The organism is Streptomyces sp. Z423-1 (assembly GCF_013009255.1).
Classification (GTDB): domain Bacteria; phylum Actinomycetota; class Actinomycetes; order Streptomycetales; family Streptomycetaceae; genus Streptomyces; species Streptomyces gossypiisoli.
This window is the reverse complement of sequence record NZ_CP053109.1, coordinates 5,499,308-5,555,098: the sequence shown is the minus strand read 5'-3', so window position 1 is coordinate 5,555,098 and position 55,791 is coordinate 5,499,308. Positions and strand designations below refer to the sequence as shown.

The following is a 55,791-nucleotide window of genomic DNA, read 5'->3' as shown; positions in this document are numbered from 1 at the left end:
TCCGGCGGCCCGGACACCGCCGCCAACCTGATCGGCCAGGGCCAGGTGCAGATGAGCCCGCTGAACATGGCGTCGGTCACGGCGACCGCGATCACGGGCGCCTTCCGGCAGCCGGTGATCGTGCCGCAGAGCCTGGACGGACGGGAACTGGCCACGGCGAAGGGGCTGTCGGGGAACACCGTCGCCCAGCTGCGCGCCATGATGAACCGCACCGCCACCAGCGGCACCGCCGCCTCCGTGATGTCCGGCCTGTCCGGCAGCATCGGCGCGAAGACCGGCTCGGCCGAGGTCGACGGCAACGCCAAGGCGGACAGCTGGTTCACCGGCTACCGCGACGACGTCGCCGCGGCGGCCATGGCCCAGCAGGGCGGGCGGGGCGGCGAGGCGGCGGGCCCGATCGTGGCGGCCGTGCTGCGCGCGGGTGGCTGACGTCACCCGCACAGGCGGGGACTCTAGGGTGGTGCCGTCGTTGGGGACTGTGAGGACCACGAGGCCGGTACGGCCGTAAGGGCCGCGCCGAGCGCGGGGGCGGGCCCGGGGATCACGCGGAGGATCGGGAAGCAGTGGGCAAGAGAAGGCGCGTCGCCGAGCGACGGAAGACCAGGCCCGCCGTGATCGGCGGGGTGATCGCCGTGGTCGTGGGCGGTGCCGGGATCGGTGCCTACGCGCTGTTCGGCACCGGCGCCGCGGCCGAGGACGGCACGTCCACGGCTGCCGCCGGACGGGAGAAGTCGGTGAAGACCGGCCCGCTGTCCGCGAAGGAGGTCACCACCGCCGCCCAGGCGTTCCTCACGGCCTGGCAGCAGGGCGAGATGGCCGGCGCGGCGGCCGCCACCGACGACGCCACGGCGGCGAAGACGCTGCTGGCCGCGTACGCCAAGGACGCACACATCAAGGACCTCACGCTCACCCCGGGCGCCCGCACGGGCGACACCGTGCCGTTCACGGTGACGGGCACGGTGGCGTACGAGGACGTCAGCAAGCCGCTGACGTACCGGAGTTCACTGAAGGTCGTCCGCCGGGCCGCGGACGGCGAGCCGCTGGTCGGCTGGCAGCCGTCGGTCCTCCACCCCGATCTGCGCGAGGGCGACCGGCTCGTCACCGGCGAGGCGGGCACGCCGCCGGTCAAGGCGCTGGACCGGGACGGCGACGAGCTGACCACCGAGAAGTACGCGTCGCTGGGTCCGGTGCTGGACGGGCTGCGTGAGAAGTACGGCAAGACGGCGGGCGGCACGGCCGGGGTCGAACTCCGGGTGGTGCGCGGCGAGGCCTCCCAGAAGCAGGAACTGTCCGACAAGACGGTCCTGGAGCTGAGCGAGGGCACGCCGGGCGAGGTGAGGACGACGCTCAGCGCGAGCCTGCAGACGGCCGCGGAGCAGCAGGTCGCCTCCCGCGCGCGTGCCTCCGTGGTGGTACTGCGGCCCTCGACGGGCGAGATCCTGGCGGTCGCGAACTCCAACCCCAACTTCAACACCGCGTTGCAGGGCTCGCTGGCGCCGGGCTCGACGATGAAGGTCATCACCTCGTCGCTGCTCATCGAGAAGGGGCTGGCCTCACCGGAGAAGGCGCATCCGTGCCCCAAGTACTTCACGTACGGCGGCTGGAAGTTCCAGAACGACGACAAGTTCGAGATCAAGGGCGGCACGTTCAAGGCGAGTTTCGCCCGGTCCTGCAACACGGCGTTCATCAGTCAGGCGCCCGAGTTGAACGACGACGACCTGACCAAGCAGGCGCAGCAGGTGTTCGGCCTGTCGCTGAACAACTGGGCGGTCGGCGTGCCGACCTTCGACGGTTCCGTACCGGTGCAGTCCAAGGCGCCGATGGCGGCGTCGCTCATCGGTCAGGGCGGAGTGCGGATGAACCCGCTGAACATGGCGTCGGTGTCGGCGACGGTCAAGGCGGGCGTCTTCCACCAGCCGTACCTGGTCGCCCCGTCCGTGGACGGCCGCTCCCTGGCCACGGCCTCGCGCACGATGTCCGCGGACACCCTGGCGAAGCTGCGCGAGTTGATGGCCTACACGGCGGCCTACGGCACGGCGGCGGAGGCGATGGCAGGGGTCACCGGTGACGTCGGCGCCAAGACCGGCTCCGCGGAGGTCGACGGGCAGAAGAAGCCCAACGGCTGGTTCACCGCCTACCGGGGCGATCTCGCCGCCGCCGGTGTCGTCCAGGCGGCCGGGCACGGCGGGGAGACGGCGGGCCCGATCGTGGCGGCGCTGCTGAAGCAGGGCGGCTGACGGCTTCCGGTCAGGTTCGTACGGGGGTTGGGGCGACCAGGTAGGTGCGCCGCAGGAAGCGGATCAGCGCCTTGGTGTCGAACTGGACGACCGCGGTCCCCTGCGGGGAGTGGAACTCGACGACGGCCTGCACCCGCCCGCACGGCCACACCCGGACCTCGCCGGACCCGGCGGGGGCGCGCAGGCCCTGTTCGAGAAGGTCCCGGGCGAAGGTCCACTCGTGCGGGCCGGGCAGGCCTATGCGCACCGCGCGCGGATCCCGGTCCGGGTCGTAGCGCAGAACGACCGGAATCGCTCCCCGCTCGTCCAGCACCTGGACGTCGCTGTCCGTGACGATATGGGCTCGCGCGTACTGCTCGACTACGGACATCGGCCGACCCCTTACCGTGCGTGACCTATGCGGAAACTATGCATCCGCTTCCCTTCCAATGTCCCATATTTCCTGGCTTACGCCTGCCGGAGCCGCTTATCTCATCTTCACAACAGGGAGAGCTTCGCTCTTGCAATACGTTCGCATTAAGCCACTATCATCGAACGGTGCATGTACCTGACGGATTCATCAACGCCCCGACCTCCGCCGTGGCCGGAGTCGTCGCCGCGGGTGCCGTCGCCGTGAGCCTGCGCGGCGCCCGGCGCGAGCTGGACGAGCGGACCGCGCCGCTGGCCGGTCTGGTGGCGGCGTTCATCTTCGCGGTGCAGATGCTGAACTTCCCGGTCGCGGCCGGGACCAGCGGACATCTGCTCGGCGGTGCCCTCGCCGCGATTCTCGTCGGCCCTTACACGGGCGCCCTGTGCATATCCGTCGTCCTGCTCATGCAGGGCCTCCTCTTCGCGGACGGCGGCCTGACCGCGCTCGGCGTGAACATCACCGACATGTCGGTCGTCGGTGTCGCCGTCGCCTACGTCGTCTTCCGCGCCCTCGTGAAGGTGCTGCCGCGCACCCGGCGGTCGATCACCGCCGCCTCCTTCGTCGCCGCGCTGATCTCGGTGCCGGCCGCCGCCCTCGCCTTCACGGCGTTCTACGCGATCGGCGGCACCACGGACGTCGCCATCGGCAAGGTCGCCACCGCCATGGTCGGCGTGCACATCCTCATCGGCATCGGCGAGGCCGCGATCACCGCGCTGACGGTGGGCGCCGTGATCGCCGTACGGCAGGACCTGGTCTACGGCGCCCGTGACCTGCGGCAGCCGCTGAAGCTGCGGGTCGGCGGCGAACTCGTCGACGCGCCCGCCGCCGAGGCGCCCGCGCCCGCCGCCCGGACCTCCCGCCGCACGCTGTGGATCAGCGGCCTCGCCACCTCCCTCGTCCTCGCCGGGTTCGTCAGCTTCTACGCCTCCGCCAGCCCCGACGGCCTGGAGAAGGTCGCCGAGGACAAGGGCTTCGCCCAGTCCGCAAAGGAGCACGACGTCGCCGACTCGCCGCTCGCCGACTACGGCGTCAAGGACATCGGCAACGCCCGCCTCTCCGGCGGCCTCGCCGGTGTCATCGGCGTCGGCGTGACCGTCGTCGCGGGCAGCGCGATCTTCTGGGCGGTACGCCGGCGTCGTACGGATGAGGCGGCTCAGACGTCCTCGCCCACCAACACGAGCGTCTGACATGGGTGCGGGGCACGCCCACAAGCTCTACCGGCGGGCCTCGTCGCCCGTGCACGCCCTGCCGCCGCACACCAAGCTCGCCGCCACGTTCGCCTTCGTGGTGGTCGTGGTCTCCACACCGCGCGAGGCGATGTGGGCGTTCGGGGCGTACGCCGTGCTGCTGGGCGTGGTCGCCGGGCTCGCCCGCGTTCCGTTCGGCTTTCTGCTCAAACGGCTGCTGATCGAGGTGCCGTTCGTCGCGTTCGCCGTGCTGCTGCCGTTCGTGGCGGAGGGCGAGCGGGTCGAGGTGGCGGGCATGTCGCTGAGCGTCAGCGGGCTGTGGGGCGCCTGGAACGTGCTCGCCAAGGGCACCCTGGGCGTCGCCGCGTCCGTCCTGCTGGCCGCCAGCACCGAACTGCGCGAGCTGCTGCTCGGCCTGCAACGGCTGAGGCTGCCGCCGCTGCTGGTGCAGATCGCCTCCTTCATGATCCGGTACGGCGATGTCATCACCGACGAGATGCGGCGGATGCGGATCGCGCGGGAGTCGCGCGGCTTCGAGGCACGCGGCCTGCGGCACTGGGGGGTGCTCGCCAAGTCGTCGGGGGCGCTGTTCATCCGCTCCTACGAACGCGGCGAGCGTGTGCATCTGGCGATGGTGAGCCGGGGGTACGCCGGGGTCATGCCGGTGATCGACGAGGTGACCGCGTCCCGGGCGCAGTGGTCGTACGCCCTCGCCCTGCCGTGTGCCGCCCTGATCGTCTGTCTGCTGGGATGGGTGCTGTGACTGAAGCTTCCCTGGAGGTCTCCGGCCTCGCCTTCGCCTACCCCGACGGGCACCAGGCCCTGTTCGGCGTGGACTTCCGCATCGAGCGCGGCGAGCGGGTCGCGCTGCTCGGGCCCAACGGTGCCGGGAAGACCACGCTGGTGCTGCACCTCAACGGCATCCTCGACGGCGGTACGGGCTCGGTGCGGGTGGCCGGACTGCCCGTGGACCGGGCCCACATGGCCGAGATCCGGCGCAAGGTCGGCATCGTCTTCCAGGACCCCGACGACCAGCTCTTCATGCCGACCGTCCGCGAGGACGTGGCGTTCGGACCGGCGGCGGCCGGGCTGAAGGGGGCGGAGCTTCAGGAGCGGGTGGAGCGGGCGCTGGAGCAGGTCGGGATGGCCGGGTTCCAGGACCGCCCGCCGCACCATCTGTCCTTCGGGCAGCGCCGCCGGGTGGCCGTGGCGACCGTGCTCGCCATGGAGCCGGAGATCCTCGTCCTCGACGAGCCCTCCTCCAACCTCGACCCCGCCTCCCGCCGCGAACTGGCCGACATCCTGCGCTCGTTGGACGTCACGGTCCTCATGGTCACGCACGACCTGCCGTACGCCCTGGAGCTGTGCCCCCGCTCCCTCATCCTCAGCGAGGGCGTCATCGCGGCGGACGGCAAGACGGCCGAGCTCCTGGCGAACGACGAGCTGATGCGCACCCACCGCCTGGAACTGCCGTTCGGCTTCGACCCGAGCCGCTGATCTCGGGTTACCGACGGTTTCTACCCCCTGGTAACAACAGACACTCTACTTGTCAGTACCTTGTCGACCATGACCGACGAGGCCACCGCCATCGACACCCGTCCGACGAAGATCATGTACGTCGCCGAGGCCACCTCGCACGGCGGTCGGGACGGCTATGTCACCAGCCAGGACGGGCAGATCGAGTTGAAGGTGGCGATGCCGCCGGAGCTGGGCGGTGACGGCATCGGCACCAACCCCGAGCAGCTGTTCGCGGCCGGCTACAGCACCTGCTTCCACAACGCCCTGATCCTGGTCGGCAACCGGTCCGGCTTCGACCTGACCGGTTCCACCGTCGCCGCGAAGGTCGGCATCGGTCCCAACAAGCGGCGCGGCTACGGCCTCGCGGTCGCCCTGAGCGTCTCGCTGCCGGTCCTCGATGCGGACATCGCGGCGAAGCTGGTCGACGAGGCCCACGAGGTGTGCCCGTACTCCAACGCCACCCGTGGCAACATCGACGTCACGATCCTGCTGGGGTAGGAATCGCGGGCTGTCCGTGTGCGTTGCACCCACTGTCGCGGGTGAGTGAACGGAACGGAGTACGGACGTGGACGTGAACGGCACAGTGGCCGAGGGCTTCGAGCCGGTCAGGGAAGCGTTCGTGCGGAACTTCGAGGTGCTCGGCGACCGGGGCGCCGCCGTGACCGTCTACCGGCACGGGCGCAAGGTCGTCGACCTGTGGGGCGGCACGAAGGACGTCGACGGTACGGCGCCCTGGGAGCACGGCACCGCGCAGATCGTGCGCTCGGCGACGAAGGGCGTCGCCGCCGCCGTACTGCTGATGCTGCGTCAGCGGGGCGAGCTGGACCTGGACGCGCCGGTCGGGGAGCTGTGGCCGGAGTACAAGGCGGCGGGCAAGGAGCGGACCCTCGTACGGCATCTGCTCGCGCACCGGGCCGGGGTGCCCGTGCTGGACCGGCCGCTGACCGTGGCCGAGGCCGCCGACCCGGACCTCGGTGCCGCGGCGGTGGCCGCGCAGGCACCGGTGTGGGAGCCGGGGAGTGCGCACGGGTATCACGCGCAGACGTTCAGCTGGCTGGTCGGTGAGGTGGTACGGCGGGTCACCGGGCGTTCGGTCGGGGAGTGGATCGCCGACGAGATCGCCGGGCCGCTCGGGGCCGAGCTGTGGCTCGGGCTGCCGGAGGGCGAGACGGCGCGCGTGGGGCGGGTCGGCAAGGTCGAGGCTCCTGAGGCGGCGAACGGGCTGAGGACGCGGCCCAAGCGGGCGGTGGCCGACGCGTACGCCGACCGGGACTCCCTCACCCGCCGCTCCTTCGGCGCGATATCGCCGACGCCCGACGAGAACGACCCCGTCTACCGGGCCGCCGCCCTGCCCGCCTCCAACGGCATCGCGACGGCGGACGGACTCGCCCGCTTCTACGCCTCGCTGATCGGCGAAGTGGACGGCGGGATACGGCTGTTCACGCCGGAGACGGTGGAGCTGGCGCGCGCGGAGCAGTCGGTGGGGCCGGACCGGGTGCTGGTCGTGAGCACCCGCTTCGGGCTCGGCTACATGCTGCACGGCAGCGCGTCCCCGCTGCTCTCCCCCACGTCCTTCGGCCACCCCGGCCGCGGCGGCGCGCTCGGCTTCGCGGACCCCGAGTCGGGTATCGCCTTCGGCTATGTCACCAACGGCTTCCGCAAGAGCGTGACGGCGGATCCCCGGGCGCAGGCACTGGTGCGGGCGCTGCGGGGGGTGCTGGAGGCCTGAGGGGTCCGGCTGGGCGCCCGAGGGTGTCCCTTCAGAGGGCGTCGGCCAGGGCCCGGCGGTACCAGGGGGCGCATTCCTTGAACGTCTCCGCGAAAGGGGCTCCCGGGCCGGTGCTCAGCAACGACCACAGGGCGCCGCTGTCGTACCAGCGGTCGACGGTGACCAGGGCGAGTGGGCGGCGGGCGGCGGGGCCGTGGGGGGCGAGGCGGTGCAGGGCCTCGTCGAGGGTGATCTCGCCGGTGGGCAGGGGCAGGTCCAGGGCTTCGCAGACGGTCGTGACGAGTTCCCGCAGGGTCACGGGCTCGGGGTGCGCGGCGTGCAGGACGCGGCCCGCGGGCGGCGTCGGCTCGTGGGGCGCGAGGGCCAGTTCGGTCAGGGCGCGGGCGAGGACCGGCGCCGAGATCAGGGAGAGGCGGGCGCCCGCGCCGTCCACCCAGTGGGGCAGGCGGCGCAGCAGCTGGACGAGGCCGGGCACGACCCAGGTGTCGCCCTCGCCGTAGACGAGGTACGGGCGTACGACGGTGCCGCCGGCGGCCAGGACCAGCCGTTCGCCGGCGAGGCGGGTCTCGCTGGTCGGGGAGACCGGCGCCTCGGTGATCCGGCCCTCGCGCTCGCCGCGGTGCGGTCCGTCGCCGTAGACGGCGGCGGTGCCGAGCTGCACGATCCGGCCCACGCCCGCCCTGGCGGCCTCGGCGAGCAGGGCGCGGGTGCCCTCCTCGTTGACGGTCCGGCACTCCTCGGGGGTGCCGCCGATGCGGGCGGCCAGGTGAAGGACGGTCGTGACGCCTTCGCAGACGCCGTGCAGGGACGCCGGGTCGGCGAGGTCGCCGTGCACCGTCTCCAGGTCGCCGCCGGTGGCGTCGGGGCCGGGGCGGCGGTGGGTGAGCAGGCGGAGGGTGGCGCCGTCGGAGGTGGCGGACGCGGTCCGCAGCAGGGGGACGACATGCGAGCCGATGAAACCGGTGCCGCCGGTCACCAGGATGCGTTCGGGGCTCAAGTGCGGCCTTCCGCCGGGGCTCAGTGATGTGATCAGGTGGGTGATCAGAGGTGTCGTGGCGCCACTTTTCTATACCTACGGCCCGCGCGGCAAGGGGCCTTGGGATCGGTTGGTCGGTCGGGGGCGGGGGGCGCCGCCCCCTCGGTGGCGCCCGCCTACACGGACGCCGTCGCGGCCTCCCGGCGGCGCTCGGCCCGGTCCGCGTGCGTGAGCAGGTCGTCCAGCGTGGCGGCGAGTTCGCTGACCGACTGCTCGCGCAGGAGGTGGTGGGTGGGCACCGGGATCCGCAGGGCGTTCTCCAGCTTGCGCTGGAAGGCCAGGGCGGTGAGGGAGTCGATGCCCTGGGCGTAGAGCGGGCGGCTGCGGTGGATGCGGTGGGCGGGCGGAACGTCGAGGTACGTCTCCAGGGTGCGGCAGACGAACGCCTCGATGGCCCGCAGCCGGGCCTCGCCGGGAGCGGTGCGCAGGGCGCCTAGGTCCAGGGTGGCGGCCGGGGTTCCTGACACGGTGTCGTCCTTTCGGGGTGCGGGGTCGGCGGTCGGGCGCTGGGCGCGCGGGCGGGGCTGGGAGCTGCGCAGGGCGGCGGGTGCCGGGCCGGGGCGCGGTCCCGCGCCGTCGGACCACACCAGGTGGAAACGCCAGCGGCTGATCCGCCAGCCGTCCGGGGTGCGTACGGCCTCGCCCTCGCTGTAGCCGCCGATGTCGAAGCGGCCGCCGGGGTCGGGGCCGTCGTCGTGGTGGACGTGGGAGGCGAAGATGTGGACGCGGAGGCGGGCCGTGTCGCCGTCCAGCGTGATGCCGTAGGTGGAGGCCAGGTGGTGGGTGCGGGCGAACCGTGACTTCCGGTCGAAGTGGAAGGCGGCGGCGGTGTCCAGGCCGCGCACCGTGCCGACCGGGAACTCCAGCCGGCAGTCGTCGGTGAAGACCGTGCGGGGCCAGCTGTCGTCGTACCCGTGGGCGTCCTGGGCGTCGAGCAGGGTGACGTACCGGTCGACGAGTTCGGTGATCTCGGCGCGGTCGGCCAGTGCGCGCAACCTCTCCTTCAGGGCGTCGAGTTCGGCGCGCGGGAGGGTGATGGTGTCGGTCTGTTCGAGGTGCGGGGAGGTCATGGGGAAGAAGCTCCGTTTCCTAGGGCGGCGCTGTATCGGTATACGGCTCCGCCGCGTGGGCACGACCGGCCACGACGGTGCCGCGGGCGATCAACGGCACCGCGCGGCACCTCCGGCGGAGCGCCTACGCCGCCCGGCTGCCCGAGGCCCGCCAGCCCCGTGGATCGCGGTGCGCCGGGACGCGTTCCGGACGGCGCCAGGTCGCCGTGGGGGTGGGGGCCCGGTCCTGCAGACCGGGGCCGAGGGCCGCGAGGGCGGCGGCGCGGGAGAGCAGCACGCTGGTCAGGGCCGCGAGTTCCGCCGGTGTCGCGGTGCCCTTGACGACCTTGATGACCAGCGCGTCCCGCGTGCTCACTGCGGCGGGTTGCCGTGCTTGCGGCACGGCAGGTCGGCGTGCTTGCTGCGCAGCATGGCCAGGGCGCGGACCAGGGTTCCGCGGGTGTCCCGGGGATCGATCACATCGTCGATCAGGCCGCGCTCGGCGGCGTAGTAGGGGTGCATCAGCTCCGCCTGGTACTCCTTGATCTTCTGGGCCCGGGTGGCGTCCGGGTCGTCGGCGGCGGCGATCTCCCGGCGGAAGATGACGTTCGCCGCGCCCTCCGCGCCCATCACCGCGATCTCGTTGGACGGCCAGGCCAGCGCCAGGTCGGTGCCGATGGACCGGGAGTCCATCACGATGTAGGCGCCGCCGTACGCCTTGCGCAGCACCAGCGAGATGCGGGGCACCGTAGCGTTGCAGTAGGCGTACAGCAGCTTGGCGCCGCGCCGGATGATCCCGTTGTGCTCCTGGTCGACGCCCGGCAGGAAGCCCGGTACGTCGATGAGCGTGATGATCGGGATGTTGAAGGCGTCGCAGAACTGCACGAACCGCGCCGCCTTCTCGCTGGCGTCGATGTCGAGGACCCCGGCGTAGGAGGCCGGCTGGTTGGCGACGACGGCGACGACCTCGCCGTCCAGCCGGGACAGCGCGCACACCACGTTGGTCGCCCAGCCCGGGTGGACCTCGAAGTAGTCGCCGTCGTCGACGATCTCCTCGATGACGGCCCGGATGTCGTACACCCGGCTGGGGTCCTCGGGCACCAGGTCCAGCAGCCGGTCGGTGCGCCGGTCGGCCGGGTCGGCGCTCGGCGCTCTGGGCGGCAGGTCGCGGTTGTTGGACGGCAGCAGGGAGAGCAGGTGGCGCACGTCCTCCAGGCACGCGCGGACGTCGTCGTACGCGAAGTGGGCCACCCCGGAGGTGGTCGCGTGCACGTCGGCGCCGCCGAGGTCGTTCTGGGAGATCTCCTCGCCGGTGACGGCCTTGACCACGTCGGGTCCGGTGATGAACATCTGGGCGATGTCGCGGACCATGAAGACGAAGTCGGTCAGGGCGGGGCTGTAGGCGGCACCGCCCGCGCACGGGCCGAGCATCACGCTGATCTGCGGGATGACGCCGGACGCGCGCGTGTTGCGCTGGAAGATGCCGCCGTAGCCGGCGAGCGCGCTGACGCCCTCCTGGATCCGGGCGCCCGCGCCGTCGTTCAGCGACACCAGCGGCGCGCCCGCCGCCACCGCCATGTCCATGATCTTGTGGATCTTCTGGGCGTGGGCCTCGCCGAGCGCGCCGCCGAAGATGCGGAAGTCATGCGCGTAGACGAAGACCGTACGGCCGTGGACCGTGCCCCAGCCGGTGATCACACCGTCGGTGTAGGGACGTTTCTTCTCCAGCCCGAAGCCGGTCGCCCGGTGCCGGCGCAACATCTCGACCTCGGTGAACGACCCCTCGTCGAGCAGGAGTTCGATCCGCTCGTGGGCGGTGAGCTTGCCCTTGGCGTGCTGCCGCTCGGTGGCCAGCGGATCGCCGTGCCGGGCGGCCTGCTTGATCAGGCTCAGTTCCTCCAGCCGTTCCGCGGCGCTCCACTGACCGCGGTGCTCACGGTCGTGCAGGCTCGGCCGGTCGGACCCCTGGTCGGACCCTTGGTCGGACTTCTGATGGGAATTCTGGTCGGACTTCTGGTCGGTCGTCATTTGGTGGGTCTCACGCTCCCCAGTCAGGTTCATGCGTGGTCATGCCGTCGGCGTCCAGGTCCACCGTCCCGCCCGCGTACAGCGCGGACGGCGGGACCCAGCGCACGGTGACCCGCTCCGGCGGCCCGCCCAGCACCGCGACGGCGGCGTTGTGGCGGGGCCCGGACGGCAGGTCCAGCAGCGTCCACCCGGACGGGCGGCGGCGCCGGTCGGCCCCCAGGTAGTCCTGGCCCGGATCCCGGGACAGGCCGGTGCCCAGCGCCTTGAGGTAGGCCTCCTTGCGGGTCCACATCCGCCCGAACAGCTCACGCCGCTCCTCGCCGGCCAGGCCCGCCAGCTCCGCCTGCTCCCCCGGGTGCAGTGCCGGGGAGCACACCTCGACGGTCTCGTCCCTCGGCAGCCGTTCCACGTCGGCGCCGAGCACGGTGGCGGCGACGGCGACGACGGCCATGCCGTGGCTGTGCGCCAGGGAGAAGTGCAGCGGCGGGTCGGGGTGGGCGACGGCGGGCCGCCCGTGCGGCTTGCCGCACCCGGGGCAGGGCTCCCGCACGAACGGCACCTCGCGCGGCGTCAGCCCCAGGTAGGCGCCGAGCAGCCGGCGCAGCGCGACATGCGCGGAGGCGTAGGTGATGCCGTCGGTGGGGCGGACGAAGGAGGCGGTGCGCCGGCGTTCCGCGTCGTCCAGCTCGGACAGGTCCAGCAGCTCGGCCGCCGTCTCCAGCCGGGGCCGGCGCACCAGCCACACGTCGAGCTGCCCCGGGGCCGGCAGCCGCGTCCTCGCGGTCTCGGGTCCCTCGCGGACCACCAGCTCCGGAATCACGTCGTGCCCGGCCCGTCGTGCGAGACCAGGTGGGCGCCCTGCCCGCCGCGCTTGTGCGGGCTGTCCCCCGGGCCGAGCTGCCCGGACAGGCACTCGATGAGTTCGGCGGCGCTGTTGGCGCGCAGCAGCATGTTGAGGTTGACGTCGAGGTGGAGAGCCGCCTCCATCCGGCGCTGGAGTTCGAGGCCGTTGATGGACCCGATGCCGAGACTGTTCATCGGGCGGCCCTCGGTGTCGATGGTGTGCGGCGGCACCCGCAGCACCCGGGCGAGTTCGGCGCGGACGTACGCGTCGATCAGGCGGACCCGCTCGGCCTCGTCGCAGGCGGCCAGGTGGGCCGGGTCCGGGGGGTCCACGTCGACGACGGTGTCCTGCTCGAACTCGTAGTCGAAGTCGTCGAAATCATCGAGGTCGTCGAAGACCCAGGTCTTCGTTGTCTGGTCCATGGGCGTGCCCCGTTGGGAGTCGGTGGGTGGAAGGGAGGGCGGGATGGCTCATCCGCGCCGGAGGCCGGTGAGGCCGACGAGCAGTCCGGCACCGCCGAGTGCGGCCACGAACACCAGCGCGGGCCGGCCGGCCTCGACCGCCTCGGCCGCGGTGGCGCCGGGTACCGCGGCCGAGGCGAGCAGCGCGGCGACGGCCGCGACGGCGATCGCCGCGGCGAGTTGGACGGCCGTCTGGTACAGGCCGCTGCCCGCGCCCCGGTCGGCGGGGCCCAGTTCCGAGGTCGCCCGCATGTTCAGCGCGGCGAAGGACAGCACGAAGGCGGCCCCGACCAGCAGCAGCGTCGGCAGCAGCCGGGTGGGGTAGTCCAGCGGCCAGGACGGGCCGAGTTGCAGCAGGTACCCGGCGAACGCGCAGGCGGCGCCGGCCGCGATCAGCCGGGGTGCGCCGAAGCGGGCGACCAGGCGCCCGGAGGCGAGCGCGGTGACCGCGGGTGGGGCGGCGGCCGGTACGAGGGCCAGCGCGGCCGTCAGCGGCGACCAGCCCGCGACGGTCTGCATCTGGTACGTCAGCACGAACAGCAGCCCCAGATAGGAGCCGTTGAGGCAGGCCGCGCCGAGCGCCGACCGGATCAGCGCCGCGTTGCCCAGCGGCTTCACGAGGGGTTCGGGAGTGGTGCGTTCGACGACCGTGAAGGCCACGAGCAGCAGCACCGCCGCGGCGAGCGGCCCGGCGGCCCGGGGGGCGGTCCAGCCGTGCGCGGCCACGGCGCCGATGCCGTACACCAGGGCGAGGAGCGCCGCCGTGAAGGTGACGGCGCCGGTGATGTCGTAGCGGCGTGGGGCGTTGTTCACTTCCCCCGTCTCCTCGCCCGGGATCAGCTTGAGGCCGAGGGCGAACAGGATCAGCACGACCGGGGCCGGGAACGCGAAGGACAGCCGCCAGCTGATCTCGGTGAGCCAGCCGGACAGCAGCAGGCCGGCGGTGAAGCCGCCGGCGCCGAACAGGGCGTAGACGGACACCGCCCGGTCGCGGGCCGGGCCCTGCGGGAAGGCGGTGGCGATGATGGCGAGGCCGGTGGGGGCGGTCAGCGCGGCGCAGAAACCCTTGACGACACGGGTGGCGACGAGCAGCGCCGGCTCCTGGGCGAGCGCGCTCAGGGCGGAGGCGGCGGCGAAGGCGAGCAGCGCCGCCAGATAGACCCGGCGGCGCCCCAGCAGGCTCACCACCCGGGCGCCGAACAGCAGCAGACCGCCGAAGCCGACGGCGAAGCCGGTCATCGCCCAGTGCACATCGGTCAGCGGCAGCCCGAGGTCCGTGCCGATCGCGGGCAGCGCCACGACCGCCACGGACACTTCGAGCGCGTCGATGAGCATGTTGCCGGCGAGCACGAGCAGGAGCCCCCACAGCCGCGGGCTCCACCGCCCGTCCCCGGTGCCGACCTCGGGTGCGGGGTACGTCCTGGTCATGGCGTCACCCCAGGAGGGTGCCGCCGCTGGCGTCGACGAAGGAGCCGGTGACCCAGCGGGCATCGTCGGAGACGAGGAAGGCGACGACGTCGGCGACGTCCTGCGGTTCGCCGACCCGGTTGAAGGTGGACAGCGCCGCCATCGCCTCGACGGCCTCGGGGATGTCGAACAGCGGGTTGCCGTTGCGGGTGATGCCGGGGGCGACGCTGTTGACGGTGATGCCGCGCGGGCCGAGCGCCTTGGCGTAGTGCAGGGCGAGCTGCTCGATGGCGCCCTTGCTCATGGCGTACGCGATCTCGTCGGGGTTGGCGAACCGGGTCAGCCCCGAGGAGATGTTCACGATCCGCCCGCCGTCGGGCATGTTCGCCAGGGCGCGCTGGACGATGAAGAACGGCGCCTTGGCGTTGACCGCGAAGATCCGGTCGAACTGCTCCGGCGTGGTGTCCTCGGGCTTCACCCCGCCCATCACACCTGCGTTGTTGACCAGGATGTTCAGCTCGGTGGAGCCGGTGCGCTCCTTCAGTCCCTCCTCCAGGGCGAGGAACAGCTCGTGCACATCGCCGGGCGTGCCGAGTTCGGCGCGTACGGCGAACGCCCGGCCGCCGTCCTTCTCGATCCCGGCGACGACCTCGGCGGCCGCGTCCTCGCTGGTGCCGTAGTGCACGGCGACCAGCGCGCCGTCGCGGGCGAGCCGCTCGGCGGTGGCCCGGCCCATGCCTCGGCTGGCGCCCGTGACGAGCGCCGTTTTGCCGGTCAGGTTGCCCATCTTCCTTCTCCTGACGTTGTGGTGTCGGTGGGGGTGTGCGGGGTGGGGTGCGAGGTGGGGTCCGAGGTGGGGTCCGAGGTGGGGTGCGGTGCCGGTGCGCGCGTCGGGCGTGAACCACCGGGCGAGCGCCGCTTCGAGGCCGTCCGGGGTGTCGCCGGCCCAGGCGATGTATCCGTCCGGGCGTACGAGGAGGGCGGCCGCGTCGGGCAGTGCGCCGCGGTCGGCGGGGCGCGCGGTCACGGTGTCGACGGCACCGGACCACGGCCGCGCCACCCCTGCGAACGCCTCCGCGGCACCGGTCAGAACGAGCAGCACGCCGCGCGCGGGGCGGAGCAGGTCGAGGGTGGTCGGTGGAGCGTCGGTTCCCAGGAGGGCGGCCTCGGGCAGCCGGGATCCGACGAGCCTGGGCCCGCTGTCCCCTCCGTACCGCACGTCCAGCCCGCTGATCATCCCCGCCAGATGCGCCCGCACCCGCTCGTACGACGTCAGCTCGCCGATCACCGAGCGCAGGGCCTCCACCTCCGGCCCGCCCAGCAGCAGCCGGGCCTGGGCGCGGATGTTGGACAGGACCCGGCGGCCGACGGCGTGCCGTTCCTCGTGGTAGGTGTCGAGAAGGCCCTCGGGGGCACGGCCGCGCACGGTCGCCGCCAGTTTCCAGCCGAGGTTGACGGCGTCCTGGAGGCCGAGGTTGAGTGCCTGGCCGCCGATCGGCATCTGCTGGTGGGCGGCGTCACCGGCGAGCAGCACGCGACCGGAGCGGTAGCGCTCGGCCTGCCGGGAGGCGTCGCCGAACGCGTTGACCCACAGCGGGGTGCCGTGCGAGATGTCCTCGCCGGTGACCTCCCGCCAGGCGGCGACGATGTCGGCGAAGTCCGCCTCGCCGGCGCGCGGCGGGGCGCCGAACCGGTGGACCATCACGCGGGTGACACCGTCCCCGCGCCGGGCGGCGATGGCGAGCCCCTTCGGCAGCCGTTCGAACCGCCGGCCCGGGATCTCGATGCCGTCGACGTCGGCGCGGATCAGCTCCCGCTCGGCGTCGTTGCCGGGGAAGCCGACGCCCGCGAGCCGCCGTACCGCCGACTGCTCGCCGTCGCAGCCGACGACGTACCGCGCGGTGAACGTCACCCGCCGCCCGGCATGCCGGGCCGTCACCGTCACCTGCCTTGCGTCCTGGGCCAGTCCGGTGACCTCGTGGCCGCGCAGGACGCGCGCGCCGAGGCGGGCCGCGCGGGCGCCGAGGAGTTCCTCGGTGCGCACCTGCGGCACCTTCCACTGCCCCGGGTAGGGGCTGGGCAGCGTGAGGTCCAGCGGCAGTCCGCCGAAGTGGCCGCGCGGTTCGTGCGGCGGCAGCGGGTCGCCGAAGCCGCCGGGCTCGTCGAGCAGCCCGCGCTGCCTCAGCAGCTCCATGGTCCGCGCGTGCAGCGTGGACGCCCGCGACTGAGTCGTCGGGGCGGCCAGGCGTTCCAGTACGGTCACGTCGGCGCCGCCGAGCCGCAGTTCCCCGGCGAGCATCAGCCCGACGGGTCCGGCGCCGACCACGACGACGTCCGTAACGGCGGCGTCGGCGCCGACCATGGTCAGCGCCTCGCTTCGGCGTACGCCTTGGCGTGGCCCAGGGTGGCGCGGCTGTTGGTGCTCAGCGCCGTTCGCACGTACTCCCGGGCCTCGGCGACGCCCGCCTCGGGGCCGAGGATCTTCTCGATGTTCTCCGGGCGCAGCACGACGGTGTGCTGCGAGGAGGCGGTGCAGCCGGTGCCGGTGTCGGTGAACGTCCAGTAGCCGGTGTGCAGGTTCATCAGGGCCGGCAGCGTGGTCTGCTTGTAGGCGATCTTCCGGCCCTCCAGGCACACCCGGTACGACTTGGTGGTGTGCGTGGAGCCGTCCTTGGCGCGGGTGTCCATCTCCAGGGTCTGCAGGCCCGGGGTGTCCTCGGTGAGCCGGACGGTCGCCACGTGCGGCAGCCGCTCGGACCACAGACCGGCCTCGTTGACGAAGTCGTAGACGTCCTTGGCGGACCCCTCGACCTCGACGGTGTCCTCGAAGGAGAACGTCAGCTCCGCGGAGGCGGCGGCGAGTTCGACGTTGGTCTTCAGGGCCGCGAGTTCCGAGCGGGAGTTGCGGTCCACGGCCTCGTCGATCCACTTCAGGCTCGCGGGGTCGTCGTCGACGGCCGTGTAGTCGTGCAGCAGCCGCACGCGCGAGGTCGTCCCGTCCTGCGGCTCGATGATCCAGGTGCCGCCCATGGAGGCGACCGGCGGGGTGGAGACCTGCTGGCGGAAAGTGATCCGCAGGGCGTCCGGGTCCAGGACGCGGCGCGAGGTCCAGTTCTTGGGCTCACCGTTGGCGGTCGCCCAGATCCGGATCAGCTCCTCGGTGCCGGAGCGCTCCAGGTGGTCGACGTAGATGGTCGGGGGGAAGATCCGCGGCCAGTTCGCCACGTCGGCGATCAGGCGGTAGACCTCGGCGGCCGGCGCCGCGATCGTGATCTCGTGCTCGACTTCCCGCAGCTCGGATGCGGACATGCGTGAACTCCTCGAAAGGTACGGGGGGGCGGGCGGATCGGGCGGATCGGGCGGATCAGAAGTTGCCGAGGCCGCCGCAGACATTGAGGGCCTGTGCCGTGATGGAGGCGGCGGTGTCGGAGGCGAGGTAGCCCACCAGCCCGGCGACCTCCTCGGGGGTGGAGTAGCGGCCGAGCGGGATCTTCGCCGTGAACTTCTCCATGATGGCGTCCTCGGTGGTGTCGTACGCCGCCGCGTAACCGGCGCGCACCCGCTGCGCCATGGGGGTCTCGACGTAACCGGGGCAGACCGCGTTGACGGTGATGCCGGTGGGGGCGAGCTCGTTGCCGAGGGCCTTGGTGAAGCCGACGACGCCGTGCTTGGAGGCGGAGTAGGGGGCGCCGAGGACGACGCCCTGCTTGCCGGCCGTGGAGGCGATGTTGATGATCCGGCCGCGGTTCTTGTGCCGCATGCCGCCGGTGGTGAGGACCGCGCGGGTGAGCCGGAAGACGCTGTTGAGGTTGGTCTCGACGACGTCGTACCAGAGCTCGTCGTCGATGTCCGCGGTGACGCCGCCGCCGGACCGGCCCGCGTTGTTGACCAGGACGTCGACGGTGCCGTAGCGGTCCACGGCGGCCTGGACGAAGTTCTCGATGGACAGCGCCGAGCGCACGTCGAGGGTGGCGCCGTCGGCGTCGAGACCCTCGGCGGTCAGCTCCTTGACGGTCCGGGCGACGTTGTCGGCGTCGCGGGAGCCGAGGAAGACGCGGTGACCCTGCTGGGCCAGCAGCCGCGCCACCGCGAGGCCGATTCCACTGGTGGCCCCGGAGACGAGGGCGACCCGCTCGTGCTTGTCGGACATGTCTGCTGCTCCCTTGTCGGCATGTGTGCATGTCTGGGGGTGCGCCGGTGCCCGGCTCGGGGACGGGCACCGGCGCACGGTGGGGGTGACTGGTTGAGGGGTACGGCCTCGGGGGCTGCGCCGCCGTGGTGGCTCAGGCGGCCTGCGCCGACTCCGCCAGCTGGACGTTGACGATCTCCAGCAGGGCGCGCGGCGTCCTGGCCTCGGTGACGACGCTGTCGTCGAGGGAGATGCCGTAGTCGCGCTCGATGCGGCCGCAGGTCTCCAGGATGGCCAGCGACTCGTAGCTGAGCTCCTCGAAGTCGGTGTCGAGGATGTCGCCGTCCAGGTCGACGTTCTCGTCGGCCCCGGCGGACTCCAGGAGGATGCGCTTGAGGTCGTCGAGGGTGAAGGACTGGGTGGACACGGGTGGTTCCTCTCGTGAAGGTCTTTCGGGGAACGTACGGACGCCCGCGGCCCGGCCCGGACGCGGGAGATACGAACGGACCGGACACGCGGGCGCGTTCTGGGGCGGCGCGGGGTCGCCTTGCGCGGCAGCGGCAGGACACGCCTCGTCACCGCGACGCACGCTCGGGCACACCGCGCTTCCGCCCTGCACGGCGACCGCAACGACCGTCACCGCAACGCGCCCTCGCGAAAACCGCCGGACGGCCTACGCCGCCGTCACCACCGTCGCCGCGTTGAAGCCGGCGTGGCCGCGGGCGAGGATCAGGGCGGTGCGCAGGTCGGTGGGGCGGGGCTCGCCGGTGATCAGGTCGAGGTCGTAGGTGGCGTCGGCGCGCACGTTGGTGGTGGGCGGGACGACGCCGTCGCGGATGGCGAGCAGGGCGGTCGCCACGTCGAGCGGGGCGGCGCCGGAGTAGAGGCGGCCGGTCATCGTCTTGGGGGCGGTGACCATGACCCCGTGCGGACCGAACACGTCGTTCAGCGCGTCCGCCTCGATCCGGTCCAGCTCGGGCACGGCCGCCGCGTCGGCAAAGACGACGTCGACGTCACCGGCGTCCACGCCCGCGTCGGCAAGGGCGAGTTCGATGGCCTTGCGCAGGCCGGGCGGGCGGCCGGTGCCGGGGGCGGGGTCGAAGGTGGCGCCGTAGCCGGCGATCTCGCCGTAGATCCGGGCACCGCGCCGGGCGGCGGCCTCGGCGGACTCCAGGATCAGGATGGCGCCGCCCTCGCCGGGCACGTGTCCGGCGGCGGCCGCGTCGAAGGGCAGGTAGGCCCGGTCGGGCTCCTCCCCGTCCGACAGCCGCCCGCCGGCCAGTTGGGCGACCCAGCCCCACGGGCAGATCGACGCGTCGATCGACCCGGAGACGATCAGCTGGGTGCCCTTGCGGATCTGCCGCCGGGCGTGCGCGAGCGCGTCCAGACCGCCGGCCTGGTCGGAGACCAGCACCCCGCTCGGGCCCTTCATGCCGTTGCGGATCGAGATCTGGCCGCTGTTGACGGCGTAGAACCACGCGAAGGACTGGTACGCCGAGACGTACTGGCTGCCCTGGCTCCACAGCTTCTGCAGCTCACCCTGCCCGAACTCGAAACCGCCGGAGGAACTGGCGGTGACCACGCCCATGTCGTACGCGGGCAGCTCGGCGGGCGTGACGCCCGCGTCGGCCAGCGCCCAGTCGGTGGCGACCAGGGCGAGGCGGGTCATGTGGTCGGTCTGCGCGAGCAGCCTGCTGGGCAGGTGGTCCCCGGCGGTGAAGCCGGGCACCTGACCGGCCAGCTTGGCCGGGTAGCCGGTGGGGTCGAAGCGGGTGATACGGCCGATGCCGCTCTTGCCCGAGCGGGTCGCCGCCCAGTAGTCGGTCGTACCGAGGCCGTTGGGGGCGGCGATGCCGAGCCCCGTGACGACGGTCCGCGTCGCGGCCGTGCTCATGCCGCGCTCCTCTCCGGTCGGGCCAGCACCATGGCGCTCTGGAAGCCACCGAAGCCACTGCCTACGGTCAGCACCGCGTCGGTGCGGTGCTCACGGGCCGTCAGGGGCACGTAGTCCAGGTCGCACTCCGGGTCGGGGGTGTGCAGGTTCGCCGTCGGCGGCACGACGTTGTGCTCCATGGCGAGGACGGAGGCGGCGATCTCGATCGAGCCGATCGCGCCCAGCGAGTGCCCGACCATCGACTTGATGGAGGACACCGGGGCCCGGTAGGCGTGCTCGCCCAGGCTCTTCTTGAACGCGGCCGTCTCGTGCCGGTCGTTCTGCTTGGTGCCCGAGCCGTGCGCGTTGACGTAGTCGATGTCCTCGGGGTTCAGCCGGGCCTCGTCCAGCGCGACCGTGATGGCCTCGGCCATCTCCACGCCGTCCGGGCGCAGGCCCGTCATGTGGAAGGCGTTGCAGCGCGAGGCGTAGCCGGCGATCTCGGCGTAGATGTGCGCGCCCCGCTTCAGCGCCCCCTGGAGCTCCTCCAGGACGAACACCGCGGAACCCTCCCCCAGCACAAAGCCGTTGCGGGTCCCGTCGAAGGGGCGCGAGGCGTGCTCGGGGTCGTCGTTGCGCGGGGTGGTGGCCTTGATGGCGTCGAAGCAGGCCAGGGTGATCGGGGAGATCGGGGCGTCCGTCGCACCCGCCACCACCGCGCAGGCCGAGCCCTCACGGATCAGCTCGGCGGCGTGGCCGACCGAGTCCAGGCCCGAGGTGCAGCCGGTGGACACCACCGTCGCGGGGCCCTCGGCGCCCACCGCCCACGCCACCTCGGCGGCGAAGGAGCTGGGCACCAGGTAGTTGTACAGATGCGGTACGGCGTAGGTGTGGTCCACCAGGTCCAGCCGGCCGCCGTCGCTGACGACGCGGTACTCCTGGTCGAGGCCCATGGTGGCGCCGACCGCGCTGCCGATGGTGACGCCGACCCGGTGCGGGTCCGCGCCGGTCAGGTCCAGGCCGCTGTCGGCGAGCGCCTCCCGGGCGGTGACCACGGCGAGCTGGGCCGCGCGGTCCATCCGGCGGATCTCCTGCGGGCTCAGCCCGTGCTCCTCCGGGTCGAAGTCGATCTCGGCGGCGACGCGGGAGCGGAAGGAGGACGGGTCGAAGAAGGTGATGCCCCGGGTGGCGGTACGGCCCTCGCTGAGCAGGTTCCAGAAGTTCTTGGTGCCGACACCACCGGGGGCCGTGACACCGACCCCGGTGATGACCACTCGCCTGGCGTTCACGCCCGGCCCTCCCAGTCGTAGAAACGCGTGGCGACCGCGTCGGCGGGGGACCGCCAGGTCGCCGGGTCGTAGGCCTCGATGAACGGCTTGAGGTCCTCGCTGATCTGCACGAAGCGGGGGTCGGTCTTGGCCGCCTCGATCAGCTCGCCGCCGTTGTCGGTGTCGAAGTCCTGGAGGTGGAAGTACAGGCCGCGGTAGGTGAAGAGCTGACGGCGCCGGGTGCCCATCAGATGCGGCATCTCGGTGGTGTCGAACTCCTGGAACAGCCGGGCCACCTCATGGCTGTGACCCGGGTCCATCCGGGCGACGATCAAGGTGCTGTGCATGGTCTCTCCATTCAGCGGTACGTCGGAGGGGGTGGCGGGGGCGGACGTGCTCAGCGCGCCGGGCCGAACCAGTGCTCCAGGGCCATCGGGAGGTCCGCGTGGCTGCCCGGGGCCGCCCAGGCCACGTAGCCGTCGGGGCGGACGAGGACGGCCGTGGTGCCGGCGAGGGGGCTGCCGGCGGGCAGGACGGGCTCGGCGGTGACGATGTCGATGCGGTCCTGCCAGTCCCAGGCGCGGTCGCGCAGCCGCTCGTTGTCCGTGAGGTCCAGCAGCACACCCCGGCCCGCGTGCAGCGCCTCGGTGCTGGAGGAGACCAGCCGGTGCCCGGTCAGCTTCACGTCGGGCAGGCGGCGGCCGAGCAGCGGGTGGGGACCGCCGTCGAGGTCGTAGTGGATCTCCAGGCCGGACACCATCGCCGCGAAGTGCCGGCTGACCTCGGGGTAGCGGATCAGCTCGGTCAGCACGTCGCGCAGCGGCTGCACCTCGGGCCCGGACAGGAACAGCAGCCCCTGCGCCTGGGTGTTCATCAGCAGCCGCTTGCCGACCGGGTGCCGCTCGGCGTGGTAGGTGTCGAGCAGCGCCTCCGGCGCCCGGCCCCGTGCCACCGCGCCGAGCTTCCAGCCGAGGTTGACCGAGTCCTGGATGCTGGTGTTCATGCCCTGACCGCCGGCCGGGAGGTGGATGTGCGCGGCGTCGCCCGCGAGGAAGACCCGCCCCCGCCGGTACTCGGTGACCTGCCGGGTCGCGTCGCCGAAGGACGACACCCACACCGGTTCGGCGTGCGAGATGTCGTCGCCGGTCAGCCGCTGCCAGGCCGCGGCCACCTCGTCCCACGTCGGCGGCTGCTCCCGGCGCTGCGGCGGGGTGCCCCGCTCGCACACGATCAGCCGGGTGATCCCACCGGGCAGCGGGCCGACCATGACCATGCCGCCGGGCAGGGTCTCGCCGATCATCCGGGGCTCCAGCTGGATGCCCTTGACGTCGGCGAGGAACATCTCCAGCGTGGCCGCCGTGCCGGGGAAGTCGAAGCCGGCGGCCTTGCGGATGGTGGACCGTCCGCCGTCGCAGCCGACCAGGTACTCGGCGCGCAGCCGGTGCACGCCCTCGGGGCCGCGCACCTCGACCTCGACGCTGTCCTCCTTCTCCTTGACGGACAGCACCTCGTGCCGGCGCCGGATGTCCGCGCCGAGCTGCGTGGCCCACTCCTCCAGGACGGTCTCGGTGACCGACTGCGGAATGGTCTTGGCGGCCTGGTGGGCGCCGTCGAGCACTCCGAAGTCGACCGGCAGGCCGCCGAAGTGGCCCACGTTGCTGACCTCGATGTCGCCGAACCGGGGCAGCAGTCCGCGCTGGTCGAAGATCTCCATGGTGCGGGCGGTGAAGCCGAGGCCGCGCGACTCCCCGGTGCGCGCGGCCAGCTTCTCCAGCACGATGACGTCGACGCCCGCGAGCCGCAGCTCACCGGCGAGCATCATCCCGGCCGGTCCGGCGCCCACGACGATGACAGTTGCGTCCATGACACTCCTCGGGACAACCCGCCCTCCGGGCGGGGAAGGAACGGGTCAGATCAGGAAAGCCCTAGGGCGTGTTTCGAAAGTCCCGTCTGGCCCGCGACGCCTGGCACGGCGCCTCGCTGCGTTGTCGGGATCGCCCGCGTACGCCCAGTACGCGGGCGACCCTCCGCCTTGCGATGCACCGCACCAGACGCCGCGGGCCCCGCCCTCCGGGCGGACGACGCTACTTTCGAAACACGCCCTAGGGCCGGTAGAAGCGGCCGATCCCGTCGTTGGCCACCTGTGCGGCGGCCGCGTGCCGCGGGTCGGGGGCGATCGCCTCGTGCCGCACGGCGACCTCGGCGAGCTTGATGGTGTGCTCGTCGCCGATCTCGGCGGCCCGCGCGAACACCTCCGCCACGCCCGGCGCCCGGGGCAGCGGGGCCGTGGGCCGCGGGGTGGCGTGGAACCAGTCGAGCATCGTGCGGCTGACGGCCCGCGCGACCCGGTACGACGGCAGCCGCTGCTCCTCGGGCAGATGCCCGACGACCAGCCGTACGGCGGCCGGCCCGGTGACCGCGTGGATCAGCGGGATCGGGTGCCGCTGGGCGACGGTGGCGTAGATCCCGGCGTACTCGGCGACCAGGTCGTCCAGCGCCCGGACGACCGGCTCCCGCCCGTCGTCCCCCTCCGGCAGGACCAGCCCCGGCTCCTCGCCGACGGTCACCCCGCCGGTGGAGTGCCGCGCAGCCCAGTAACCCAGCCCCTGGGCCAGCTCGGCCAGTGGGAGCTTGTTCTCCTCGCCCGCGGCGGCGACGGCCCGCACCGCGTGTGCGGTGCGGATCACCCCGTGCGTCAGCATCCCCGACATGCCGGGCAGCAGCCGGGGCCACCAGCGGGCCAGCACCTCGGTCCACGGCGCCCCGGTCAGCTCCCGCTCGAACAGGGCGGTCCAGTCGGCGACCCGGGAGAAGTTCCCGAGCGCGCCACGCCAGTCCGCCTCGTCGGCCGGGTCGATGTCCCAGCGGCGCTCGGGGACGTCGTGGTACTCCCGGTTGCGCAGGTTGTCGTCGACCCAGCCGGGCACCTCGTCGGCGTACCCCATGTGCGCCAGCGCCTCCGCGGCCATCGGCGCGTGGTTGACGAAGGACCCGCCGTGCTCGAAGCCCACGCCGCGCAGTCGCTGGAGTGCCTCGCTCACGGCGTCGCTGTAGGTGAGTGCTGCCACGTGGATCAGTCCTTGATGTCGCAGACGGCGGCTCCGGACGACAGGGCCTGACCCGCCGTGGCGGCCAGCCCCGTGACGGTGCCGGACTTGTGCGCGGTGAGCGGCTGCTCCATCTTCATCGCTTCGAGTACGACGACCAGTTCGCCCTGCTCGACCCGCTGCCCCTCCGCCACGGCGACCTTGACGACGGTCCCCTGCATCGGCGAGGTGAGCGTGTCGCCGGAGACCCCGGCGCCCGCGCCGCCGCCCGCGCTCCGGCGCCGTGGCCTGGGAGCGGCGGCCGCCCCGACGAGGCTCAGCTCCGGCACCCGCCCGAGCGACGCGGGCAGCGTCACCTCCAGCCGCTGACCGCCGACCTCGACGACGACGGTCTCACGGCCGGTGTCCTCCTCCTCGGCGCCGGAGGCGGGGGTGGTGAAGGGCTTGATCTCGTTGACGAACTCGGTCTCGATCCAGCGGGTGTGGACCGTGAACGGGTCGGTGGATCCGGTGAGTTCGGGCGCGAACGCCGGATCCTTGACCACCGCCCGGTGGAACGGGACGGCCGTCGCCATGCCCTCGACCTTGAACTCCTCCAGCGCCCGCGCGGCACGCTGCAGCGCCTCCTTGCGGGTGCGGCCGCTGACGATCAGCTTGGCGAGCAGCGAGTCCCAGGCCGGGCCGATCACGCTGCCCGACTCCACCCCCGCGTCCAGCCGGACGCCGGGCCCGGACGGCGGCGCGAACAGCGTCACCGTCCCCGGCGCGGGCAGGAAACCCCGCCCCGGATCCTCGCCGTTGATCCGGAACTCGAAGGAATGGCCGCGCAGCGGCGGGTCGTCGTAGCCCAGCTCCTCGCCGTCGGCGATGCGGAACATCTCGCGGACGAGGTCGATCCCGGCGACCTCCTCGGTGACCGGGTGCTCCACCTGGAGGCGGGTGTTGACCTCCAGGAAGGAGATCGTGCCGTCGAGGCCGACCAGGAACTCGACGGTACCGGCGCCGACGTATCCGGCCTCCTTCAGGATGGCCTTCGACGCCCGGTACAGCTCGGCGACCTGGGCCTCCGACAGGAACGGCGCCGGGGCCTCCTCGACCAGCTTCTGGTGGCGGCGCTGGAGCGAGCAGTCACGGGTGGAGACGACGACGACGTTGCCGTGCTGGTCGGCCAGGCACTGGGTCTCGACGTGCCGGGGCTTGTCCAGGTACCGCTCGACGAAGCACTCGCCCCGGCCGAACGCGGCGACGGCCTCGCGGACCGCCGAGTCGTACAGCTCGGGTACCTCTTCGAGGGTCCGGGCGACCTTCAGGCCACGGCCACCGCCGCCGAACGCGGCCTTGATGGCGATCGGCAGCCCGTGCTCCTGAGCGAAGGCGACGACCTCCTCGGCGCCGCTCACCGGATCGGGCGTACCGGCGACGAGCGGGGCGCCCGCGCGCTGGGCGATGTGCCGGGCCGCCACCTTGTCACCCAGGTCGCGGATGGCCTGCGGCGGCGGCCCGATCCAGATCAGCCCGGCGTCGAGCACGGCCTGCGCGAACTCGGCGTTCTCCGACAGGAAGCCGTAACCCGGATGGATGGCGTCCGCGCCGGACTCACGGGCGGCCTTCAGGACCTTCTCGATGTCGAGATAGCTGGTGGCCGGGGTGTCACCGCCCAGGGCGAACGCCTGGTCCGCGGCGCGGACATGGAGGGCGTCGCGGTCCGGGTCGGCGTACACGGCCACGCTCGCGATCCCGGCGTCCCGGCAGGCGCGGGCCACCCGGACGGCGATCTCGCCACGGTTGGCGATGAGCACCCGGCGCATGTCAGGACACCCGGGCCGGTGCCGTCGGCTCACCGGCCTGGCTGAACCCGCCGGCTCCGGTCTCCAGCGGACCCAGCGATCCGTCGAAGAAGATCAGCGGGTCCTGGCCATGCTGGGGGACGCCCAGCTCCACCACCTCGCCGATGACGATGTCGTGGTCGCCGGCCGCGTGCACGTCGACGGTGGTGCAGGCGAGGTAGGCCAGGGCCTCGCTGAGCGCCGGCAGTCCGTCCGCGGTGAAGTGGTGCGGGACGCCCGCGAACGCGTCGGACCGCTTGCCTGCGAAGTGGCGGGCGAGCGGCTGCTGACGCCCGGACAGGAAATTGACGGCGAAGCCGCCGCTCTCCTGGAGCAGGTCGTGCAGCCGGGACTGCTTGTGCAGGCAGAACAGCACGAGCGGGGGTTCCAGCGAGACCGAGGTGAAGGAGTTGACGGTGGTGCCCTCGGCCCGGCCGCTCGGCCCGGTGGTGACCACCGTGACGCCGGTCGTGAACAAGCCGCACACGCGGCGCAGACTCAGCGGCTCGATGGGCTGTCGCTCAGGGGTGCGGGTCAGCGACCGCGCTGCTGCGGACATGCTCATCCCTTTCATGGGGGTGTCGTGGGTGTGCCGCGCGGATCAGAGGAGCTTGCGGACCTTGGAGCCGGCCTTGACGATGCCGAGCAGGAACTCCCGGCCGACGCTGTTCATCTCCGACGGGGCCTGCACCGACGCCCAGAACAGGAAGCGGGCCATCGTCTGCACGGACGGGTAGATGAAGCGCTGCTTCTCGTCCTTCCAGCCGAAGACCGGGTTCACGATGGGCGACTCGTCCAGGACCTTGAAGATGATGTCGGCGGCCTCGTCACCGGTGAGCGCGCCCGCCTCGTACTTCTCGCAGGTCTCCGCGGTGGTGTCCAGGATCCGCTTGAAGGAGTCGGACTGCGGCCACCACAGGCCCGGGTACGGGACCTGCTCCAGCTCGTCGAAGTGCTCCCGGCGGCCGTCGCGGGCGTAGGCCAGGCGGGCCCGGGTCAGTCGCATCGTGCCGGGGGTGATGAAGGAGCCCCACACCCGGAACACCGCGTTCCACAGGCGGAAGTGCGAGAAGGAGATGAAGGAGCTGTTGACCAGTTCGTCGTTGTACTGGAGCAGGCCCTGCTCCAGCCGCTCGACGTACTCGAAGCGCTCGGCGGAGAAGTCGCCGTCCTTCAGGGCCTCGATCAGCCGGGAGGTCAGCGCGTCGACCACCTCGAAGGTGTTGGACAGACCGCGGGAGAACAGCGCGTCGATGAAGCCGGCCGCGTGCGACATCAGGCACCAGCGGTCGCCGATGGTCTGCTTCGAGGAGTACTGCAGCCGGTCCGTGGATACCCACTCGCGCACCCGCTGGGCGCCGACGAACTGCCGCTTGACGGCGGGGTACTTGTCGAGGAAGAGCTGGAACTCCTGCTCCGGAGTGAGGTCCTTGGGCTTGGGGTAGGTGCGCTCGTCGATGGTCAGGCCGACGCTGCACAGCGGGTTGCGGGACTTGTCGTGGTTGTCGAACGGGATGATCCAGAACCAGCCGCGCTCGATCAGGTGGTGCAGGGTGCCGGTGTGCCAGTCGGCCGGCGGGCGCAGGTCCTTGGGGTGGCCGCTGACGTCGTCGAACCGCTTGATGCCGACGTAGTGCGTGAACATCGAGCGGCTGTGGTGCTTGAAGCGGGCCGGCTTCTCGCGCAGGTCGAACTTCTCGGCGAGCGGGGAGCGGAAACCGGAGGCGTCCACCAGGTACTTCGCCCGGTACTGCTCGGGCTGGGCGTTCGGTGCGGCGCTCTTTCCGGTGACGGTCACGCCGTCGTCGTCGAAGTCGACCTCGCTCGCGCGCCAGTTCTGCCGGGGCACACAGCCGTACTTGATCGCCACGTGGAACATGAACGAGTCGCTGTCCTGGCGGTGCATATGGCTGTTCTGGTGGAAGATCTTGGGCAGCGCCAGCTGGGTGGCCGCCCGCGGGTCGGGCTCCTGGCCCACCTCGTGCTTGATGAAGCCGAAGTGCGCCTTGGTGCCGAAGGTCGGGCCGATGTCGCGGGTGGACGCCTGGACGCTGGACAGGCTCTTCAGCTCGGGGATGTCGTGCCGCTCGGAGAGGATGTGGATCCACTCCACGAGCTGCGGGGTCATGGACTCGCCGACGGCGAAGCGCGGGTGGGCGGCCGCGTCGACCAGCAGGACCCGAGCGCCGTTCTTGGCCAGGATCGTGCCGGTCACGGAGCCGGCCAGGCCCGAGCCCAGGATGATGACGTCGAAGGTCATCTCCTCGGGTATGCGGGCCGATTCCGTCGCGCCTTCGGTCATCTTCGCGACCATGAGCTGTCTCCTTCTCCGGGGGCGGAATACCGCATGAAAAAAGGCCCTTCATTCGGAGAATGAAGAGCCGTGGAAAAAGGCGTGAGGCAACCGCTGAATCAAGCGTGACAGGTTTGGGCCAGAGGGTCAACCCCTGGCTGGAACAGCCGACTTGCTGTTTCCGGAAAGGCCACTTCCGGAAAGGCCACTTCCGGAATGCTCGCCGGATTGCTCGGCGGATTGCTCGCCGGAATGCGCACCGGATTTCGTCGTCGGTTCCAGGAGTTTCAGCAGCAGCGTCCGCAGTTCGTCCTCGCCGCCGGGGCCGAGCATGGCGGCCACGTCGTCCGCGAGTTCCTGTACGGCCGCGGTGACGACGGCGAGTTTCTCCCGGCCGTCGTCGGTCACCTCAAGTGCGTACCGGCGCCGGTCGTGCGGGTCCCGGCCGCGGCGTACGAGCCCCTGCTTGACGAGTTCGTCCACGAGCTGGGACACGGCCGGCCCGGTGATGGCGAGGAACTCCGCGAGCTGCTGCTGGGAACACGGGCCGGAGGCGACGAGCGCGGACAGGGGACCGTAGTGGCGGACGCGCAGTCCGGTGCCGGTGAGCTTGTCGTCGCCGTGCCGGCGCAGCCGGAAGTGGACCTGCGCCACCAGGTATTCGGTGCCCTGCACCAGCGGCTGCGCCGACTCGGGCAGCAGCCGGGTGAGCAGTTCGTCGAGCCGGGCGGTCTCCTGGGGGGTGAGGACGGCGGTCAAGCGTGCGTCCCGCTCGGCCACGGCCCGGCGCATGGCCCCGAGGGCGGCGCGGCCCCGGTCGGTCAGGGACAGCACGTACTGGCGCCGGTTGTCGGGGTTGCGGGTGCGCTGGACCTCGCCGCGGGCCTCCAGGCGGTCGATGACCTGCACCATGATCGTGCGGTTGATGCCCAGCCGCTCGGCGAGGTCGAGCTGGGACGCCCAGTCCTGGCCGGTGAGGGCGTCGAGGACGAGGAAGTCCCGGGAGTCGGTGTCGGTGCCGTCGGGGGTGGCGGAGAACTGGGCGTGGACCCGGCGCAGGAGGTAACTGACGTAGCCCGCGAGCGACTCCGGGAGCACTCCCGGGACCTCGGCGGTCTCCTCGGTCCGCGTCACGGGAACCGCCGGATCCCCGTCGTTCGCCGGTTCTTGGACCTCGTCGCGCACACGCCGCAAAACAGCACCTCCCGCCCGAGTATAAGTGCGGTGCACCCGCCGTCCCCTCGGGTGCACCGCGGCCTGGGAATTCAGTGGGCGCCGTCCTCCGGGACCAGTTCCAGCACCGACCGGACACCGGCCGCCTGGCTGCCGGCCTCGAAGACGCCGGTCAGCTTCAGGCCTGCCCGGGCGGCGAGGCGGGCGAGGTCGTCGACGCCGCGTTCCACCCCGGCGAAGTAGGCGAGCATCCTCAGGTCCATGGCCGTCTCGGGGTGCTCGCCGGTCTCCTCGATGACCAGGACCCGGCCGCCGTCCGCGACGGCGTCGGCGCAGCGGCCCAGGATGCGCAGGGCGTCGTCGTCGGACCAGTTGTGCAGGACGGAGGAGAGGATGTAGCCCCCGCCACCGGCGGGCAGCTCGTCGAAGAAGCTGCCGTCGACGACCTCGGCGCGGTCGGACAGGCCGAGCGCCCGGAAGCGGTCTGCCGCGCGGGCTGCGGTGGCCTTGAGGTCGACGACCGTGCCGCGCAGTGCCGGGTGGGCCGCGAGCAGCCCGCCGAGCAGGACGCCGCTGCCGCCGCCGAGGTCGTAGACGTGGCCCAGCGCGGACCAGTCGTACGCGGCGGCGATCGAGGGCACGTCCCGGGCCAGGTTGTCGGCCATGATCGCGTCGAAGGACTCGGCCAGCGCCCGGTCGGCGGCCAGGTCCTCCCAGTAGGGCAGGCCGTAGCGGACGGGGTAGGCGGGCTCGCCGGTGCGTACCACGTGGGCCAGTTCGGCGAGGCTGAGGTCACCGCGGCCGAGGGCTCCGCCGAGGTCGACGAGCCGGTGCTGGCCGCCGGGGTGGTCGCTGCGCAGCTGCTCCCCGAGGCCGGTCAGCCCGTACGTCCCGCCGCCCAGGGTGAGCACGCCGACGGTGACGAGATGCCGCAGGACCCGCTCCAGCGCCCCGGCGTGCAGTTCCTCGGCCCGCGCGATCTCCATGGCGGTGACGCGGCCGGCGGCGATGTGGTCGGCGACCCGGTAGGTGGCGGCGACGCGCACGGCCATGGGCGTCACGAGGTCGGCGAGCTCCCACAGTGCGAGGGAACGGTTCTCCGGACCACTGTTCGACATACGGGTCTCTGCTCCGTCGTTGGTCTGCTCGGTCTGTGCGTTCCGCGAGGGCTGGGGCATCTCGGCGCCTCTTTCCGGGCTTGGGTGCGTGTGGGGGGAGGGGGCCGGCGGCCCGCCACGGGGGGGCGGGGCCGCCGGGGCGGGTCACAGCGCGACGGGGGGCTGAGCCCCGTCCCGCTGCGGCTGGGGTGCCGACTTCGGCGCGGTGACCAGCGCCGTCAGCAGGGCCAGCAGGTAGAGGCCGCCACCGATCAGGAAGCCGTACGAGTAGCCGGCGGTCAGCGCGTCGGACGTGCCGGGGTCGGACTCGTTCTGCGTGACCACGGTGGCCGCCGCGGCCAGCGTGGCGAGACCGACCGCGCCACCGATCTGCTGCGCGGTGTTGATCAGGCCGGACGCGGCGCCGGTCTCCTGCGGCGCGACCCCGCGGACGCTGATGATGGTGACGGCCACGAAGACCATGCCGAGGCCGAGCCCGGAGACCAGCTGCGCGGGCAGCAGCGCGACCCAGGGGTTCTGACCCGGGGCCAGCAGGCTGAACCAGACCATGCCCAGGATGCCGACGGTCAGACCGGCCGAGATCACCGTGCGCTCGGACATCCGGGCCAGCAGCTGCGGGCCGATGGCGCCGGCCGCGAGCAGCATGCCCACCGCGTACGGCAGGTAGGCGACGCCGGTGACCATCGGATCGTAGCCCTTGACCACCTGCATGTAGAGGGTCAGGAAGTAGAAGGTGGCGAGCATGCCCGCACCGACCAGGAACATCACCAGGTTGGCGCCCAGGCGGCCCTTGTCGGCCAGCACGCCGCCGGGGATCATCGGCGCCCGCGCGGTGCGCTGGATGGTGACGAAGGCGATCAGCAGGACCAGCGCGACACCGAGGGCGATCAGCGTGCTGGTGTCGTCGAGGCCCTCCTCACCGGCGCGGGTGATGCCGTAGACCAGGGCGCCGAAGCCGAAGGTGGCGGTGAGGGCGCCCGGCACGTCGACCTTGCCGCGCTCACGGCCGCCCTCGATGAGGACACCGGTGCCGACCAGGACGGCGAGGGCGATCGGGATGTTGACGAACATCACCCAGCGCCAGTTCAGGTACTCGGTCAGCGCGCCGCCGAGCAGCAGGCCGACGACCGAGCCGAGGCCGCCCATCGCGCCGTACACACCGAGCGCCTTGTTGCGGGCCGGGCCCGCCGGGAAGGTGGTGGCCAGCAGGGACAGCGCGGTCGGCGCGGCGATGGCGGCGCCCAGACCCTGCAGCAGCCGGGCGGTGATCAGCAGTCCGCCGGTGGTGGCCAGACCGCCGAGCAGGGAGGCGGCGGTGAAGATGACCAGGCCGATCCGGAAGACCAGCCGGCGGCCGAACAGGTCACCGGCGCGGCCACCGGCCAGCAGCAGTCCGCCGAAGGCCAGGGCGTAGGCGGTGACGACCCAGCCGAGGCCGGCCTCGCTGAGGCCGAGGGCGCTCTGCATGCTCGGCAGGGCCACCGCCACGATCGTGTTGTCCAGGACGAGCATCAGCTGTGCTGCGGCGATGACCAGCAGCGCGAGGCCGAGCTTGCCGTCCTTCTGCGGCGGCGCCGCGGCCCTGGGGACGGCCTGGGTGCGGTCTTGCAGCGACATGAGCTCTCTCCGATGTCTCTGGATTGCGGGGGGGTGTGGGACGGACGTGAGGGCCCTGTGTCAGCGGGCGGTGGAGCCGGCCTTGGTGCCCCAGATGTCCAGCGCCTCGTAGGCTGCGCGCCACTCGGTCTCGTAGGCGTTCTTCAGCTGCTCGGGCATCTTGCCGAGGATTCCGGCGACCTTGGCGACGTCCATGTCGTCGAGCAGCCAGGGCAGGTAGTAGCGGGAGTCGTCGCCGACGCGGGTGCGCTGCTCGGCGCTGAAGGCGGCCCACTGCTCCGCGGTCATCGTGATGTCCATCAGCTGCAGCGCGTCGCGCTCCTCGTGGTCGAGGTGGCCGCTGAGCTTGGTGTAGAGCGTGTCGGTCAGGCCGCCGAGGCGCTCCAGGCCGGAGTCCCGGTCGGCGAGGGCCGCGTCGATGTCGGCGAGCAGCGGGTCGATGACCGCGTGCTCGGCCTCCATGTCGTCCAGCAGGGCCAGTTCGGCGGGCTTGCCGGCCAGCGCCTGCTGCATCACCGGCCACACGGTGACGTCCTCGGACGTGTGGTGGATGGTCAGGAACTTCTTGAACAGCTCCCAGCCGACCGCCGTGCTCAGCACATGACGGGGGTCCTCGTCGACCCGGGCCGTGATCCGCGCGATCCGCTCCAGCTCCCGCCGGAGGGCGTCGTGGATGGCGAACATCATCGTCATGTCGAGGTTCTTGAACTCCTGGCTCATCACTGTCTCCCTCAGTGCCTCACTGCTGCGTTGCCGTGCTGCGACAGTATCGTCAACTTGCTTATCCATCAACGCGTCCAACTAACAACCTGCCAACCATCAAAGACCCAAGGAGTGATGGAAAGGGCAGGTCAGGGATGCCTTCAGCGGGTCCCGGCGGACTCCAGGACCGGCTCTTCTTGGCCGATTCCGGATGGGTCGTCGGCCGGATACGGATCCCCCGCACCCCGGCGGATCCAGCTCAGCGCCGGCGAGGTGGCCGCCGTGGTCAGCAGCGCCATCAGCACGAGGATCGTGAACAGGTCGGGCCCGATGACCCCGAGGCCGAGGCCGATGTTCAGCACGACCAGCTCGGTCAGGCCGCGGCAGTTCATCAGCGCGCCGATCGACATCGCGTCCCGCCAGCCCTGGCCCGCGAGCCGGGCCGCGACCGAACCACCGCCCCACTTGCCGAGCACGGCGACGGCGAGCACGGCGCCCGCCCACAGCCACTGCGTCGCGTCACCGCCCAGCAGCGATACATCGGTCTTCAGGCCGGTGCCGACGAAGAACAGCGGCAGCAGCACGGGCACGGTGAACGCCCGCACCCGACCCGCGGCGGCCTCGATCTTCCGCCGGCCACGCGGAGTGATCACGCCGAACAGGAACGCGCCGAACAGCGCGTGCACACCGATCTCCTCGGTGGCGACCGCGCCCAGGCACAGCCCGCTGAACAGCACGACCAGCACCACGCCGTCGGCGTACTTGCGCTCGGCCCGCCCCACCCACCGGTTCAGCAGCGGACGTACGACACAGAACATGGCCAGCGTGAAGGCGGCGGCGTACGCGGCGGTGGTGACCGCCTCCATCGGCGAGCTGCTCTTCGCCACCGCGACCACGGCCGCCAGCAAGCACCAGGCGGTCACGTCGTCCACCGCCGCGCACGCCATGGCGAGCGCCCCCACCCGGGTGCGGTACAGGCCCCGGTCGGTGAGGATGCGCGCCAGTACGGGGAAGGCGGTGATGCTCATCGACACCGCGATGAACAGCACGAACGCGAGCTTGTCGGTGCCCGCCGGGGCGAAGGTCTCGTACATGCCGAAGGCCAGCAGGGTGCCCAGCAGCAACGGCACGGCGATGCCGGCCTGCGAGACCGCCACGGCCGTACGGCTGTGGCCGCGCAGCGCTTTGAGGTCCAGTTCCAGCCCGACGAGGAACATGAAGGCGAGCAGCCCGATGGTGCCCAGCACGCCGATGTACGGCAGGACGGACTCCGGGAAGAGCCAGGCCTGCGCCTCCGGCCACAGCCAGCCCAGCAGCGAGGGTCCGAACAGGATGCCGACGACGATCTCGCCCACCACGGGCGGCTGCCCGAGCCGCCGCACGAGCTGGGCACCGGCTCTGCAGGCGAGGATCACCACGGGCACGGCGATCAGCAGATCGGACAGTGGATCGGGGGGAACAGCGGCCATCACACGTCTCCTGTGGAGGGTTCGGGGAAGGAAAAGCGCGCGGGTCTCCCTTGGCGCCGACAGCCGGTCAGGAGGCGTACGGGCGTGCCGCCTTCGCCTCGCGCAGCGCGCGGGCCCACCACAGCAGCTGGTCGAGCATGAGCTTGGCCGCGGACTCCGCGCCCTCGGGATCGGCGGGGAAACGGCCCTCGGCGTCGTAGTGTTCGAGGATCCTGGGGAAGGTGACGATGTCCTTCATCCCCACGCAGTGGAACTCGGCGAAGATCTGCCGCAGATGCTCGATCGCGCGCACCCCGCCGGCCGTGCCGAGCCCATAGCCGACGAAGCCGACCGGCTTGGCCTGCCACTCGGACTGGAAGCTGTCGATGAGGGTCTTCAGCGGGCCGGGGACGCTGCGGTTGTACTCCGGTACGACCACGACATACGCCTCGGCCCCGGTCAGCCGCGGCCGCAGCGCCGCCGCCGCCGGGTCGTCCGCGTCGAGGCTCGCGGGCAGCAGGTGGTCCGCCACGTCGACGACGTCCAGGACGAGGTCGTCACGGCGCGAGGCGACCCGCGCGAACCAGCCCGCGACGTCCGGCGCGAGCCGTCCGTCCCGGGCGGAGCCGACGAGCAGCGTGACCCGCACCGGGCGCGTCACGAGGCCGGGCGTGCTCATCGCCGTACCGCCGGACTCGGCGTGGCCACCGGCGTCAGCGCCAGGAACTCCTTGGCGTCGACGCGGGAGAGGATACGGCGGGTCAGGGCGGGCATCTTCGTGGTGCCGTCGTCGGTGAAGACGACCGGGTTGGTCACCTGGACGCGCCGGCCCCGGGTGGTGATCTCGCAACCGCCCGCCGCCAGCACGTTCTTGACCCAGTCGGAGCCGGGCCCGTACGGCAGTGTGATGACGATGTCCTCGCCGCGCCGGAACAGCTTCACCGGTGTGGCGAACTCGCGCCCCGACTTACGGCCGCGGTGGTGCACCTTCCCGAACCCGGGCAGCCGGCTGAACAGCGGGCCCACCAGGTGGTTGGCGAACTTCCGGTTGAAGCGGGCCACTTTCCTGTCGATCGGCACGGATCTTCCCTCCCTCTGATCTGTCGGTCACCGCTGAACGCCGGGCGGGCGCCGGTCCGTGTCTCGACGGCCGGCGCCCGTCCGGATCGGGGCGTGCGGTCAGGCGGCGGGCTTGCCCGCGCCGGGGCCGCCGTTCGCGCCGGCCGGGGTCAGCGGGCCGACCGGCTTGCCGCCGGACTTCAGGAAGCGCTCCAGGGTGAAGTTGTCGACGATGCCCCAGCGCTCGGCGATCCGGTCGCCCTCGAAGCGGAACCAGATGATCGCCTGGTGCTGCACCTGCAGACCCGTCGCCGGGATGCCGATGAACGGGCCGGTGTGCTTGCCGTGCATCACCCAGCGGATCGCGGCCTTGTCGCCCATCGAGATGAAGTCGAGGATCTCGTAGCGGATGTCGCTGAACGCGGCCTGCTGGATCTTGATGGTGTGCTTGAACGCCTCCGGGCCGCGCATGGAGTCGTCGTGGCTGCCGTTGTTGCGGAAGTCCGCGGTCAGGTAGCGGTCGGCGGCCGAGAGGTCACCGAGGTCCAGGCCCTCGTGGAAGACCTTCTCGATGACGTCCCGCTGCTGCTCGGCGGTGAGCGTGGTGGGCATGCGTCAGTTCTCCTTCGTCGCCGCGGGGTTCGCGGGTGTGGTGGCCGGTGTGTTCGCGGGTGTGTTTCCGCGGGTGTCGAGCGTCGTGGCGTCGACCTGGGTCACGCCCCTGGGCACGGCTCCCGTGGTCCACACGATGCGCAGCCGCAGCCGGTCGAAGCGCCAGCCGTCCGGCGTGCGCCGGGCCGTGCCGGTGAACCGGCCGCCGAGCTGGAAGTACTCGGAGGGGTCCGGCGGCACGGGCGAGCCGTGGTGCACATGGGACGCGATCAGGCTCCAGCTGAGCCCGGCCCGGTCGCCGTCGAGGTCGACCGAGCTGTCGGAGCCGTGGTGGTGCGTACGGCCCCAGCGCGCCATGATCTCGGTGGTGAAGGCGCCGACACCGGCGATGCCCCGGTGGCTGCCCACCGGGAAGGTCATCTCGATGTCCTCGGTGAACAGGGACTTGGCCCAGGCCTCGCCGAAGTCGCCCTCGTCGAGGCTGGCCAGGTAGCGGCCGGCGAGCCTCTGCAGTTCGGCGAGGTCGGCCAGCCGGGCGACCTCGGCGGCCAGGGCGGCCGGATCCGCCGCCTGGGGCCGGGTCATGACACCCGGCGCGCTTCGGTCCTGGCGTCCGTCGCGTAGATCACGACGCCGTCCGGACCGTGCACGACGGCCTTGCCCTCGCCGGTGAGCGTGTCACCGGCGCGGCGGGCGGCGATGTCGATCTGGATGTAGGCGGCGCGGTGGCCGTTGGGGCTGATCTGGGTGACGTCGAGGTTGAAGTCCTCGCGCAGCGTGAAGTGCAGCTCGGTGTCGCTGGTCACGGTCCAGGAGCCGGTGCCGGTGCTCTTCTTCGTCGTGACCGAGAGCGAACCGTCCTGCTCGAAGGTGACCGTGTAGTCGTCCACCTCACCGTCGTGCGTGACCGTACCCGTCCAGCGACCGACGGGCGTCCAGGTAGAAACAGGCATCGACCACACTTCCTCTAGTCGGGGAAACACCGGGGAAACAAAAAATCCGCATCCAGGCCGGGAAGACCGACGTGGATACGGATTTCGAGTCAGGGCATGAAGCCGCCGGGAAAAAGTGTGACACCTTGGCCAGCACTTCGTCAACTCACGATTTCCGGCAGCGACTTGATGAATGATCGGTAAAGGGGAAAGGAAGCGGCAAGGAAGCAGCCCCTGCGGCCTGGGAGTTGGCCGCAGGGGCTGCTCAACGGGATCCCCGCACGGATCCGCGTTTTTCTCCATGACGGTCTGTAGACAAATGTGAAGCCCTTATTCCACGGCGCCGTTGCCGAAGATCGGGAATCACTTGGAATCGTCGCGGCGGGTCAGCCGGAACAGTTCGTCCAGGTCGTACTCCGCCCGCTGCGGGCCGCCGTACCGGGTGATCTTCCGGCGGCTCGCCCACTTGCGGATGGTGGCCTCGGACACCCCCATCGCGAGGGCGGCCAGTTCCGTCGAGACCCTCCGTCGCCTCCGGTTCTCCTCCTGATTCACGCGACCTCACCCTTCAGCCGGTCGGCCACCCGCATCCACTGGTGCGGCGGCAGCGCGTGCCCGGCGTCGCAGGTGACATGGCTGGGCACCCGGCCACCGCCCGCGGAGATCACCCCGTGCAGCGTGCCGTCGCACCCCGGCTCCGGGCATGAGCCGAGCGGGAACCTGCGCACCTGGCCGGGACCGAACAGCTTGCCGAAGGCGGCGAGCAGTTCGGTGACCTCCTCGTCGAAGTCGATGGCCGCGGGGTGGCGGGCCAGCCACGGCAACTGCTCCTGCAGAAACCGCACCAGGCTGCCCATCCGGGGCTCCCGGGGCCGCGGCGTCCGGTCCCGCCGCTCGTCCACCACGAGCCGTGCCCACTGCGCGAGTACGTCGGTGACCTGGGCCCGCAGGGCCACCGCGCTGTCGTCCAGCACGATGCCCACGGTGCTCCGGCTGCCACTGACCCGCTCGCGCAGCCGGGGAGTGGTCCGGGTGAGGGCCTGATCGCTCTCTTCGTAGAGTTCGAGCAGAGCACGCAGCTCCCGGTGCAGCCGGCCCACGCACCTGGCGCAGATCCGACCGCACAGGGGCACGCAGTCCCTGCTCCTGTGATCGTCGGCGAGTTGCCGAACCTCGTACATCGAATCCCCCCGCATCTCTGGGTTCTCCTGAGACTTCCTCCATGCTCGCGGCCGCCCCTACGCGCTTCAACGCAGGCCCGTTCAGGGCTTCGGCAAGCATCTGCAGTTGTGTGAACGGACCGTCAGGGCAGTGTGAGATGACCTGAACCGACCACGTGAGGCTTGAAGTCCGGCCGAGCGGTTTGATAGACATGAGAAGAATACCGTTCGACCAGTTTTTTATAAACCTCCTTCAGACCTGCGGCGGATGGCTCCGGCGCGGGCGGGCCACGGCGCTGGGAGACACCGATGAGGACCGTTCTGATCGTCGATGACGATGACGGCGTGGCCGAGTCGCTCGCGCAGGCCCTGACCGTGCACGGGTTCGTCCCGCAGCGCGCCGCGACCGGGGCCGACGCGCTGGACCTGCTGGACGACGTCTCGCTCGTCCTGCTCGAACTCACCCTGCCGGACCTGGCCGGGCACGAGGTGTGCCGGCGCATCCGGGAGCGCTCCTGTGTGCCGATCCTCGCGATGAGCGACCGGGCCGAGGAGCTGGACCGGGTGATGGCGTTCCACATGGGCGCGGACGCGTTCGCGTACAAGCCGGTGGGCTCCTACGAGTTGATCGCCCGCATCCAGGCGCTGTTCCGGCGCAGCGGCACCTGCCCCTGGCACGAGGAGCACCGTACGGAGCCGCAGGGCACGGACCGGAGCGAGCCCGGCAGCACGCCCGCCGCGCCCACCGTGACGCCGCCCCGGAACACCCTCAGCGCCGGTCCACTGGACCTCGACCTGCGCACCCGCACGGTCGCCCTGCACGGCGAGGAGATCCCGGTCACCCGGCGGGAGTTCGACCTGCTGGCGCTGCTCATGGAGGAGCCGGGCACGGTGCACCGGCGGCAGGACATCATGGCCCGGGTCTGGGACGAGAACTGGTTCGGCTCCACCCGCACCCTCGACGTCCATGTCGGCTCCCTGCGCAGCAAGCTGGGCAACCGCGAGTGGATCGAGACGGTACGCGGCATCGGCTACCGCCTGGTGGTGCCGCCCAAGGCACTGGCGCCGGTGTGGCGGACGGCGGAGCAGCCGGGCGGCTGAGCCCTCCCCGCGGCGTCACGGCCGTGCCCCCTCCCCGCCTCTGCGGGAAGGGGGCACGGTTGGTTCTGCTCAGGCGTCCGGCGCCTCGGTGTCCAGGATCGTGACCGCGCAGACGCCGACCACGGAACCCCCCTGGTGGAACTCCACGGTGAGGCTGCGCCGGCCCAGTTCGCCCACCGTCGGGTCGGAGGCCGACACCACGCAGGGCAGGTCCAGTTCGACGTACCGGTGGAACGCGGCGTCGCAGCCGACCAGCAGGCCGTGCGGCAGCCCGAGACGGGCGAGCGCCGCCTGCCGGGCGGCCTCCATGACGAGCATGCCCGGCACATGGTCCACCGGGTGGTCGAACAGCACCGGGTGGGTGGCGTCGACGCGCAGCAGGTGCACGGCACGCTGTGCGCTGCCGGTCTTGCCCTCCGGCACGCCCAGCACGACGTCGAACTCCCTGGTCCGGCCGACGAGTTCCGACGTCACCGCCGGGGCGAGCGTGCACGCCGGGCGGGCTTCGGCCCGCTCCCCGCGCAGTCTGCGGTACACCGCCGGGGCCACGCAGTCGGTGGCGGCGTACCCGTGGCCGATGAGGGTGCCGTCCCGGTGGGCGAGGACGTCGCAGGCGAAGGACACGACGTGCTCGCGTCGGCAGCGGATGTCCTTGAGCGTCACTTCCAGCACCACGTTGGCCGGCGCCCCGGCCAGGCGGGCCCCCTCCTCGGTGATCTCGAACGAGGTGCTCTTGGTGAGGAACCGCTGGCCCTGCGGGATGCCGAGCGCCTGGTGGGCGAGGAGCAGCCCGGCCTGACGTATGGACTCTCCCAGCAGCATGGGGTCGTGCCAGCGCCCCGCGACCGGGCCGTAGTAGCTGTGACCGCGCGCCCACTGGGCACCCACGCGGTACACGTCCCGTCTGTGGGGCCGGACTCCCGTGAGGAGGACCTCCGAGACCGCCGCGCGGTGCACCAGCCAGCGCGGCACCGTGCGCTCAAAGAGGTCGACCTCCCCGTTTTCGAGGGTCAAAAATTCCAGCCGATCGGCTTGCACAAGTGGACTCATCTGTGCCTCCTGAGGCGCGGAAGGAACGCGGCCTTCCGCGAGCGGAACAGGACAGGGCTTACATGGGCCGCCGTCGTGCATGGCAACGCCGCTACCAAGAGCGTACTAGCTGACTGGTTTTTTTTCTCTTGGACATGGCAGTCTTTTGCCAAGGGACTCGCGGTCGACAGGAGGTAGGCACAGTGGCCAGGGCGAGGCAGGAACGGGCCGAGATCACCCGTCAGGCAATCCTTGACGGGGCAGCGGCAGCCTTCGACGCGACCGGCTTCGGCAGCACGAGCCTGAGCGACGTCGCCCAGCAGGCGGGCGTCACGAAGGGCGCGCTCTACTTTCACTTTTCGTCCAAGGAGGCCCTCGCCCGCGCGCTGATCGACGAGCAGTTCCAGACCACCGACCTGATCGCCGGGGAGCTGATGCCGGGCGTGCAGACGGTGATCGACATGGGGCACCGGCTGGCGCACGGACTGCGCAGCGACGTCCGGCTGCGCGCCGGGATAAGGCTGGTGGTGGAGTTCGGTTCCTTCGTCGACCCCGACCCCGCACCGTACAACTCGTGGATCAGCATCGTGCGGGACTGCCTGGCACCCGCCCAGGGCCGCGGTGACCTGTTCCCGGAGATCAACGTCACCGATCTGGCGACGTACGTGTGCGGCTCGTTCACCGGTCTGCAGCTCGCGTCGTACGTCCGCACCGGCCGCGACGACCTGCACGACCGGGTCACGGACATGTTCCGCTACCTGCTCCCCGGCATCGTCCCGCCGCACCGCCTCACCGAGTTCGAAGCGGCCGGTTCCGCCAAGTGCCGTGCCGAGCTGGGGCTTTCGCCGCTCGACGCCGAGCAGCCGACGGTACGGACCGACTGACCGACCGGTGGGCGAGGGGGCGTGCCACGGCCGCCGACAACGGTGTCGCGTCGGCCTGCGGCGCCTGCCTCACAGCACGGACGGGGCCGTGGTCCGCACCGCCCGCAGACCGTCCTCCGACGCCAGTGCGGGCAGGGTCAGTTCCCACAGGTCGGCCAGCCACATCTCGCACTCGTCCGCCGGTACGCCCAGCCAGGTCAGCGTCTCCAGGCCGGAGACGGCCGCCGCCACCGGCGTGCGCGCGGACGACTCCGGTACGGAGCGGCCGAGTTCACCGGCGCGGCGGGCCTCGTCGAGCAGACCGCCCAGCCGGCCCAGCCACTGCCCGTAGAAGTCGGGGGTGCCGTCGTTCCCGGGCATGCCCCGCCCGGACACGAGGCCGTCGGCGTCCCCCGGCTCGCGCTCACGCGCGACGCGCACCGACGCGCGCACGAACACGTCCTCGCGCAACAACCGCCCGAGCACATACGTCAGATCGACGACGAGTTGCAGATACGACCCACCGGCCGCCTCCAGCTGGAGCACCGCGCGCTCCATGACCTCCCGGCCGCGTTCCTGCACGGCCATGGCGACCTCGTCCTTGGTGGAGAAGTGGAAGAACAGCGCTCCCTTGGTCACCCCGGCGTGGCGGCTGATGTCGGCGAGTGTGGCCCGCACGTACCCGTGCTGCGCGAACTGCTCGGCGGCGGCGACCACCAGCCGCTCCACGGTCCGCTCCGAGCGTTTCTGTTTGGCTGCCATCCGACCGCTCCTCGAAGCAACCCCGTTACACCTCCTGTATGGGTTCCTTCATACGCCCCGGCACCGCAGGAGAACGCAAGCCCAGCGTCAGATAAACAAAAAGATTCAAAACCCTCACACTCACGCGAGCCGACTCCCCCCGACGGGCCGGCCCGCCGAAGCCGGACCGGCCACGCCCGGGTGGGTCAGTTCTTCACGGCGACGGCGGCGAAACCGGCCGTGTCCTCCCGGTTGGTCTGGTAGTCCGCGTCGGCGGCGCGCTCCTGCTCCGTCTCCCACTCGTTGACGGACACCACTCCGGGTGCGAGCACCGTCCAGCCCTCGGTGTCGACGAACCGCGTGATCTCCGCGCGGGAGCGGGAGGCGAGGTCGACCCGCAGGTTCGTGTACAACTCGTCGACCGCGGCCCGGACCGGCGCGGAGACGTAGTCGGGGCTGGAGTGGGTCAGGATGACGAGGCTGCCGGGCGCCAGCGCGTCCTTGTAGCGCTCGACGGTGCCGTACGGGTCGTCGGCGTCGAGGACGAAGTGCAGCAGCGCGCCGAACAGCACCGCCACCGGCCGGGAGAAGTCCAGCAGTTCCTTGGTCGCGGGGGCCGACAGCACGGCCTGGGGGTCCCGGAAGTCGGCGTCGACGTACGCCGTGCGGCCGTCCGAGGCCTCGCCCAGGATGCGGCGGGCGATGTCGCCGACGACCGGGTCGTTGTCGACGTAGACGACCTTGGCCTCGGGAGCGACCTCGTGCGTGGCGGCGGCGGCCGGGATGCCGCTGCCGATGTCCAGGAACTGGCTGATGCCACGCCGGGTGGCGGTGCGCACCGCCCGGTTGAGGAAGCGCCGGTTGGCGCGCGCCCCCAGCGGGCCGCCGGGCAGCAGCTTCACGATGCCGTCCGCCGCGGCGCGGTCCACCGGGAGGTTCTCGGAGCCTCCCAGGAAGTAGTCCATGATGCGCGCGGCGTGCGGAATCTGGTCGGGGGTCTTGGTCTCGGGCATGTCCACACATCCCTTGGTGACGGGTTGGTTGGTGAGGGGTTCGTTTTCGGAGTCGGGCAAGAAGACGGGCAAGAAGACGTGCAAGCAGAAAAGGCGACATCCGAACCGGCTGCTACCGGTGAATATCGCCTTTGTCATGCTGTTTCAGGGCAAAAGGACTCCGCGCAAAAGCGTGACATGCACACGCCCGCAGTGTCAACGGACGCTGATCGTCCGCGGCCTGCTGAAGCGCCTCATCGCCGGCCGCTCGACCAGCGCGTACAGCAGATACGCGAGAACGGTGGTGACGACCCAGGCGAGCAGGCACAGCCCGACCGCCTCGGCGAAGCTGTACGGCGCGTGCCCGGCCAGGTACTTGGTGCCGCCGATCAGCACGGCGGCCTGGAGCAGATAGAACGCGAACGACACCTCGCCGAGCCACGTCATCACCCGCCCCCGGAACGGCGAGCGCCGCCCGCGCACGTCGGCGACCGCGGCGGCCGGGACGAGCAGGCCGAGCGGGAGCACCCAGACCGCGGAAAGGGCGTACAGATAGGGCACGTTGAGCGCGACGGCGTACGCGGCGACGCACAGCAGCACCGCCTGCCACAGCCGCACGCCCACCCACCGGTCGGTCAGCACGATCCGGGCGAGCAGCATGCCGAGCACGAACTCCAGCATCCGCACCGGCGGCAGCTGGTACACGAACCAGTTCTGCACCTCGCTGACCTGCCAGCCGGGGATGCGCACCTCGCCGGGCAGGACCGCGTACGCGAACGCCGGTACGGCGACGACGGCGGCCGCGAAGCCCACCGTCCACGCCCACAGCCGCGCCGGGGAGATCGCCCGCACCGCGCGGTGCAGCAGCGGGAAACACAGGTAGAACAGCAGCTCACAACCCAGCGACCAGCTCGGGGCGTTCACGCTGAACGACACCGCCGGGTCCCAGGACCAGGTCTGCACCAGCAGCAGGTTGGGCAGCCAGTGCTGCCAGGCGGTGGTGGTCGCGCCGGCGAAGACCAGCAGCGAGATCACGAACGTGGCCAGGTGGTTGGGGTACAGCTTGACCAGGCGGCGGCGCATGAACAGGCCGGGGGTGTCCGTGGGGCGGGCGGACCAGGTCAGGATGAACCCGCTGAGGATGAAGAAGAACGACACCCCGAGCCCGCCCGCGATCCCGAACAGCCGGGCCGCCTCCTGCGCGGTCCGCCCACTGAAGGGGCTGAGCTGGGGGCTGGTGACGTGGTACAGGAACACGGCCGTCGCCGCGTAGAACCGGAGGCCCGTCAGCGATGGCAGCCCGGCGAGCGACGGCGCCCGCCCGGACCGGGCGGGCGCCGTCTCCTTGGGTCGGTGGATGGGGATGGTCACGGATCTCTCCTTCGCGCGGCACGATCGACACGGCACCGCTGCTCGCGGCACGAAAAAACACCGCGCGGCAGGCCGGAGGGGGCCTGCCGCGCGGTGTCGACAGCTGGAACGGAACAGCAGAGGAACGGAAAGAGAAGGATCGGTCGGCGGGACTGCCCCGGCCTGCCCAGAAGGCGCTCGGAGGCACACATCAACCGCCGCCAAGAGCGTGACAGCCCCCCTTCCCGGAAGTCAACCCGCTCCGGGTGCCACCACGCTCCTGGCGGTTCGGCCGCGCGGAACGCCGGTCAGACGTGAATCGGGTGGGACGTGCGTCCCGATGCCGAGTCGATCTCGTCGTGCGCCTTGGTCAGCAGGCGCATGGCGAGTTCGTTCAACGCCCTTGCCCCGGCGATCTCCTCGCCGACCCGCGGCTGATTCGCGTCGGTGTGGTGCCGGCTTGCGTGTCCGTGGGCCCTCACCTCGGACCCGTCGGGCAGGCGCACCAGCGCCGCTGCCTTGGTGTGGGTGTCGTCCTCCTGGAACTCCAGCTCGACATGCCATCCCACAGCGGTGTGCATCATGATGATCACCTCCGGATCATCTGCGTCCAGGGTCACCTGTCACCAGGATTGCTTCCAGAGTGCTCCTTGAGTGCCCGACTTGTCGCGTTCCCGTCCCTGTTGTCTTGTTGTTGTCTTGTTCCGGACCTGGGTACGCCGCCGCGACCACGGCCGCCGTTCACTGCCGCTGGGCACGAAGGCGCCATGCGCTGTTGCCCGACCGCTCCCCAAGCCGCCCGCTCAGCCCTCGCGACCCTCTCCGCGCTCCCCGCTCCCCACCACGTCCTGCGCTCCGCCGCCCTTGTCGCCCCCGTCGTCCTGCACGGCCTGCGCACCCGGCACTCCGGCCCCGTCGCCGCCGTCCAGCTGGAACTGATCACGCTGGCCGAGGACCACGCCGTCCTCACCTGGTTCACCGGCGTACCCGGCACCGACGACGGGCTCGGCCAGCTGATCCCGGCGATCACCGAGGGCGAGGTGGTGTACGGCACCCACCCGGCCCGCCTGCACCGGGTCGCCGGCGAGGACCGCCCGACCGCTCACCACCAGGTCGAACTGACCGGCCTGGAGCCCGGCCAGACGTACTACTACCAGGCCCGTTCCCAAGGCGTCCCCGCCACGGCCACCCCGCTCCACCTGGTCGGCGGCAACGCGGTGGGCACCTCACCGCACGGCCTGGGCACCCCCGCGGGCCCGTACTCCTTCACCACCCCCCAGCCCCCACCGGGCCGCCACCTCATCTCGATCGCCCTCTGCAACGACCTGCACCTGGGCGAGACGACGGCCGGCCTGGTGGCCGGACTCCCCCTCCTGCGCGGCGTCTCGCAGACGCCGGGCCGGGCCCCGTACCCGGAGATCATGAGCCGGGCCGTGGTCGCGGAGGCACGGCGGCGCGGGGCGGACCTGCTGCTGGCCGCCGGGGACATCTCGGCGGGCGGCGCGCCCCGCGACCTGGCGACGGCGCGGCGCATCCTGGACGGCTTCGGGGTCCACGGGCGGGACTATTTCGTCGTACGGGGCAACCACGACCGGGCGACCCCCGAGGGCGACCCGTTCCACCGGGCGTTCCTCACCGCCCCCGGATACTTCGCCCATGACGTCGGCGGCCTACGGATCATCGGCCTGGACACCTACGAGAAGGCGGGCACCGGCGCCGACGCGGGCGGGATGGGCGCGGAGCAACTGGCGTGGCTGCGGGCACGGCTGCGCGCAGCGACAGACCAGCCGACGCTCGTCTTCGGCCACCATCCGCTGACGGTACGGCACTCCCTGTTCCCGGTGAGCGCGGGCCAGCGCCTGGCCCGCCGCCAGACCCGCGCGCTCCTCGCGGCCTACGCCGCCGCGCGGGGCGTCTTCCTGCACCACGCCGGGCACACCCACCGCAACAAGCGCACGGTCCTGGACGAGGCGCCGCACGTCACGTTCCAGGAGGTCAGCGCGGTGAAGGACTACCCGGGCGGCTTCAGCCTGCTGCGCATCCACTCGGCCGGTTACGCCCTCAACCACTACACACCCACCGACTCCCCGGCCCGCGCCTGGCTGGAACGCAGCCGCCGGGTCGCGGGCGGCCTGTGGCCGCACTACGCGCTGGGCCCCTCCGTGACGGACCGCAACAGCGTCGCGGCCCACGACCTGTCGGGCATCACCCGCCCGACTCCACGGGACCCGGTGCCGGGGCGACTGACGGCGGCCTGAGGTGTGGGTTGGCTGACCGGGGCGTTCCGCCAAGCATGAGCCCGATCCCTACCAGCAACAGCCCCGCGGCCACGATCCGCGCCGCCCCGAAGCGCGCATATAGGGTGCCTCCCTGAGTGCGTGAAGGCGAAGGGGGACTCGTGAGCGGCGTGTGGGCGAGCGTGGTCGCGGTGACCGGAACCCTGTTAGGAGCGCTCACGACGGGGCTATTGCAGCGCTGGATCTCCGGTCGGGCCGAGCAGGCGGCCCGGATGGAACGACTCCGTGACGCCGCGGCCGGGCTGGCGGACGCGTTGACGGACTACAGAGAACGGCTCTACTGGGAGACCCGCCTGGAGACGCAGGCCGAGACCACAGCCGAGCAGCGGGAGGACGCCATGCGCGAGAGCTGGGCCGCCCGCTCGCGGGTGAGCCACGCCATGAACCGGCTGAGACTGACGACGCGCGACGACTACATCCTCGGTCTCGCAGCCGAAGCCCGAAATGCCACGTTCGGGGTCCAGACCGGCGCATGCACCCCAACTGCGGCCCGCGAGCAGCAGTACGCCTTTTTGGCCGCTGTCGCCGAGGCGTGAGGCCAGTCCACGACCGGTGTTCATCCAGCAGACGGCATCTGCCACTGCACGAGTTCCGGCCGGTAGCTTGATCGGTATGGACCAGGAGCGAGTGGTTGAAGCGTTGCGTCTGGAGGCGAGCCGGCTTGCGCAGGCCATGACCGGGGTCTCGGCTGCCGAATGGAGTCTGCCGACGAGGTGCGTGCCGTGGAATGTGAGCGACTTGCTGGCTCACATCCGGGTGGCGATCGCCCGGCTGCCGAGCATGCTGGCCGCGCCTGCTCCGCCCCGTGCCGAGGTGTCGGCAGTGGAGTACTACCGGCCCGACGATCGTTTCGCTCCTGACACCAACGCAGCCCGGATCGCCCTGGCCCAAGACCACGCGGCCACACAGCTCAACGGCGCCGCGCTCGCCGACGACTTCAACGCCACATGGCAACAGGTGGACCGGCTGTGCCGGAGCGAACCCGAAGGGCGCGTGGTTCGCACCCGGCACGGCGATGCGATGCTCCTGTCGGAGTTCCTGCTGACGCGCGTGGTCGAGGTCGCCGTGCACGGCCTGGACCTGGCCGACGCCCTGGGGCGCGAACCATGGCTGACTCCCTCGGCTGCGGATCTGGTGCAGGATCTTCTCCTCGGCCCGGACGGAGCGACGGCAGTGGAGAAGCTGGGCTGGGGTCGGCTTCGCTTCCTGCGCAAGGCGACGGGCCGCGAGCCGATCACCGAGGAGGAAGCATTGGACGTCAACCGACTGGGGATCCGCTGGCTCACGCTGGGGTGAGGGCACCGTGACCCTACCGGGTCAGCTGACGGCGGCATGAGGCGTGGGGTGGTCGCCGCGAGTACCTCGTCCACCAGGTGCGGGGTGGTGACCTGCGTCAGCTCTCCAAGATGCCCGGCAGCAAAGGCACTTCGGCCGACGGCGGGCATGCCGGACCGAACATGCAACGGGGCTCCTACAGGAACGGTGTCTTGGTCGACTTCCGTCCTACGCGGAGCCCCGTTCGCCTACCCAGACTTCGCCGAACCGCTTGACACCACGCTCACCGGCCTAACTTCCCGGGCTTGGCTTTTAGTCGCCGACGAGCTCGGCGTGCGTGACGGCGGCGAGCAGGACGGCCGATGTGACCAGCGGGGTCACGCGGCGCGCTCGCGGACGTCCACCAGGGTGCCACCGGCGTGGGCGATCAGGTCCTTGGGTGCCATCGGGAAGACGGTGTACGGCGTCCCGGCCGCCGCCCACACCACGTCGTGGTCCAGCAGCGACCGGTCCGCGAGCACCCGCGTCCTGCTCCGATGCCCGAACGGCGGCACCCCGCCGATGGCGTACCCGGTCGTCTCCCGTACGACGTCGGCGCGGGGCCGGGTGACCTTCCCGGCACCGAGTTCCTGCCGCACGAGTTCCACGTCGACTCTGGACGCCCCGTCCATCAACACCAGCACGGGCACCCCGTCGGCGGCGAAGACGAGCGACTTGCAGATCTGACTGAGCTCGCACCCGATGGCGGCGGCGGCCTCGGCGGCGGTACGGGTGGCGTCGGGGAACCGGCGGATCCGTCCGCGCAGCTCGCTGAGCCCGAGCGCGTCCAGAGCCTCGGCGAACCGTGGATGAGCTCCTGCGTCCGAAGTGGTCATGAACGGCACGCTAGCGGCCCGTGGACGGCACATGCGACCGGGTTTCGACCGCTGCGCGCCCCTTCCCCGGCCCGGCCGCGGCAGCCGCCGGGCCGGGGCGCGGGGTTCAGATGCGGTCGGCGACGATCATCAGGTAGTGGAAGCTGCCTTCCTTGTAGGCCGTGAGGAAGGGCTCCTCGATGCCGGTGGCCACGGAGGACTTGGCGCGCAGTTCCCAGTACGGAATCGTGTCCGCGGTCAGGTCGACCACCTTGATGGGGACGAGGTTGTTGGCGGCGAGCGCCCTGAAGTACTCGCTGCGCGGGTGGATGTTGCAGGTGTAGTGCTCGTCGATGCGGCTGACGGCCTTGGAGCGCAGACCGGTGACGTCGTTGGAGCAGCCGGTGATGCAGACGTAGCGGCCGCCGTACTGCAGCAGGCGTGCGAACTCGGCGAAGAGTTCGCGCAGGTCGACGTACATGGTCGTCTCGTTGGTCCAGATCGCCCGGCGGGAGCCGGTGTCGAGACGGGTGTCGAGCATGTTCCGGAAGTGGAAGCGGACCTTGTCGGCCACGCCCCGCTGGGCGGCCTGGTCGTTGGCGAAGGCGACCTGCTGCTCGGAGATGGTCACGCCGTCCACATGGCAGCCGAAGCGGGCGTTGGCCATGATGCTGGTGCCGCCGCGGCCGGAACCGGCGTCGAGCAGCCGGTCCTCGGGACCGATCTCGCCGAGGTGGTCGAGGAGGACGTCGGCCTGGGCGGTCTCCAGGCGGTGCAGTTCCTCGATGATCCGCTGGTCGCGGGTCTCGGCGGGGGCAGCCAGGACGGACGGGTCGTAGTCGCCGAGGCCGTAGTGGTGGTGGAAGAGGCCGTCGACCTCGCCGAGGCGCAGATTGACGGGGTCCTTCTCGCTGTTCCAGTACGCGGCGACCGACTTCTGGTAGTCCGTGCGCAGCACGTCGCGCATCGCGAGGTCTTCCATCTGGGAGGACTTGGCCATGGGGATCCTTCTCAGGTAGGGGAGGTAGGGAGTTCAGGCGGCGCCGTGGTAGCGGGCGCTGCCGGCGTGCCACTCGCGGCTGCCGCCCAGCCAGGCCCAGGTACCGGCCAGGAAGCGGCGCAACTCGGGGGAGCCGGTGGCGGCGAGGGCCGCGGCCTCGCTCTCGAAGGTGTGCATCAGTTCGTTGTGGATCTCGACGGTGCGGTCGACGGCCTCTTCCAGGGAGCAGTCGTCCTCGGCGGCGATCAGCCGGGGCAGGCTGAAGTCCGTCGGGTCCTCCTTGCCCATGGAGTAGAGGTCGTTGACGATCACGCTCGCCGAGCCGGCCATGGTGAACGCCCTGCGCACCCGGGGATCGGAGAACTCGGCCATCGGGACCTCGTAGCCCGCGACGGCGTCGACGAGCACCATGCACGGCACGAAGCTGTTCTCGTGCCGGTGCATCAGGAACTCCCAGACGGGCGGCCTCTGTTGTGCGGTGTGCCAGACACCTTCCTGGCCGTAGGCGACGAACATGATGGCCAGTTCGTGGCGGAGCCGCCGCACCTGGGTGGTGGTGGCGTACGGGGTGAGACCGGCGAGGCCGGAGCGCAGCGCACGCATCACCGGATCCGCCCGCACCACCTGCTCCAGCCGGGGTGCGTAGGCGAGCGGGAGGTGGGCCTGGTCGATCACGGAGTGCGCGATCGCCAGGCGCTGGCCCAGCAGGTCGTGCCGGGCCTCCTCGGCCTCGCCGTCGACGTAGTGGTCGTCGACGGCCCACTCGGCGAGCGCGCACCTGGCGGCCGCGAGCAGCCGGTCGGGGTCGTCCGACTCGGGGTGGGCGAGCATGATGAGCCGTCCGAACCCGGCGTTGCGGACCCGGTCGAGCTGGCCGGGATAGATCCCGACCTCCTCGGCCCACTCGACCAGCCGCTCGTTGACGGTCTCGCCCAGGGCGGGGTCGTCGCGGACGGCAGGCGGGCAGTACAGCCCCCGCACCGGGTCCGCCGGGGTCGGCTCCCGGCGGGGTGGCGGAGCGGTGCGCAGGTGGGCGGCCGAGGTGCCCGGACCGGTGGGGCCGGTGGGCAGCCGGAGGGCCGGGGGGCGCACTGGCGCGGGTGGTGCGGTGAGCTGTGGTGGTGCGGGTGCCGGTGCGGTGGGCTGTGGTGCTGGTGCTGGTGCTGGTGCGGGTGCCGGTGCAGTTGCCCGTGCCGGTGCCGTTGCGGGTACGGTGATCCGCGCCGCCGAGGTGCCCAGCCCCGTCGGGGCGGACGGCAGGCGTGGCCCGCCCGTCGCCTTCGGCGCGTCCGGCAGCCGTGGTGACGCCGACGCCCGCGCCGTCAGCAGCGCCCGCACCAGTCCCGCCACGTCGTGGTCCGCCGCGGGCGCGACGGCCCGGGAGATCAACGACACGCGCGTCAGCTCCCGTTCGTGCGGGTGACCTGGACGTTCTCCAGGATGCCGAGCGCGTCCGGCACCAGCACCGCCGCCGAGTAGTAGGTGCTGACCAGGTAGGAGATGATCGCCTTCTCACTGATGCCCATGAACCGTACGTTCAGGCCGGGCTCGACCTCGTCCGGGATTCCCGTCTGGTAGAGGCCGATCACGCCCTGGTCGTCCTCGCCGGTACGCATCGCGATGATCGACGAGGTGCCCTGCTTGCTGACCGGGATCTTGCTGCACGGCAGCAGCGGCACCCCGCGCCACGCGGGCAGCATGTTGCCGTGCACCTCCACGCCGCCGAAGTAGATGCCCCGCTTGTTGCACTCACGGCCGAACGCGGCGATCGCCTTGGGGTGGGCGAACATGCAGCGGGTCTTGCGCCGCATGCTCAGCAGCTCGTCGAGGTCGTCCGGCGACGGCGGCCCGGAGAACGTGGAGATCCGCTGGTCGAAGTCGGCGTTGTGGAGCATGCCGAAGTCCCTGTTGTTGACCAGCTCGTACTCCTGCCGCTCGCGCAGCGCCTCGATCGTCAGGCGCAACTGCTGCTGCGTCTGGTTCATCGGCTCGTTGTAGAGGTCGGTGACCCGGCTGTGCACCCGCAGCACGGTCTGCGCCACGCTCAACTCGTATTCACGGGGCTGAGTTCGTAGTCGGCGAAGGTCTGCGGCAGGGGCGCCTCACCGACGTGGCCCGAGCTCAGGCTGATCTCCGCCTCGCCGGACTTGTTCAGCTTCTTGTGACCGTCGGAGCTGATCAGCCGCACATGCTCGCGCAGCTTCTCGTGCCGGTCCGCGACCGCCTTGTACGCGGTCAGCGGCAGCGCGAGCAACGTGGTGGGCGTGGCCGCACGCGCCGTGAACTCCCACTTCTTGCCCGGGTCGGCGAGGACGTGGCCGCCGAAGGCGTCGCCGTCGGCCATCAGCCCGAGGACCACCTCGTCGCCGTACGGGCCCTCGCCGATCCGCTCCACCTTGCCGTGCGCGACCAGGTAGACGTGGTCCGCCTTCCGGCCCTCCGCCACGATGACCTGGCCGGGCTCGAACTCCTTCTGCACGAACTTCTCCGCGAGCGCGCCGAGCGCGTCGCCGTCCGTGAAGCCGCGCAGCGGCGGCAGCTCGCCCAGTTCCTCCGGCACGACCTGGACCTTCGCACCGGTCTTCACGAACGACACCCGTCCGTCGCCGAGCGTGTAGGCGAGGCGGCGGTTGACCCGGTAGGTCGCGCCCGGCACGTTCACCCACGGCAGCATCCGGGTCAGCCAGCGCGAGCTGATGCCCTGCATCTGCGGCTCGGACTTCGTCGTGGTCGCCAGATTCCTGGCCGCCTCGGTACCGAGGCTCTGCCGCTCCTCCTCGGTCGGCGCGGGGGGCGCACTCGTCTCGACCGACATCTCACACCTCTTCCTGTGTCACGGTTACGTTCCGCGCACAGGCCTACCAGGACATCAATCACTGTGAGTAATTGATTCGGTGGGCGCACAGAGGTGTTCGGACATCGACCAAATGCGCCCCTCACGCTCCCCCACGAAGGAAAACTGCTGTTCGACGATGCGCCAGGTCAACGAAGAGGTGACGCCAACGGCCAGATCGAGCAACTCCCGACAGTCACAGAAAGTGATCGAACGGGTGACGCCGGACCGGTGTCGACTCCGCGTCGGCGATTACCGCATCATCTACACGATCGACAACGGAGAACTGGTGGTCTACGGCACCTGACGCCAGTCTGCGGAACCCACTGGATTCACCGGAAAAGCCGGTGAGGGCAAGCCCCGTCCCCACGGTGCCCTCACCGGCTGCTCTCAAGGGAGCCGTCGCGTCAGACGCGTACCAGCTCCCGGTCCTCCTGGCCGCGGTCCGTCTGCGTGCGCAGGCCCTCGCCCTCCACATCGACGTTGGGCAGCGCGCGGTCCAGCCACTTCGGGAGCCACCAGGCCTGCTTGCCGAGCAGCGCCAGGACCGCGGGGACGATCGCCATGCGGACGACGAACGCGTCGAAGAAGACCGCGATCGCGAGGCCGAAGCCGATCATCTTGACCATCGACTCGCTGGAGCCGATGAAGCCCGCGAAGACCGCCATCATGATGACCGCCGCTGCCGTCACGACCCGCGCGCCGTGCCGGAAGCCCGTCACGATCGCCTGACTGGGCCGCTCCCCATGGACGTACGCCTCCCGCATCCGCGTCACGAGGAACACCTCGTAGTCCATCGCCAGGCCGAAGACCACGCCGACCATGAAGATCGGCATCATCGACATCACCGGACCGGTCTCCTCGACGCCCATGAGTCCCGCGAGCCAGCCCCACTGGAAGACCGCGACCACCGCGCCCAGCGCCGCCATCACGCTCAGCAGGAAGCCGAGCGCCGCCTTCAGCGGGACCAGGATCGAGCGGAAGACCACGATGAGGAGCAGGAACGCCAGGCCGACCACCAGGATCAGGTACGGGACCAGCGCGTCGTTCAGTTTCTCCGACACGTCGATGTTCATCGCCGTCGCGCCGGTGACCAGCACCTCCGCGTCCGTGTCGGCCTTGACCTGCGCGCCGGTGTCCCGGATGGAGTGCACCAGGTCCTCGGTCGTCACCGACGACGGCTTGGAGTCGGGGATCACGGTGATCGTCGCCGTGTCGCCGGCCTTGTTGGGCGTCGGCGGCGTCACCGTCACGACGTTGTCGAGGCCCTTGATCTCGTCGGCCACCTCGTCGAAGGCGGCCTCGGGGTCGTCGCTCGACTTGGCGTCGACCACGACCATCAGCGGGCCGTTGAAGCCGGGGCCGAAGCCCTCGGAGAGCAGGTCGTACGCCCGCCGCTGGGTCGTCGACGTCGGCTGGGAGCCGTCGTCGGGCAGGCCCAGTTCGAGGGACGCCGCCGGGACGGCCGCCGCGCCGAGGCCGAGTACGCCCAGCAGGAGGACGGCGACCGGACGGCGTACCACGAAGCTCGCCCAGCGCGTGCCCAGGTTCGGCTTGTCCGCGGCCTTGGACCGGTTGCCGCCCAGCAGCTTGCTCTTCTCGCCCGCCGGGCGCACCTTCCGGCCCGCGTAACCGAGCAGCGCCGGAATCATCGTCAGCGCGATCAGGACGGCGATGGCCACCGTGCCCGCCGCCGCGATGCCCATCTTCGTCAGCATCGGGATGTTCACGACCGACAGGCCGACCAGCGCGATCACGACCGTCAGGCCCGCGAAGACCACCGCCGAGCCCGCCGTGCCGACCGCCCGGCCGGCCGCCTCCTCGCGCTCCCGGCCCTCGGCCAGCTCCGCGCGGTAGCGGGAGACGATGAACAGCGCGTAGTCGATGCCGACCGCGAGGCCGATCATCGTGGCCAGGGTGGAGGTCGTCGAGCCCAGGTCCAGGGTGCCGGCGAGGGCCGTGATCGACGCGACGCCGATGCCGACGCCGATGATGGCCGTCAGCAGCGGGAGTCCGGCCGCGAGCAGCGAGCCGAAGGTGATGACGAGGACGACCGCGGCCACCGCGATGCCGATGATCTCCGTGGTGCCGGTCTCCGGCGTCGCCTGGAGCGCGTCACCGCCGACCTCCACGGTCAGCCCGGCGTCCCGCGCCTCCTGCGCGGCCTCCTCCAGTGCCTCCCGGGACGAGTCCGCCAGCTCCATGCCGGGGACGTCGTACCTGACCTGCGCGTATGCGATGGTGCCGTCCTCGCTGACGGCCTTCGCGGCGTACGGGTCGGCGACGGAGGCGACCTCGGAACCGTCGGACAGCTCCTGGACGGTCTCCTCGACGGTCGACTTGTGGTCGGCGTCGGTCATCTTCTCGCCGGCCGGCGCCTTGAAGACGACCCGGGCGGTCGCTCCGTCGGCGCTCATACCGGGGAATCGTTCCTCCAGCAGATCGAAGGCCTTCTGGGCCTCGGTGCCGGGGATCGAGAAGGACGTGGTGCCGGGGGCGGGCGCGCTGGCCGCGCCGACACCGGCGAGGGTCAGCAGCGCCACCCAGATCAGGGCGACGAAATGCCGTCGCCGGAAGGCGAGCCGGCCGAGTTTGTAGAGGAACGTGGCCACGAGGGCGTACTCCCGGTCAGGTCGTGGGTGTTGCAGGGCAGGGGTGATCACCCGGCGGGGAGGCAGCGGTGATCGGCCCGACGACGTGAGCGGTCGCGTCAGGTACTGGTAGTGGCTGAGAGGGTGCTCAGGTGGTGGGCACGCCGAGGGCGGGGAGGACCACGGCGTCGATGTACGAGGTGAGGAAGGCCTTCGTCGGCGGCAGATCCTCGATCAGCGCACGGGTGGCGAACGCGCCGAGCATCATGTGCACGACGTAGTTCAGCGCCGGGTTGTCCGCCCGGACCTCGCCCCGGTCGACCGCCCGCTGGATCAGCTTGCGCAGCTCCTGCGTCTCCGGCTCCACGAGCAGTTCCCTGAACGCCCTCATGAGATCCGGGTTGGTGTGCGCCGCCATGGCCAGAGCCCGCATCAGCGCGGCGTTCTGCTCCATGGTGTAGTCGTCCTCGCGGGCCATCAGGGCGTGGAAGTCGCCCCGCAGGGACCCGGTGTCGACATCGGTGATGCTGCCCGGCTTGCTGTGCCGGATCGCCCTGGCCACCAGCTCGGCCTTGCCGCCCCACTGGCGGTAGAGCGTGGCCTTGCTGGACTTGGTGCGGGCGGCCACGGCGTCCATGGTGAGGGCGTCGTAGCCGACTTCCCGGAGCAGGTCGAGCACAGCCTCGTACAACTCGGCCGCACG

56 protein-coding genes and 1 pseudogene (2 of these 57 only partly in view) are annotated in these 55,791 nt (G+C 71.4%); 14 read left to right on the top strand and 43 right to left on the bottom strand.

Features of this window, described 5'->3' with window-relative positions; all coding sequences use genetic code 11:
• Together HJD23_RS24940 and HJD23_RS24935 are read left to right on the top strand one after the other, a co-directional pair.
• Window positions 1-429, top strand: the 3' portion of a protein-coding gene (locus HJD23_RS24940; RefSeq protein ID WP_171108226.1) for a penicillin-binding transpeptidase domain-containing protein. Its footprint begins 1,203 nt before the window's first position; 429 of the gene's 1,632 nt are visible here — the last part of the coding sequence; its start codon lies beyond the left edge, outside the window; the stop codon is at window positions 427-429.
• 134 nt (window positions 430-563) lie between these two features.
• Entirely contained in the window at window positions 564-2,237 is a 1,674-nt protein-coding gene (locus tag HJD23_RS24935; protein WP_171108224.1) for a penicillin-binding transpeptidase domain-containing protein, read from the top strand.
• 10 nt (window positions 2,238-2,247) lie between these two features.
• Here the strand turns inward: HJD23_RS24935 and HJD23_RS24930 are convergent, their stop codons facing one another.
• Entirely contained in the window at window positions 2,248-2,607 is a 360-nt protein-coding gene (locus tag HJD23_RS24930) for an SsgA family sporulation/cell division regulator (RefSeq protein WP_171108223.1), read from the bottom strand.
• A 167-nt stretch (window positions 2,608-2,774) separates the two neighbouring features.
• Between HJD23_RS24930 and HJD23_RS24925 the strand changes: the two genes are divergently transcribed.
• The 5 genes from HJD23_RS24925 to HJD23_RS24905 all read left to right on the top strand — a co-directional run bounded on the left by HJD23_RS24925 (window position 2,775) and on the right by HJD23_RS24905 (window position 7,080).
• On the top strand, window positions 2,775-3,833 hold the full coding sequence (locus tag HJD23_RS24925; protein ID WP_171108221.1) for an energy-coupling factor ABC transporter permease: 1,059 nt from the start codon (window positions 2,775-2,777) through the stop codon (window positions 3,831-3,833).
• A gap of 1 nt (window position 3,834) precedes the next feature.
• Entirely contained in the window at window positions 3,835-4,596 is a 762-nt protein-coding gene (cbiQ, locus tag HJD23_RS24920; RefSeq protein WP_171108219.1) for a cobalt ECF transporter T component CbiQ, read from the top strand.
• The gene (locus HJD23_RS24915; protein WP_171108217.1) at window positions 4,584-5,330 is read left to right on the top strand and encodes an ABC transporter ATP-binding protein; all 747 of its coding nucleotides are present in this window, start codon (window positions 4,584-4,586) and stop codon (window positions 5,328-5,330) included. Before cbiQ ends, HJD23_RS24915 begins: the two co-directional genes overlap by 13 nt.
• A gap of 69 nt (window positions 5,331-5,399) precedes the next feature.
• The gene (locus tag HJD23_RS24910) at window positions 5,400-5,849 is read left to right on the top strand and encodes an organic hydroperoxide resistance protein (RefSeq protein ID WP_171108215.1); all 450 of its coding nucleotides are present in this window, start codon (window positions 5,400-5,402) and stop codon (window positions 5,847-5,849) included.
• 67 nt (window positions 5,850-5,916) lie between these two features.
• Window positions 5,917-7,080, top strand: coding sequence for a serine hydrolase domain-containing protein (locus HJD23_RS24905; RefSeq protein WP_171108213.1), 1,164 nt, complete (start codon window positions 5,917-5,919; stop codon window positions 7,078-7,080).
• A 31-nt stretch (window positions 7,081-7,111) separates the two neighbouring features.
• Here the strand turns inward: HJD23_RS24905 and HJD23_RS24900 are convergent, their stop codons facing one another.
• The 31 genes from HJD23_RS24900 to HJD23_RS24750 all read right to left on the bottom strand — a co-directional run bounded on the left by HJD23_RS24900 (window position 7,112) and on the right by HJD23_RS24750 (window position 38,135).
• Window positions 7,112-8,077: an NAD(P)-dependent oxidoreductase gene (locus HJD23_RS24900; RefSeq protein ID WP_197972283.1), complete on the bottom strand. Its 966-nt coding sequence runs from the start codon at window positions 8,075-8,077 to the stop codon at window positions 7,112-7,114.
• A gap of 155 nt (window positions 8,078-8,232) precedes the next feature.
• On the bottom strand, window positions 8,233-9,186 hold the full coding sequence (locus HJD23_RS24895; RefSeq protein ID WP_171108211.1) for a nuclear transport factor 2 family protein: 954 nt from the start codon (window positions 9,184-9,186) through the stop codon (window positions 8,233-8,235).
• A gap of 124 nt (window positions 9,187-9,310) precedes the next feature.
• Window positions 9,311-9,541, bottom strand: coding sequence for an acyl-CoA carboxylase epsilon subunit (locus tag HJD23_RS24890; RefSeq protein WP_206352703.1), 231 nt, complete (start codon window positions 9,539-9,541; stop codon window positions 9,311-9,313).
• A complete protein-coding gene (locus HJD23_RS24885; RefSeq protein ID WP_171108208.1) occupies window positions 9,538-11,193 on the bottom strand; it encodes an acyl-CoA carboxylase subunit beta in 1,656 nt (551 codons plus the stop codon). The genes HJD23_RS24890 and HJD23_RS24885 overlap by 4 nt, the downstream gene beginning before the upstream one ends.
• 10 nt (window positions 11,194-11,203) lie before the next feature.
• Complete coding sequence (locus HJD23_RS24880) at window positions 11,204-12,013, bottom strand: 4'-phosphopantetheinyl transferase superfamily protein (RefSeq protein WP_240980809.1); 810 nt, start codon at window positions 12,011-12,013, stop codon at window positions 11,204-11,206.
• The gene (locus HJD23_RS24875) at window positions 12,010-12,459 is read right to left on the bottom strand and encodes an acyl carrier protein (RefSeq protein WP_171108206.1); all 450 of its coding nucleotides are present in this window, start codon (window positions 12,457-12,459) and stop codon (window positions 12,010-12,012) included. Before HJD23_RS24875 ends, HJD23_RS24880 begins: the two co-directional genes overlap by 4 nt.
• A 48-nt stretch (window positions 12,460-12,507) precedes the next feature.
• Entirely contained in the window at window positions 12,508-13,926 is a 1,419-nt protein-coding gene (locus HJD23_RS24870) for an MFS transporter (protein WP_232107545.1), read from the bottom strand.
• A 4-nt stretch (window positions 13,927-13,930) separates the two neighbouring features.
• Window positions 13,931-16,267 (bottom strand): SDR family oxidoreductase, encoded by a 2,337-nt coding sequence (locus HJD23_RS24865; protein ID WP_171108201.1) that lies wholly within the window; start codon window positions 16,265-16,267, stop codon window positions 13,931-13,933.
• Window positions 16,268-16,269: 2 nt separating this feature from the next.
• On the bottom strand, window positions 16,270-17,214 hold the full coding sequence (locus tag HJD23_RS24860; protein ID WP_171108199.1) for an aromatase/cyclase: 945 nt from the start codon (window positions 17,212-17,214) through the stop codon (window positions 16,270-16,272).
• Between the two features lie 55 nt (window positions 17,215-17,269).
• Entirely contained in the window at window positions 17,270-18,055 is a 786-nt protein-coding gene (gene fabG, locus HJD23_RS24855; RefSeq protein ID WP_171108197.1) for a 3-oxoacyl-ACP reductase FabG, read from the bottom strand.
• Between the two features lie 133 nt (window positions 18,056-18,188).
• Window positions 18,189-18,461 (bottom strand): acyl carrier protein, encoded by a 273-nt coding sequence (locus tag HJD23_RS24850; protein WP_171108195.1) that lies wholly within the window; start codon window positions 18,459-18,461, stop codon window positions 18,189-18,191.
• 246 nt (window positions 18,462-18,707) lie between these two features.
• Complete coding sequence (locus HJD23_RS24845; RefSeq protein WP_171108193.1) at window positions 18,708-19,928, bottom strand: ketosynthase chain-length factor; 1,221 nt, start codon at window positions 19,926-19,928, stop codon at window positions 18,708-18,710.
• Window positions 19,925-21,196: a beta-ketoacyl-[acyl-carrier-protein] synthase family protein gene (locus HJD23_RS24840; RefSeq protein ID WP_171108192.1), complete on the bottom strand. Its 1,272-nt coding sequence runs from the start codon at window positions 21,194-21,196 to the stop codon at window positions 19,925-19,927. Before HJD23_RS24840 ends, HJD23_RS24845 begins: the two co-directional genes overlap by 4 nt.
• Window positions 21,193-21,522 carry a TcmI family type II polyketide cyclase gene (locus HJD23_RS24835; protein ID WP_171108190.1) on the bottom strand — a complete coding sequence of 110 codons (330 nt, stop codon included), beginning with the start codon at window positions 21,520-21,522 and terminating at the stop codon, window positions 21,193-21,195. The genes HJD23_RS24840 and HJD23_RS24835 overlap by 4 nt, the downstream gene beginning before the upstream one ends.
• 50 nt (window positions 21,523-21,572) lie before the next feature.
• Window positions 21,573-23,039 carry an FAD-dependent monooxygenase gene (locus HJD23_RS24830; protein WP_171108188.1) on the bottom strand — a complete coding sequence of 489 codons (1,467 nt, stop codon included), beginning with the start codon at window positions 23,037-23,039 and terminating at the stop codon, window positions 21,573-21,575.
• A 238-nt stretch (window positions 23,040-23,277) separates the two neighbouring features.
• Entirely contained in the window at window positions 23,278-24,243 is a 966-nt protein-coding gene (locus HJD23_RS24825; RefSeq protein WP_171108187.1) for a questin oxidase family protein, read from the bottom strand.
• A gap of 5 nt (window positions 24,244-24,248) precedes the next feature.
• The gene (locus HJD23_RS24820; protein WP_171134076.1) at window positions 24,249-26,030 is read right to left on the bottom strand and encodes a biotin carboxylase N-terminal domain-containing protein; all 1,782 of its coding nucleotides are present in this window, start codon (window positions 26,028-26,030) and stop codon (window positions 24,249-24,251) included.
• A 1-nt stretch (window position 26,031) separates the two neighbouring features.
• Window positions 26,032-26,607, bottom strand: coding sequence for a flavin reductase family protein (locus HJD23_RS24815; protein ID WP_171116720.1), 576 nt, complete (start codon window positions 26,605-26,607; stop codon window positions 26,032-26,034).
• A gap of 42 nt (window positions 26,608-26,649) precedes the next feature.
• Window positions 26,650-28,362 carry a tryptophan 7-halogenase gene (locus tag HJD23_RS24810; RefSeq protein WP_171116718.1) on the bottom strand — a complete coding sequence of 571 codons (1,713 nt, stop codon included), beginning with the start codon at window positions 28,360-28,362 and terminating at the stop codon, window positions 26,650-26,652.
• A 126-nt stretch (window positions 28,363-28,488) separates the two neighbouring features.
• Window positions 28,489-29,526 (bottom strand): MarR family transcriptional regulator, encoded by a 1,038-nt coding sequence (locus HJD23_RS24805; RefSeq protein ID WP_240980808.1) that lies wholly within the window; start codon window positions 29,524-29,526, stop codon window positions 28,489-28,491.
• An 80-nt stretch (window positions 29,527-29,606) separates the two neighbouring features.
• Complete coding sequence (locus HJD23_RS24800; RefSeq protein ID WP_240980807.1) at window positions 29,607-30,692, bottom strand: methyltransferase; 1,086 nt, start codon at window positions 30,690-30,692, stop codon at window positions 29,607-29,609.
• An 84-nt stretch (window positions 30,693-30,776) separates the two neighbouring features.
• Window positions 30,777-32,249, bottom strand: coding sequence for an MFS transporter (locus HJD23_RS24795; protein ID WP_171116714.1), 1,473 nt, complete (start codon window positions 32,247-32,249; stop codon window positions 30,777-30,779).
• 60 nt (window positions 32,250-32,309) lie between these two features.
• A complete protein-coding gene (locus HJD23_RS24790; protein ID WP_171116712.1) occupies window positions 32,310-32,969 on the bottom strand; it encodes a hemerythrin domain-containing protein in 660 nt (219 codons plus the stop codon).
• Between the two features lie 143 nt (window positions 32,970-33,112).
• Window positions 33,113-34,420 carry a cation:proton antiporter gene (locus HJD23_RS24785; protein WP_171116710.1) on the bottom strand — a complete coding sequence of 436 codons (1,308 nt, stop codon included), beginning with the start codon at window positions 34,418-34,420 and terminating at the stop codon, window positions 33,113-33,115.
• A gap of 67 nt (window positions 34,421-34,487) precedes the next feature.
• Window positions 34,488-35,078 (bottom strand): NAD(P)H-dependent oxidoreductase, encoded by a 591-nt coding sequence (locus HJD23_RS24780; RefSeq protein ID WP_171116708.1) that lies wholly within the window; start codon window positions 35,076-35,078, stop codon window positions 34,488-34,490.
• Window positions 35,075-35,479 (bottom strand): nitroreductase family deazaflavin-dependent oxidoreductase, encoded by a 405-nt coding sequence (locus HJD23_RS24775; protein WP_171116707.1) that lies wholly within the window; start codon window positions 35,477-35,479, stop codon window positions 35,075-35,077. Before HJD23_RS24775 ends, HJD23_RS24780 begins: the two co-directional genes overlap by 4 nt.
• A 99-nt stretch (window positions 35,480-35,578) precedes the next feature.
• Window positions 35,579-36,070, bottom strand: coding sequence for an ester cyclase (locus HJD23_RS24770; protein WP_171116705.1), 492 nt, complete (start codon window positions 36,068-36,070; stop codon window positions 35,579-35,581).
• Between the two features lie 3 nt (window positions 36,071-36,073).
• Window positions 36,074-36,655, bottom strand: a complete 582-nt coding sequence (locus HJD23_RS24765; protein ID WP_171116703.1) for a nuclear transport factor 2 family protein — start codon at window positions 36,653-36,655, stop codon at window positions 36,074-36,076.
• Complete coding sequence (locus HJD23_RS24760; RefSeq protein ID WP_197973177.1) at window positions 36,652-37,023, bottom strand: dehydrogenase; 372 nt, start codon at window positions 37,021-37,023, stop codon at window positions 36,652-36,654. Before HJD23_RS24760 ends, HJD23_RS24765 begins: the two co-directional genes overlap by 4 nt.
• A 342-nt stretch (window positions 37,024-37,365) precedes the next feature.
• A complete protein-coding gene (locus tag HJD23_RS24755; protein ID WP_171111909.1) occupies window positions 37,366-37,557 on the bottom strand; it encodes a hypothetical protein in 192 nt (63 codons plus the stop codon).
• Window positions 37,554-38,135, bottom strand: a complete 582-nt coding sequence (locus tag HJD23_RS24750) for a hypothetical protein (protein ID WP_240980806.1) — start codon at window positions 38,133-38,135, stop codon at window positions 37,554-37,556. The genes HJD23_RS24755 and HJD23_RS24750 overlap by 4 nt, the downstream gene beginning before the upstream one ends.
• Window positions 38,136-38,471: 336 nt before the next feature.
• On the opposite strand from HJD23_RS24750, the gene HJD23_RS24745 reads away from it, so the two are divergent.
• Window positions 38,472-39,263 carry a response regulator transcription factor gene (locus HJD23_RS24745; RefSeq protein ID WP_171116701.1) on the top strand — a complete coding sequence of 264 codons (792 nt, stop codon included), beginning with the start codon at window positions 38,472-38,474 and terminating at the stop codon, window positions 39,261-39,263.
• Between the two features lie 69 nt (window positions 39,264-39,332).
• On the opposite strand, the gene HJD23_RS24740 is transcribed toward HJD23_RS24745, so the two are convergent.
• Window positions 39,333-40,313 carry a ScbA/BarX family gamma-butyrolactone biosynthesis protein gene (locus HJD23_RS24740; RefSeq protein WP_171116699.1) on the bottom strand — a complete coding sequence of 327 codons (981 nt, stop codon included), beginning with the start codon at window positions 40,311-40,313 and terminating at the stop codon, window positions 39,333-39,335.
• 182 nt (window positions 40,314-40,495) lie between these two features.
• Between HJD23_RS24740 and HJD23_RS24735 the strand changes: the two genes are divergently transcribed.
• Window positions 40,496-41,176: a ScbR family autoregulator-binding transcription factor gene (locus HJD23_RS24735; protein ID WP_240980805.1), complete on the top strand. Its 681-nt coding sequence runs from the start codon at window positions 40,496-40,498 to the stop codon at window positions 41,174-41,176.
• Between the two features lie 69 nt (window positions 41,177-41,245).
• Here the strand turns inward: HJD23_RS24735 and HJD23_RS24730 are convergent, their stop codons facing one another.
• The 4 genes from HJD23_RS24730 to HJD23_RS24715 form a co-directional block, all read right to left on the bottom strand.
• Window positions 41,246-41,917: a ScbR family autoregulator-binding transcription factor gene (locus HJD23_RS24730; protein ID WP_171116695.1), complete on the bottom strand. Its 672-nt coding sequence runs from the start codon at window positions 41,915-41,917 to the stop codon at window positions 41,246-41,248.
• 185 nt (window positions 41,918-42,102) lie between these two features.
• The gene (locus HJD23_RS24725) at window positions 42,103-42,909 is read right to left on the bottom strand and encodes an SAM-dependent methyltransferase (RefSeq protein WP_171116694.1); all 807 of its coding nucleotides are present in this window, start codon (window positions 42,907-42,909) and stop codon (window positions 42,103-42,105) included.
• Window positions 42,910-43,104: 195 nt separating this feature from the next.
• Entirely contained in the window at window positions 43,105-44,259 is a 1,155-nt protein-coding gene (locus HJD23_RS24720) for an acyltransferase (RefSeq protein WP_240980804.1), read from the bottom strand.
• A 287-nt stretch (window positions 44,260-44,546) separates the two neighbouring features.
• Window positions 44,547-44,822 (bottom strand): DUF1876 domain-containing protein, encoded by a 276-nt coding sequence (locus HJD23_RS24715; RefSeq protein ID WP_171116692.1) that lies wholly within the window; start codon window positions 44,820-44,822, stop codon window positions 44,547-44,549.
• 183 nt (window positions 44,823-45,005) lie between these two features.
• Here HJD23_RS24715 and HJD23_RS24710 point away from each other — a divergent pair, with 183 nt between their 5' ends.
• The 3 genes from HJD23_RS24710 (at window position 45,006) to HJD23_RS24700 (ending at window position 47,831) form a co-directional block, all read left to right on the top strand.
• Window positions 45,006-46,496, top strand: coding sequence for a metallophosphoesterase family protein (locus HJD23_RS24710; protein WP_171116690.1), 1,491 nt, complete (start codon window positions 45,006-45,008; stop codon window positions 46,494-46,496).
• 140 nt (window positions 46,497-46,636) lie between these two features.
• Entirely contained in the window at window positions 46,637-47,071 is a 435-nt protein-coding gene (locus HJD23_RS24705) for a hypothetical protein (RefSeq protein WP_171116689.1), read from the top strand.
• 76 nt (window positions 47,072-47,147) lie between these two features.
• Entirely contained in the window at window positions 47,148-47,831 is a 684-nt protein-coding gene (locus HJD23_RS24700) for a maleylpyruvate isomerase N-terminal domain-containing protein (RefSeq protein WP_171116687.1), read from the top strand.
• Window positions 47,832-48,187: 356 nt separating this feature from the next.
• Here the strand turns inward: HJD23_RS24700 and HJD23_RS24695 are convergent, their stop codons facing one another.
• The 3 genes from HJD23_RS24695 to HJD23_RS24685 all read right to left on the bottom strand — a co-directional run bounded on the left by HJD23_RS24695 (window position 48,188) and on the right by HJD23_RS24685 (window position 50,882).
• Window positions 48,188-48,685: a YbaK/EbsC family protein gene (locus HJD23_RS24695; protein WP_171116685.1), complete on the bottom strand. Its 498-nt coding sequence runs from the start codon at window positions 48,683-48,685 to the stop codon at window positions 48,188-48,190.
• Window positions 48,686-48,791: 106 nt separating this feature from the next.
• Window positions 48,792-49,664 carry a geranyl diphosphate 2-C-methyltransferase gene (locus HJD23_RS24690; RefSeq protein ID WP_232107734.1) on the bottom strand — a complete coding sequence of 291 codons (873 nt, stop codon included), beginning with the start codon at window positions 49,662-49,664 and terminating at the stop codon, window positions 48,792-48,794.
• 33 nt (window positions 49,665-49,697) lie between these two features.
• Window positions 49,698-50,882, bottom strand: coding sequence for a family 2 encapsulin nanocompartment cargo protein terpene cyclase (locus tag HJD23_RS24685; RefSeq protein WP_277347810.1), 1,185 nt, complete (start codon window positions 50,880-50,882; stop codon window positions 49,698-49,700).
• Between HJD23_RS24685 and HJD23_RS44085 the strand changes: the two genes are divergently transcribed.
• Complete coding sequence (locus HJD23_RS44085) at window positions 50,878-51,087, top strand: hypothetical protein (protein ID WP_232107735.1); 210 nt, start codon at window positions 50,878-50,880, stop codon at window positions 51,085-51,087. The genes HJD23_RS24685 and HJD23_RS44085 overlap by 5 nt on opposite strands.
• Here HJD23_RS44085 and HJD23_RS24680 read toward each other — a convergent pair.
• Window positions 51,065-52,479, bottom strand: a pseudogene (locus HJD23_RS24680) (family 2B encapsulin nanocompartment shell protein). The gene HJD23_RS44085 and the pseudogene HJD23_RS24680 overlap by 23 nt on opposite strands.
• A 112-nt stretch (window positions 52,480-52,591) precedes the next feature.
• On the opposite strand from HJD23_RS24680, the gene HJD23_RS44080 reads away from it, so the two are divergent.
• A complete protein-coding gene (locus tag HJD23_RS44080; protein WP_346770342.1) occupies window positions 52,592-52,804 on the top strand; it encodes a type II toxin-antitoxin system RelE/ParE family toxin in 213 nt (70 codons plus the stop codon).
• 100 nt (window positions 52,805-52,904) lie between these two features.
• Here the strand turns inward: HJD23_RS44080 and HJD23_RS24670 are convergent, their stop codons facing one another.
• Both HJD23_RS24670 and HJD23_RS24665 read right to left on the bottom strand, forming a co-directional pair.
• The gene (locus tag HJD23_RS24670) at window positions 52,905-55,109 is read right to left on the bottom strand and encodes an MMPL family transporter (RefSeq protein WP_171134075.1); all 2,205 of its coding nucleotides are present in this window, start codon (window positions 55,107-55,109) and stop codon (window positions 52,905-52,907) included.
• Between the two features lie 127 nt (window positions 55,110-55,236).
• On the bottom strand, window positions 55,237-55,791 hold the 3' portion of the coding sequence (locus HJD23_RS24665) for a TetR/AcrR family transcriptional regulator (protein ID WP_171116681.1). Its footprint extends 45 nt past the window's final position; only the last 555 of its 600 coding nucleotides appear in the window; its start codon lies off the right edge, out of view — the gene reads right to left on this strand; its stop codon occupies window positions 55,237-55,239.

Bases quoted from the DNA above. Each gene is read 5' to 3' on its own strand.
- HJD23_RS24745 (WP_171116701.1), top strand. From the start codon at position 38,472: ATGAGGACCGTTCTGATCGTCGATGACGATGACGGCGTGGCCGAGTCG.
- HJD23_RS44080 (WP_346770342.1), top strand. From the start codon at position 52,592: ATGCGCCCCTCACGCTCCCCCACGAAGGAAAACTGCTGTTCGACGATG.
- HJD23_RS24695 (WP_171116685.1), bottom strand. From the start codon at position 48,685: ATGACCACTTCGGACGCAGGAGCTCATCCACGGTTCGCCGAGGCTCTG.
- HJD23_RS24765 (WP_171116703.1), bottom strand. From the start codon at position 36,655: ATGACCCGGCCCCAGGCGGCGGATCCGGCCGCCCTGGCCGCCGAGGTC.
- HJD23_RS24785 (WP_171116710.1), bottom strand. From the start codon at position 34,420: ATGGCCGCTGTTCCCCCCGATCCACTGTCCGATCTGCTGATCGCCGTG.
- HJD23_RS24795 (WP_171116714.1), bottom strand. From the start codon at position 32,249: ATGTCGCTGCAAGACCGCACCCAGGCCGTCCCCAGGGCCGCGGCGCCG.
- HJD23_RS24690 (WP_232107734.1), bottom strand. From the start codon at position 49,664: ATGGCCAAGTCCTCCCAGATGGAAGACCTCGCGATGCGCGACGTGCTG.
- HJD23_RS24760 (WP_197973177.1), bottom strand. From the start codon at position 37,023: ATGCCTGTTTCTACCTGGACGCCCGTCGGTCGCTGGACGGGTACGGTC.
- HJD23_RS24875 (WP_171108206.1), bottom strand. From the start codon at position 12,459: ATGGACCAGACAACGAAGACCTGGGTCTTCGACGACCTCGATGATTTC.
- HJD23_RS24770 (WP_171116705.1), bottom strand. From the start codon at position 36,070: ATGCCCACCACGCTCACCGCCGAGCAGCAGCGGGACGTCATCGAGAAG.
- HJD23_RS24835 (WP_171108190.1), bottom strand. From the start codon at position 21,522: ATGCACAGCACCTTGATCGTCGCCCGGATGGACCCGGGTCACAGCCAT.
- HJD23_RS24820 (WP_171134076.1), bottom strand. From the start codon at position 26,030: ATGCGCCGGGTGCTCATCGCCAACCGTGGCGAGATCGCCGTCCGGGTG.
- HJD23_RS24790 (WP_171116712.1), bottom strand. From the start codon at position 32,969: ATGAGCCAGGAGTTCAAGAACCTCGACATGACGATGATGTTCGCCATC.
- HJD23_RS24715 (WP_171116692.1), bottom strand. From the start codon at position 44,822: ATGATGCACACCGCTGTGGGATGGCATGTCGAGCTGGAGTTCCAGGAG.
- HJD23_RS24830 (WP_171108188.1), bottom strand. From the start codon at position 23,039: ATGGACGCAACTGTCATCGTCGTGGGCGCCGGACCGGCCGGGATGATG.
- HJD23_RS24810 (WP_171116718.1), bottom strand. From the start codon at position 28,362: ATGGTCGCGAAGATGACCGAAGGCGCGACGGAATCGGCCCGCATACCC.
- HJD23_RS24860 (WP_171108199.1), bottom strand. From the start codon at position 17,214: ATGTCCGCATCCGAGCTGCGGGAAGTCGAGCACGAGATCACGATCGCG.
- cbiQ (WP_171108219.1), top strand. From the start codon at position 3,835: ATGGGTGCGGGGCACGCCCACAAGCTCTACCGGCGGGCCTCGTCGCCC.
- fabG (WP_171108197.1), bottom strand. From the start codon at position 18,055: ATGTCCGACAAGCACGAGCGGGTCGCCCTCGTCTCCGGGGCCACCAGT.
- HJD23_RS24780 (WP_171116708.1), bottom strand. From the start codon at position 35,078: ATGAGCACGCCCGGCCTCGTGACGCGCCCGGTGCGGGTCACGCTGCTC.
- HJD23_RS24930 (WP_171108223.1), bottom strand. From the start codon at position 2,607: ATGTCCGTAGTCGAGCAGTACGCGCGAGCCCATATCGTCACGGACAGC.
- HJD23_RS24700 (WP_171116687.1), top strand. From the start codon at position 47,148: ATGGACCAGGAGCGAGTGGTTGAAGCGTTGCGTCTGGAGGCGAGCCGG.
- HJD23_RS24910 (WP_171108215.1), top strand. From the start codon at position 5,400: ATGACCGACGAGGCCACCGCCATCGACACCCGTCCGACGAAGATCATG.
- HJD23_RS24870 (WP_232107545.1), bottom strand. From the start codon at position 13,926: ATGACCAGGACGTACCCCGCACCCGAGGTCGGCACCGGGGACGGGCGG.
- HJD23_RS24730 (WP_171116695.1), bottom strand. From the start codon at position 41,917: ATGGCAGCCAAACAGAAACGCTCGGAGCGGACCGTGGAGCGGCTGGTG.
- HJD23_RS24815 (WP_171116720.1), bottom strand. From the start codon at position 26,607: ATGTCCGCAGCAGCGCGGTCGCTGACCCGCACCCCTGAGCGACAGCCC.
- HJD23_RS24725 (WP_171116694.1), bottom strand. From the start codon at position 42,909: ATGCCCGAGACCAAGACCCCCGACCAGATTCCGCACGCCGCGCGCATC.
- HJD23_RS24740 (WP_171116699.1), bottom strand. From the start codon at position 40,313: ATGAGTCCACTTGTGCAAGCCGATCGGCTGGAATTTTTGACCCTCGAA.
- HJD23_RS24710 (WP_171116690.1), top strand. From the start codon at position 45,006: ATGCGCTGTTGCCCGACCGCTCCCCAAGCCGCCCGCTCAGCCCTCGCG.
- HJD23_RS24915 (WP_171108217.1), top strand. From the start codon at position 4,584: ATGGGTGCTGTGACTGAAGCTTCCCTGGAGGTCTCCGGCCTCGCCTTC.
- HJD23_RS24885 (WP_171108208.1), bottom strand. From the start codon at position 11,193: ATGACGACCGACCAGAAGTCCGACCAGAATTCCCATCAGAAGTCCGAC.
- HJD23_RS24845 (WP_171108193.1), bottom strand. From the start codon at position 19,928: ATGAGCACGGCCGCGACGCGGACCGTCGTCACGGGGCTCGGCATCGCC.
- HJD23_RS24865 (WP_171108201.1), bottom strand. From the start codon at position 16,267: ATGGTCGGCGCCGACGCCGCCGTTACGGACGTCGTCGTGGTCGGCGCC.
- HJD23_RS24895 (WP_171108211.1), bottom strand. From the start codon at position 9,186: ATGACCTCCCCGCACCTCGAACAGACCGACACCATCACCCTCCCGCGC.
- HJD23_RS24800 (WP_240980807.1), bottom strand. From the start codon at position 30,692: ATGCCCCAGCCCTCGCGGAACGCACAGACCGAGCAGACCAACGACGGA.